The sequence below is a fragment of the Pseudomonas migulae NBRC 103157 genome, from assembly GCF_002091715.1.
GTDB classification, from domain to species: domain Bacteria; phylum Pseudomonadota; class Gammaproteobacteria; order Pseudomonadales; family Pseudomonadaceae; genus Aquipseudomonas; species Aquipseudomonas migulae_A.
In genome coordinates this window covers 1-42,030 of the sequence record NZ_BDAG01000051.1, presented here as the reverse complement: position 1 = coordinate 42,030, position 42,030 = coordinate 1, and the positions used below count along the sequence as shown (strand labels likewise).

Below are 42,030 nucleotides of genomic sequence, written 5' to 3'. Positions count from 1 at the left end.
CAGCGTTCTCGCGTCAATTCCTGACGGTTGCCAAGCGTTCCATTGACCGTGCGCTCTCACGCGATTCCATGACGGTGATGTTCTGACGACTTCGCTGTAGTCAGGTGCGCCCCCCCCCCGGTATTTGATTATTACGCCGATCTGTAGGAGCCGGCTTGCTGGCGATAGCGGTGAGTCAGGCGATGAATACTCCGGCTGACCTGCCGCTATCGCCAGCAAGCCGGCTCCTACAGGGGGGAATGCGCAAGGGGCCGGGATTGGTGGGCCACCAACGTGCGGGGGGCGCGTGGGTTGAAAGTACGAGTAAAAACCCAAAAAAAAGCCCCGCAACTAGCGGGGCTGAAAGGGTGCAGCAGTCATGCTTTCGGACGTTTATCCACCACGTGGCACGCCTTGCCTTCAGAGCGCTTGATCGAATGCATCGGCTGCAAGACGATCCGCGAACTGATCCCGATGTACGTCTTGATGTGCTTGCTCAACTCGCCACAAACAGCCTTCTGCTGCTCATCGCTCAAGTGCTGGTGTTCAGCCTTCAACTCGACATGCACATCCACGCTGTCCAGGTTCCCATTGCGATACAGATGAATCTCATAACACTCTGAAAGCTGTTTTATTTTCAGCACCTGCTCCTCGATCTGCGTCGGAAACACGTTCACCCCGCGAATGATCAGCATGTCATCGCTACGCCCGGTGATCTTGTCGATGCGCCGCATCGGCCGCGCAGTCCCCGGCAGCAAGCGCGTCAGATCGCGAGTGCGGTAGCGGATCATCGGCAAGGCTTCTTTGCTCAGCGACGTGAACACCAACTCGCCCATTTGACCATCCGGCAGCACTTCGCCGGTCACCGGGTCGATGATTTCCGGGTAGAAGTGGTCTTCCCAGATCGTCGGCCCGTCCTTGGTTTCCGCGCACTCCATGGCGACACCCGGCCCCATGATTTCCGAGAGGCCGTAGATGTCCAGCGCGGTAATGCCCAGACGGTTTTCGATGGCGCTGCGCAGTTCGCCGGTCCAGGGTTCCGCGCCGAAGATGCCCAGGCGCAGGGCCAGTTTGTGCGGGTCGATGCCCTGGCGCTCGATTTCATCGGCGATGTTGAGCATGTAGGACGGCGTGACCATGATGATGTCCGGCTGGAAATCCTTGATCAGCTGCACTTGCTTTTCTGTCTGGCCACCGGACATCGGAATCACCGTGCAACCCAGGCGTTCGGCACCGTAATGCGCGCCGAGGCCGCCGGTGAACAGGCCGTAGCCATAGGAAATATGCACTTTGTCGCCCCGTCGGCCACCGGCTGCCCGGATCGATCGGGCGACCACGTTGGCCCAGGTGTCGATGTCGTTCTGGGTATAACCGACGACGGTCGGTTTGCCCGTGGTGCCGCTGGACGCGTGCAGGCGCACCACGTCGTGCATCGGCACGGCGAACATGCCGTAGGGGTAGTTGTCGCGCAGGTCGGATTTGGTGGTGAACGGAAACTTCGCCAGATCCTCCAGGCATTTGATGTCATCCGGGTGCACGCCCAGCGCATCGAAGCGCTGGCGATAGAGCGGCACATTGTTATAGGCGTGGTTGAGACTCCAGCGCAGGCGATCCAGCTGGAGCTGACGGAGTTCGTCGATGCTGGCGGTTTCAATCGGGTCCAGCACAGGATCAAGCACGGCGTTGGCAATTGGCATGTTCATAACTTCACTCGAATTATTTTTGTGTTTCAGCCCTTTTGCGCAAGGGCTTTGAGTGCATGCCCCAAGGATACCTCTCGGCTCCCCGGGAATCGCGATTCTTTAGTCGGACAGACGCTCGATGATCAGCGCAATGCCCTGGCCGACGCCGATGCACATGGTGCACAAGGCGTAGCGAGCCTGACGTTCTTCCAGTTCATGCAGGGCGGTGGTCACCAGTCGCGCGCCGCTCATGCCCAACGGATGACCGAGGGCTATCGCGCCGCCGTTCGGGTTGACCCGCGGATCGGTGTCGCTCAGGCCGAGTTCACGCAACACCGCCAGACCTTGCGCGGCGAAGGCTTCGTTGAGTTCGATCACGTCCATGTCGGCGAGGCTCAGGTTGGCCAGTTCCAGCACCTTGCGGGTGGCCGGCACCGGGCCAATGCCCATGATTCGCGGTTCGACGCCGGCAGTGGCCATGGCGACGACCCTGCCGCGTGCTTTCAAACCATGGCGTTTGGCGATTTCCGGGCTGGCCAGCAACAGCGCGCAAGCCCCGTCATTGACCCCGGACGCGTTGCCGGCCGTGACACTGCCACCTTCGCGAAACGGCGTGCCGAGCTTCTGCAATTGCTCAAGCGTGGTGTCACCGCGTGGGTGTTCGTCGTGCTCGACGACTTTGGCCGGGCCTTTGCGCTGGGGGATTTCGACCGCGACGATTTCTTTGGCCAGACGCCCGCTGGCCTGGGCTGCGCTGGCACGCTGCTGGCTGCGCAGGGCGAAGGCGTCCTGGTCGGCGCGGGAGATGTTGAACTGCTCGGCGACGTTCTCGGCGGTTTCCGGCATCGAGTCGATACCGAAAGCTTTCTTCATCAGCGGATTGACGAAGCGCCAGCCGATGGTGGTGTCGTAGAGCTGTGCATCCCGGGAGAACGCCTGTTCGGCCTTGCCCATCACCAGAGGGGCACGGGACATCGATTCGACGCCGCCGACCAGCATCAGCCCGGCCTCGCCGCAACGAATCGCCCGCGCCGCCGTGCCGATCGCATCCAGCCCGGAACCGCACAAACGGTTGAGCGTGGTACCGGGTACGCTGACCGGCAGTCCGGCCAATAGCGCCGACATGCGCGCGACGTTGCGGTTGTCTTCGCCGGCCTGGTTGGCGCAGCCGTAGATCACATCGTCGACCGCGTTCCAGTCGACCTGCGGGTGGCGGCGCAGCAGTTCGCGCAACGGCACTGCGCCGAGGTCGTCGGCGCGCACACCGCTCAAGGCGCCGGCGTAGCGACCGATGGGGGTCCGCACCGCGTCGATGATCAGGGCATCATTCATTCGGGTTCTCCTGCGCGAGCACTGCGCCGCGCACTTTGTAGGATTTGCCATGGAACAGCGCGATCAGCTGGCCCAGTTGGTTTTCAATGCGCACGTCGTAATTGCCGGTGCGACCGGAGCGGCTTTGCTCGGTGCAATCGGCGGTCAAGGTGTCGCCCAGGCGTGCCGGGGCGATGTAATCGATGCTGCAACCGATGGCCACCGTGGCTTCGTTGTAGCTGTTGCAGGCAAAGGCAAACGCCGAGTCGGCGAGGGCGAACAGATAACCGCCGTGGCAGGTGCCGTGGCCTTGAATCATGTCGGCGCGCACGCTCATGCCGACGCGGGCGCAGCCCGGTGCGGTCGAGAGCAGGCGCATGCCCATCGCCTGGCTGGCGGTATCGCGCTTGAACAGCGTTTGCGCGCAGGTGCTGGCCAGGTTCATCGCTTCATGGTTAGTCATGGAAGGTCCTCCCTTCGGCAACGCGGCGGCGCAACAGCAGCGACGGTCGATAGCGTTGTTCGCCGTAGCTCGTTTGCAGGTTTTCCAGCACCTTGAGGATGTGCGACAGGCCGATGGCATCGGCCCAGGCCAGCGGGCCTTGCGGGTAGTTGACCCCGGCGCGCATCGCCAGATCGATATCGGCGGCCGAGGCCACGCCTTGCAGCACGGCATCGGCGGCTTCGTTGGCAAGCATCGCCGCGGTACGTAATACCGCGAGCGCGGGGCTGTCGCTGAGTTGACTGACGGTGAACCCCGCCCGTTGCAGCAACGCGACGCCCTGTTGGAGGGCAGACGCTTCGATGTCCGATGCGTAGCTGATGGCGATTCGGCTGGCCTTGCCGTAGTCGAATGCCAGGTCCAGCAGAATCAGATTGCGCAGGCCATCTTCCCTGGCGCGCTGACAGGCCATGCGTCCGTCACTCAGTGCCAGAACGGCATCGCCAACGCGCAACAAGCCTTGGCCGTCACGCTGAACAACGTCGACGTTGTGTTCGCGCAGGCGCGCAATCAACGTATTGGCGATGCCGAGATCGCCTTCTGCAACGCAGGTTTCAATGACGTGTTCGCTGCTGATAAAGGTTGGCTGTGGACGTTCGGCACCTTCTGCATAGCGATAGAAACCATGACCGGTTTTACGTCCCAGGCGTCCCGCGTCCACCAATTCCTTCTGAATCAACGACGGCAGGAAGCGCGTGTCGCCGTAGTAGGCGTCAAACACCGAACAGGTCACGGCATAGTTGACGTCATGGCCAATCAAGTCAGTCAGTTCGAAGGCGCCCATCGCAAAGCCACCGGCCTCGCGCATCAATGCATCCAGCGTCGCGCAATCGGCCGCGCCTTCCTGCAGCAGGCGCAGGCTTTCGGCGTAGAACGGGCGAGCGACGCGGTTGACGATGAAGCCTGGTGTCGAGCGGGTGTGTACCGGTTTCTTGCCCCAGGCCTTGGCGGTGTCGTAAAGACACTCGGCCAACGCCGGAGCGCTGGCCAGGCCCGAGACGATTTCCACCAGCGCCATTACCGGCGCCGGGTTGAAGAAGTGCAGGCCGAGCAAACGTTGCGGATGGTTCAGCTGCGCAGCGATGCTGGTGATCGACAGCGAAGAAGTGTTGCTGGCCAGGATGCAATGCTCACTGCAGATGCCTTCGAGTTCGCGGAAGAGGGCGCGTTTGACCTCAAGGTTCTCGACGATGGCTTCGATGATCAGCTCGCAATCGGCCAATGCTTCGATGGCTTCCACGGCGTGCAGACGCTGGATTGTCGCGGTCCGGTCTTCTGCCGACAGCTTGCCTTTCTCGACGCGTTTGCCCAGTTGCCGGTCAATGCCGTCGATGGCCTGGGCGGCAGCGCCCGGACGATTGTCGAGCAACATCACCGGATGACCGGCCTGCGCTGCAACCTGAGCGATGCCTGCGCCCATGGCCCCGGCGCCGATCACCGCGATGCGTGCGTGGGTGTTCAGTGCGGTCATGGCTCAGTGCCCCTTGAAGCTTGGGGTGCGTTTTTCCATGAACGCGCTGACGCCTTCACGGTAATCCTCGCTGCGCCCGGCCAGGCGTTGCAGGTCTTTTTCCAGCTCCAGCTGTTCGTCGAAGGTGTTGCTCAGGCTGGCGTTGAGGCTGCGCTTGATCAGAGCCAATCCATACGTCGGTTGCGTGGCCAGATGACGGGCAAGTGTCAGGGCTTCATGGCGCAGTTCGGCATCGTCGACCACGCGATAGATCAATCCCCATTGCTCGGCCTGCTCCGCCGTCAGGCGATTGCCCAGCAGGGCCAGTGCCTTGGCGCGGGCCATGCCGACCAGGCGCGGCAGGGTCCAGGTGCCGCCGGAATCGGGGATCAAACCGATCTTGCAGAAGGCTTGAATGAAACTCGCCGAACGTGCCGCCAGCACCAGGTCGCAGGCCAGCGGAATGTTCGCGCCAGCCCCGGCCGCCACGCCGTTGACCGCGCAGATCACCGGCAGCGGCAGGTCGCGCAGCTGGCGGATCAGCGGGTTGTAGAACTTCTCGATCGACTCGCCCAGATCCGGCACGGCGCTGCCCGGCGCGACATTGCGGTCGCTGAGGTCTTGCCCGGCGCAGAAGCCGCGACCTTCACCGGTCAGCAGCAAGACGCGCACGTCCGGGTTCTGCCGGACCTGTCTCAGCGCTTCTTTCACTTCGCCATGCATCTGCGCGTTGAAGCTGTTGAGCTGGTCCGGCCGATTGAGGCTGAGCAGGGCGACGCCGGCCTCGATGGAAAACAGGATGTGTTCGAAGTTCATGGTCTTGGCACTCTCTTGGAGGTCGTTCGAATTCGTTATCGATGGCCGGATTACTGCCCGGTGAAGGTCGGCGTGCGTTTTTCCTGAAAGGCCCGGATGCCTTCGTCCCGGTCGCGGGTGCCGGCCAGTACGGTGAAGGCGTGGCGCTCGAAACGCAGGCCGCTGGCGAGGTCGGTGTCCATCGCCTTGAGCAGCGCTTCCTTGGCCAGACGTACGGCCAGCGGCGCTTTTTCAGCAATGCTGCGGGCGATCTGCAGGGCGCGTTCGACGGTGAATTCCGGTTGCGTCACTTCACTGATCAGGCCGGCGCGTTGGGCCTGGCGGGCATCGATTGGCTCGCCGGTCAGGACCATCTGCATGGCCATGGATTTGCCCACGGCGCGCAGCAGACGTTGGGTGCCCCCGGCGCCGGGCATGATCCCGAGGTTGATTTCCGGCTGACCGAAGCGGGCGTCGAGACCGGCAATGATGATGTCGGCGTGCATGGCCAGTTCGCAGCCACCGCCGAGGGCGAAGCCGTTGACGGCGGCGATCAGCGGTTTGTTGAAGCGGGTGATGGTTTGCCACGAGGCCTGGCGCGGGTCGTCGAGGATGCCGACCAGATCGCGCTCGGCCATTTCCTTGATGTCGGCGCCGGCCGCAAAGGCTTTGCGGCTGCCGGTCAGGACCACGGCACGGGTGTCGGGATCGGCTTGGGCGGCGCTCAGTTCATCGGCCAGTTCACCGAGCAATTCGGTGGTCAGGGCATTCAGCGCTTGCGGGCGTTGCAGGGTAATCAGACGAACGCCCGGCTCGATGATCTCGACAGCAAGGGTTAGAGGCATGGCGGATGCCCTCACGGTGCACGCTCGGCTGTAATGCCGGCTCATTATTGGATCGGCGCGGTAGGCCGGTTTTGCCCGAGTATACCTGCAACGTGATACGCAAATGCAATAGTAAAGTTGATTTAATGTGTCTTGTTTGTGGCTGATTGATTTGTTGGTGAAGGTTACCACCCAGTTGAAAACTTGCTGAAAGTGCCTGTTTTGTTGGCTTTGTCCTTGGTTTTACAGCATGAGCAGGTGTCCCGCATGGCAGGTTTAATAAGTGATACGGTTTTTGTGCTTTGTGCTTGCAAAAGCGATGTGATACAAAATGAGCTTGTATCTGCATCGCTTTATGAAAGGGAACGTCCCATGACCTGCTACAGCCTCGATGGCTTGACCCCGGTGGTTGATCCCACTGCTTACGTTCATCCGTCTGCCGTCTTGATCGGTGACGTGATTGTCGGTCCCCAGTGCTACGTCGGTCCGCTGGCCAGCCTGCGCGGGGATTTTGGCCGGATCGTGCTGGAGGAGGGTGCCAATCTGCAGGACACCTGCGTGATGCACGGTTTCCCGGACAGCGACACCGTGGTCGAACGCAACGGTCACATCGGTCACGGCGCGGTGTTGCACGGGTGCCGGATTGGCGCCGACGCGCTCGTGGGGATGAATGCGGTGGTGATGGACAATGCGCGCATCGGTGCTCGCTCATTCGTCTCGGCGGCGGCCTTCGTCAAGGCCGGTTTCGAAGGCCCCGAGCAGTCGCTGATCATGGGGGCGCCGGCCAGCGTCAAGCGCAGCCTCAGCGACGAGGAAGTGTCGTGGAAGCAGGCGGGCACTCGCGAATATCAGCAATTGGCCAGGCGTTGCCTGGAGCAGATGCGCGTTTGCGAGCCGCTGACCGAACCGGAGCCCGACCGCCCGCGTATCAGCGACAGCGGCCTGCGACCGAAGGGCAACTCTCTATGAATACGCGATCCTCTGTAGGAGCCGGCTTGCTGGCGATGGCGGTGTATCAGAAACATCAATGTCGACTGACACTCAGTCATCGCCAGCAAGCCGGCTCCTACAGGGGGATGCGATTAACCGACGGACTTTCGGTATATTCCTTTTCTTTTTTCAGCTCGGTACGCCCATGTCGTCCCTGACACCTTTGAACCACCTGATTACCCGCTTCCAGGAACAGACGCCGATCCGCGCCAGCTCCTTGATCATCACGCTATACGGGGATGCCATCGAGCCCCACGGCGGCACTGTGTGGCTGGGCAGCCTGATTCAGTTGCTCGAGCCCATCGGCATCAATGAACGGCTGATCCGCACCTCGATTTTTCGCCTGACCAAGGAAGGCTGGCTGACCGCCGAAAAAGTCGGGCGTCGCAGCTACTACAGCCTGACCGGTGCCGGCCGCCGGCGCTTCGACAAGGCCTTCAAGCGCGTCTACAGCTCCACCGTTCCGGCATGGGACGGTTCGTGGTGCCTGGTGATGCTCACGCAACTGACCCAGGACAAGCGCAAACAAGTGCGCGAAGAACTGGAGTGGCAAGGTTTTGGTGCGATCTCGCCGGTTGTGCTGGCCTGTCCGCGCAGCGACCGGGCCGATGTCAACGCGACCTTGCTCGACCTTGGCGCCCAGGAAGACACCATCGTTTTCGAAACCACCGCGCAAGACGTACTGGCCTCCAAGGCCCTGCGACTACAGGTACGCGAGAGTTGGAACATCGAGGAGCTGGCGGCTCATTACAGCGAGTTCATCCAACTGTTCCGACCGCTCTGGCAAGCGCTTCGCGAGCAGGAGAACCTGCAACCGTCGGACTGCTTCCTGGCACGGGTCCTGCTTATTCACGAGTACCGCAAACTGCTGTTGCGCGACCCGCAATTGCCGGACGAATTGTTGCCCGGCGATTGGGAAGGACGCGCCGCCCGGCAGTTGTGCCGCAATATTTACCGGCTGATCTACGCCAAGGCCGAGGAATGGTTGAACAGTGCTCTGGAGACCGCCGATGGTCCGTTGCCCGATGTGGGCGAAAGCTTCTATCGGCGTTTTGGCGGGCTTAAATAACCCGTTGGTTTTCGAAGGAGAGTCACTGTTCAGGAGAACCCGTGGATTGGCGTAGATAATAAAAACAAGCCTGCGTGAGGCCCGACATGATTTCTTCAATTGCACAGCGCCGTGATAGCTTCGATCAGTGGATTCATCAGATCAACCAGATCTGTGGCGCCTTCAACGCGCAGCCCCTGGGTGACGAGTTTGCCGGGCAGATTCGCGAACACCAGGACGGTGCGCTGAAGCTCAGTTTTGTCGATGCCCGTCAGGCACGGCTTTACCGCACGCCTCAGGAAGTCGCGGCGGGCGAGGGTGGCAAATACTTTGCGGTGTTCCAGCTCGATGGCACCGCCGGTATGGCCCAGGGCGACAGCAAGGTGTTGCTGTCAGCCGGCGACATCACGCTGATCGATGCCTCGCGCCCCAGCGACTTTACCTACAGTGAAAACTCGCGGCAGTTGTCGTTGATTCTGCCGTCGCAACTGGTCGAGCAAACCCTGCGCTTCAGTCAGGTCAAGTGCGGTCACCGGATTGCGGCGACATCGCCCATCGCCATGCTGTCGCACCATCTGATTCTGGACGCCACGCACCAGCAATGCCTGAGCCGGGCAGAAAGTGAAGCGACGCTGGAGGCGATTGTCAGCCTGTTGCGTCCGGCCATCAGCCACAGCGAAGTGTGCACGGATGTGCAGGAGCGCCTCTTCCGCAAGACCCTGGGCTTTATTGATGAGCACATCCGCTCGGAAGATCTCTGCCCCGAATGGCTGGCACGAGAAGTGGGCATGTCGACGCGTGGGCTGTACCGGATGTTCGCCAAGAAAGGCCTGGTGGTGGCGCGGTACATCAAGAATCGTCGGCTGGATTTGTGCGCCGAGTCCCTGCGCCAATCGCGTACCGAGCAGAAGTTGTCGGTGTTGGGGTATTCGTGGGGGTTTTCCGATTCGAGCTACTTTTCCACGGCGTTCAAATCGCGGTTCGGCATTTCGCCCGGTGAATACCGCAAAAAGCACGCCTGACCATTCACTTGAAAACACAACCCCCCTGTAGGAGCCGGCTTGCTGGCGATCGCGGTGTGTCAGAAACATTAATCTCGACTGACACACCGTGATCGCCAGCAAGCCGGCTCCTACAGGGGGGGGGCCGTATTACTGCGGGGCGTTGAGATTCAACGTCGGCGTCTCGTCAAAGAAATTCCACGGCTTCAACAGCACATGCACCCACTCGGTCGGCATGATCGGCCATTCTTCCGCCCGGGCAATGTGCGTGGTGCCGGTGGTCAGCCAGACCACATCATCGGTGTTTTCGATGGACTGATTATCGTGGGTGAACTGCCCCAGCCCCGCGTCCTTGTCCGAGCGGTTCGGGTATTTGCCTTCCGGAAACTTTTCTTGCGGGTTATAGCGGGTCACCCACAGTTGTTTGTCCATGAAGCTCAACCGGTGATAGAGCCATTCGTCCTTGCCGAAGTTGGCGCCCTTGGCCACTGGGTGCGTGCCGCCAGCGTACGGAATCAGCTGATAGGAAACCGGGTTGCCGACTTTGTTTTCCTTGCTGAAGTTGGTCAGCAGGCGAACGGTCGAGGGGTCGAATTTCTGCGCGGCTTGCTGTTCGGTGCTGACGACCTTGTTTTCGGTCTGCATGGTGCTGGTGCGCGGTCCGCCACGGTCGTTCGGGGCAACCACCGGGTTCACTTCCACCAGCGAGTTCTGCTCACCGTCGACGTCCATGTCGAGTCGGAAGTTGTAGATGTGCTGGTGCGTGGTGCCGACGATGTTGTGGTCCAGCAGTGTGCCGTAGCGCGTGTCTTCCTTGGCCGTGGCTTCGTGCATGGTTTTCGATTTCACGCCCTTGACCGCTTCGATGCCGGTGGCACCGGCGTCGATGCCGATGGTGCCGTTCTGCTGGAAGACCCAGTCGAAAATGTAGTCGTAATTGCCGACGGTGCTGATCCAGCGCACCACCAGTTCACGCCGTTCGGTGCTGAGGTTGGGCTGTCCCATTTCCTGGTGTTTGTATTCCGGGCCGGCGTAACGCTCGAACACCGCCATGGCACGTGGAATCGAGGTCGGGGCGCCGGTGTAGTCGGCAATCGTGGCGTCCAGCAGCACGGCGTTTTGCGGCGCGTCCTTGCCGCGCGCAATCGGCGAGGTCAACGTGCCCATACCGTAATCGCCCGAGTCGAGATACGCCTTGAAGTACCAGCCGCCATCGGGATCGCCATACGGCACGATCATGCCGCCCAGCGAGCCTTCGTACATGATTTTGCGTTTCTTGCCCTTGTCGTCGTAGGTGACGGTGGACAGGATCGGGCCGACCCGGGAATCGAGGCGGACGTGGAAATCCCAGTTCTGCCAGTGAATGCTGTTGCCGGTGATGGTGTAGTTCTTGCCTTCCGGTTCGATGATCTCCAGCGGCTTGACCGACGTGCCCTTGCGCCCGCGCCCGTCGTACGGCGTTGATTTCATCGGCACCGGAATGACCGCGTCGTCCTCGATCTTGATCAGCTTCTTTTGCTCCAGGTCGACAATCGCCACCAGGCCCTCGATCGGGTGTGCCCAGTAGTTGCCGTCCCCGGTATTCAAATAGCTGACGATTTTCAGCAAGCGCTTGTCCTGCGCCAGGCCATCCTTGCCGTCGAAGTAACCGACCGTCAACGGCGTGGCCACGACCTTTTTCACATCGGTGATACCGCGCTTGGCCAGTGCCTGTGCGTAATCGGGGCTCGCTTCGATGGCCGATTGCACCGTCGCGAAGTCATCCAGCAGGACCATGCCGTGGGCACCTTCGATGGGGTTCCATGACTTGAGTGTCTTGCTGTCGAGATCCACCAGGCCCTCGATCACATGCTTGCCGTCGAGCACCACGATGTTGGCCTGACGCGGCTGGGAAACGTTCTGGCCGGTGTAGACGAAATTCCACACCTGATCCTTCGGTGGTTCGTTGACCGAGACTTCCGTGAAGCGGAAACCGGGCTTGTAGTGCTTCGATTGCTTGATGATCTCGACAGCGGTCTTGATCTCATCCGCGCTCAGCGGGTTGAGCGGGTTAGGGCGCGTCTCGACGACAAAGGTCTTGTCCAGACCGGACTGGAACACCTGATTGATGAAGTCCTTGGACATGAAGGCGGTCTTGCCCTTGAACACCACCGGCACGCTCAGTTCCATCCGTTTGCCGTTGAGCATGGCAACCTTGCTGCCCGGTTTGACCTTGAGGTAAACGCCGTCCTTGGCAATCACGAACAGGTCGGCGTAGTCGTCCCATTTCACCGTGGCGCCAAACGCCTCAAGGCCCGCTTGCAGCGGCACCATCTCGGCGCGGCCACCATGGGCCTGGGCGCTGCCCGCCCAGTAAGGCAGGCCGAGCGTGCCCAGGCTGATGGCCAGCGCGAGGCGGGCGAGGGGTTTTCTTTTCAGTGAGGCTAAGGAGATGAACATGTCTGGGTTCCTGGACGAAAGCCGATGACTGGCATTAGCACACTTTGCTACAGCCAGTGGCTGGCATCTTTTGAATGCCTGCCAGAATCCTTTGGCTGTGTGCCTAAATCAACTTTCCCGCTGATCTGCCTCGGATGGAATCCATTGCTTCCGGTTAATAAGAAGCATTATTATTCACGCCCGTCTTCACAGCACACTGCAATGACCCCCAAGTTGCCCCGCAGACACGGCTTTTTCGAGCATTACGAAGAGTTGGTTGGCACCTGGACCCGTCGCCTGAGAAATCGTCAGCAGGCTGAGGATCTGGCCCACGACACCTTCGTGCGGGTGCTTGAGTCCGATTCGGCGGCGGTGGCGCAACCCCGGGCGTATTTGCACCAGACCGCGCGCAACATCGCAGTGGATGGTTATCGGCGTGAGGATCGACGGGGCGCCATGGAGTCGGAGGCGATCGATCACAGTGTGTCGTCGTCCGGCGACCCGGAGCATTTCATGCAGGCGATCCAGTTGGCTGATTCCATCGAGCGGGCGCTGACCGAGTTGCCGGTCAATTGTCGCAAGGTGTTTGTCTGGCAGAAGATCGAAGGCCTGACCCAGGCCGAAATCGCCGAACGCCTGGGGCTGTCCAAGAACATGGTGGAAAAGTATATGATCCGCACCCTGCGGCATCTGCGCGACCGCCTCGACGGACTGCAATCATGATGTGCGCTGGCTTTCGTAGGAGCTGCCGTAGGCTGCGATCTTTTGGCGCCCTTGAAGTTGCCGAAAATCAAAAGATCGCAGCCTTCGCCAGCCTCTGCACGAAACAAAGGCGCCGCGCCTTCTCATCCCCAGCCAAACAGGAACTTCCATGATGGATACTCGTGATTGCGCGTGCGGGCAAACAACGGTTCGCGATGAGGCGGCGCGGTGGTTCGTGCGTTTGCAGGAACCGGCTATCGATGTCGAAGAACATCGACGCTTCGAGCTGTGGCTGAACGAGCACTCTCAGCATCGTGACGAATTTCAGTTGCTTCAGGGCTTGTGGTCGGCGGCGGATCTTGTGCCCGCCGCACGCCTGCAAGCCTTGTGTGAAACCCCGCCGACCCGCAGCCAACGCCGTCCGTTGTTGCGTTATGCGGTGGCGGCCAGTGTGGTGGCCGTGGCGCTTGGTTTGGGGTTGTTCAGCGGCTTGAATCAACCCGCGCCATACACTGCGGAGTTTTCGACGGCGCTGGGCGAACGTCGTCAGGTGGCGTTGCCGGACGGTTCGGTGATCGATCTGAACAGCCGCAGCCGCCTTCAGGCGCGCTATGAAAAAGGCCATCGAGACATTGAGCTGATGGAAGGCGAGGCGATGTTCAACGTCGCGCATGACAGCGATCGGCCATTCGTGGTCCAGGCGGGCAGCGGCAAGGTCACGGTCACCGGCACCCGCTTCGATGTGCGTCGCGGCGTCAGCGAAACCCGGGTCGTGGTGGAGCAGGGCACGGTCAAGGTCCAGGGGCGTAGTGCGCCCGACAACGAATTCATCAACCTCACCGCCGGCTTCGGTACACGTGTCGATGCCCAAGGCACCGTCGCGACGGCGTCTGCCGTCAACCCGGCGGAACTGACCGCCTGGCGTAGCGGCAAACTGGTCTTCAACAACGCCAGCCTTGCCGAAGTGGCCGAGGAAGTGTCGCGCTATCGGGAGAACCCCCTCACCGTTGGCAACGACAAGGTCGGCAATCTGTGCCTGACCAGCGTGTTCAAGTCCGACAACACCGATGCACTGCTCAAGGCCTTGCCGAACATCCTGCCGGTGGCCGTGCGCACCCTCGAGGATGGCAGTCAGGAAATAATTTCAAAATAGATTCAGGTTTTTTTCGAGTTGATCGTCTTCCTGTCCAACTGCAACTGGTTTGCATTAACAGGCGCACACTCTTGCGATCCACAGGACTACGTTCGACGTGAAAAAATCCATCGCTAAAAACAACAAACTCCCATGGTTGCCGCTGGCTCTTGCGCTGGCGGTCAACGTTGCGTTGCCTCAGGCCTTTGCTGCTGATGCCATTCACATCCCGGCGCAAGCCCTGGGTCAGGCCCTCAGTGAACTGGGCCAGCAAACCTCGCTTCAGGTGTTTTTCAGCCCTGAGCTGGTGGCCGGCAAGCAAGCCCCGGCGGTGGATGGCAATCTCTCACCGGAACAGGCCCTGCGCCAGTTGCTGCAAGGCAGCGGCCTTGAATATCAGATTGAAGAGGGTTCGGTAACCCTGACCCCGACGCCGACTTCCGCGGCCAACGGCCCGCTGGAACTGGGCGTGACCGATATCAAAGTGGTGGGCGACTGGCTCGGTGACGCCGATGCCGCCGTGGTGCAAAACCACCCCGGCGCGCGTACGGTGATTCGCCGCGAAGCCATGGTCGAGCAGGGTGCGATGAACGTCGGTGACGTGCTCAAGCGTGTGCCTGGTGTGCAAGTGCAGGAGGCTAACGGCACCGGCGGCAGTGACATTTCCCTGAACGTCGGCGTGCGCGGCCTGACGTCGCGCCTGTCGCCACGCTCCACCGTGCTGATCGATGGCGTGCCGGCAGCGTTCGCGCCGTACGGCCAGCCACAGTTGTCCATGGCGCCGATTTCCTCGGGCAACCTCGACAGCATCGACGTGGTTCGAGGCGCCGGCTCCGTGCGTTACGGGCCGCAAAACGTCGGCGGTGTGATCAACTTCGTGACCCGCGCCATCCCGGAAAAAGCCTCCGCTGAAATCGGCACCACCCTGGAAACCTCCCGGCACGGTGGCTGGAAACACATCGATACCGCGTTCGCTGGCGGCACCGCGGACAACGGCATCGGTGTGGCGCTGTTGTACTCGGGCGTGAACGGCAACGGTTACCGTGAGCGCAACAACGGCAACGACATCGACGACGTGATCCTCAAGACCCATTGGGCACCGACCGATGTCGACGATTTCAGTCTCAACCTGCATTACTACGACGCCAGCGCCGACATGCCTGGCGGCCTGACCCAGGCGCAATACGACGCCAATCCGTTTCAGTCCGACCGCAACAACGACAACTTCAGCGGACGCCGCAAGGACATTTCCTTCAAGTGGGCGCGGCAGATCGATGACCGCACCCAGGCCGAAGTGCTGACCTACTACTCCGACAGCTTCCGTGGGAGCAACATCGCCGCCCGCGATCAGAAGACCCTCGGCTCGTTCCCGCGCACTTACTACACCCTTGGCATTGAGCCACGCGTGTCCCATGTGTTCGACGTTGGCCCGACCACCCAGGAAGTCAGCGTCGGTTATCGTTACCTCAAGGAAGCCATGCACGAGGAGGCCAGCCGTCTGGCGCTGGTCAACAACGAGCCGGTCGCGACCAAGGCCTCGGACGGCCATGTCTATCAGGATCGCACCGGCGGCACTGAAGCCAACTCGGTGTACATCGATAACAAAATCGACGTCGGCAACTGGACCATCACGCCCGGCATCCGTTTCGAACACATCAGCACCGACTGGCACGATCGCCCCGTGCTCGATACCGCCGGCAAGCGCGTGCCGGAAAAGAACCGCAGCATCGAAAGCAACGAGCCGCTGCCGGCCTTGAGCGTGATGTATCACCTCTCCGATGCCTGGAAGCTGTTCGCCAACTACGAAACCTCGTTCGGCAGCCTGCAGTATTTCCAGCTCGGCCAGGGGGGCACAGGTGACAACACCGCCAATGGCCTGGAGCCGGAGAAGGCCAAGACCTACGAGGTCGGCACGCGCTATAACGATGACGTGTGGGGCGGCGAAGTGACGCTGTTCTACATCGACTTCGATAAAGAGTTGCAGTACATCAGCAACGACGCGGGCTGGACCAACCTTGGCGCAACCACGCACCAGGGCATCGAGGCTTCGGTCCACTACGACATGGCGGCACTCGACCCGCGGCTCGACGGCCTGACCGCCAATGCCGGGATCACCTACACGCGCGCTGTTTATGAAGGTGAGATTCCTGCTTTCAAGGGCCGCGACCTGCCGTTCTACTCGCGTCAGGTAGCGACCGCCGGCCTGCGTTACGACATCGATCGCTGGACTTACAACCTCGATGCGTTTGCCCAGTCCAAACAGCGCTCGCCGGGCGTTGCGGTGAATGCCAATGGCAGCTTCTCCAACAACTACATCACCGAAGGCACCGCCGACGGCCAGTACGGCGACATTCCGGGGTACGTCACCTGGAACGTGCGGGGCGGTTATGATTTTGGCGCGCAGCTGTCGAACCTGAAAGTCGGTGCCGGGGTGAAAAACATCTTCGACAAGCAGTACTTCACCCGTTCCAGCGATAACAACTCGGGCATGTACGTCGGCGCGCCACGCACGTTCTTTGTGCAGGCCAGCGTCGGGTTCTGATAAACCGAGTCGCCTTCATCGCGGGCAAGCCCGCTCTTACAGGGATCTCCAGTGAACAAAAGTCTGTTTGCGACAAAGATCTAATGTGGGAGCAGGCTTGCTCGCGAATGCAGTTTCATATCCAACATAAATGTGACTGACAGACCGCTTTCGTGAGCAAGCCCCACACTTGTTCAGCGTCGTACACACATTTTGTGTTCAGACTTTCAACACTTTCCCGCCGATAGCCACCGCCACCAGCAACACCGCCATCAATCCAAACGCAAAACTCAAACTGCTGCCGTGGGCGATGAACCCGATCACCGCAGGCCCCGAAAGAATTCCCGCATAACCCAGCGTCGTAATGGCCGGCACGGCTACGCTTTCCGGCATCACTGTCTGTTTGCCGACGGCGGTGTACAGCACCGGCACGATGTTCGAACAACCAGCCCCCAGCAACGCATAACCGACCAGCGCCAGCTCCCAGCTCGGTGCGAATGTCGCCAGAAACAGACCGCCAGCGGCGGTCAGCCCACCGAACACCAGCACCCGTGTCGCCCCGAGGCGGTGGACAATCGCGTCTCCGGTCAGCCGGCCCACGGTCATGGTCAAGGCGAACGCGGCATAACCCAACCCTGCATACGCCGTGTCGATTCCGCGCTCCTGTGCCAGGAATACCGCACTCCAGTCGAGCGCCGCGCCTTCGGCGAGGAACACGATGAAGCACATTCCGCCAATGAACAGCACGATGCCATGGGGAACGGCAAACGCCGGCCCCGAACTTTCACTGCCATACGGCAACATGTGCGGCGCGGCTTTGCACAGCGCGATCAGCAGCAGCACGACCACCACCAGCATCGCCCCCAGCGGCGAAACCCCGAAGCCGAGCAAGGCGCTGACGCCCGCCGCGCCGACAATCCCGCCCAGGCTGAACAGCCCGTGGAAACCCGACATCATGGTCTTGCCGCTGGCCCGTTCGACAATCACCGCTTGCAGGTTCACCGTCGAATCCACCGTGCCCAGGCCCGCACCGAACATGAACAACGCGCCGATCAGCGCCGGAATCGACGACACCGTCGCCAGCAACGGCAGCGCCGCGCAGATCAACAGGGTCCCACCGACCGCCACCCGCCGACAGCCGAAACGCGTGGCCAGAATCCCGGCCATCGGCATCGCCAGAATCGAGCCCACCCCCAGGCACAACAACAGCAAACCGAGGGTCCCTTCATCCAGCCCGGCCCGAGCTTTGGCGTAAGGCACCAGCGGCGCCCATGCGGCGATCCCGAACCCGGCGATGAAAAAAGCCACGCGCGTGGACATCTGTTCCAGGCGTCCGGGCACGAAGGTGGTCTGGGTGTTGAGGTTGGTCATATCGATCCTTGGCAAAAAACGTCGCGTCCCCAAGGGACAGTGACTCACCGGTGTGGTTCGATCAGCGTCCGGACGGTTTCGCGTTCAGGCAGGGCGACATCCTTGCACAGCCCGTCGCGGTTTCGCGATATGTTGCACGCCTGCGATGATTATACGGGAGGCGCCATGACGCCGTTTTACGATGCTCGAGGCAATATCTATGCGGTAGTGGCGCCGGACGCGGTGCGTCGCGAAGGGATCGCTTTACCGGAACAGGCCGGTCTGGCGGCGCAAACCCGCGCGGCATGGGCGATGTCGGCCATCGAGGCGTTCTGCGCCTGGGCGCCGGGCACGCAACCGCCCGGCAGCAAGGACCATCGCTGCGATGGACTGCTGGTGGGGCCGTTTCAATCAGCGCCGCCGTTCGATCTGTTGATCGTCAACACCGACGGGACTTTGGCTGAGCGCAGTGGCAACGGGCTGACGATTTTTTCCCGGGCGCTCAGTGACCAAGGGCTTTTTCCGGACAGCGATGCCTGTGTGCTCAGGGTTCATCACGACAAGTCCGATACGCCTTCTCCGGGTCAAACGTCGGTGAGCGCCGCGCAGGTCGACGGCGTGCAGGGTTTCTGGCTGGATCTGGGCAAACCGGCGTTCGGGCCGGAGGCGGTCAGTGCGCATGGGGTTGAAGGGGTGACAATGAACGGTCGCGAACTCAGCCAGGTTCAACCGCTGTCGGCACTGGAGCCGGCGTGGTCCCGCAGCCAGTTCGTACGGGTTGGCAATCCGCACTGCGTGACGCTTGTGGAGGACGTGCAGGCATTGCCGTCCAATGAACAGATGCGCGAAGCGAGGTTGTCCGAAGGCTTGACGCAAATTGCCTACGCCATGCCGACGGGGGCAGGGCGACCGTGTCCGGCGGGTATCAATCTGCAATGGGCGATGCGGGAGTCAGAAGGGCGAGTGGTCGCTCGAGTGTTTGAACGCGGGGAAGGCCCGACCGCGTCGTCCGGCACCAGTGCCATCGCGGTGGCGTGTGCAGCCTGGCGGGTGGGTTGGGTGGCGGCGGTTGAGGTGAACGTGGTGATGCCCGGTGGTACGGCGCCGGTTTTGCTGGAGGAAATGGACGGTGAATTGAGTCGGGTCAGTTTGTTTGGTACGGCGCGGTTGATGCGGTGATCTCAGGATCGCCTTCGCGAGCAAGCCCGCTCCCACATTTGATCTGTGTCTGACAGATACTTTGTATCCACTGAAGACCAAATGTGGGAGCGGGCTTGCTCGCGAAGGCGTCATTACTGTCGACGCAAAACTCAGGGTTGCTCGCCAAAAAACTCCACCACCGGCATCTGCCGCTTCATCAACACCTTCCCTCCGCGCACCGAATACAGCGGCAACCCCTGACTGCGAATCACCTCGTAGTCGCTGTCCGCCGACAAAATCAGCAAGTTCGCCGGCCGTCCGCGTTCAAGCCCATAACGCTCACCCAACGCCATGGCTCTGGCGCTGTTGTCGGTCACCAGGTCCAGCGCGCTTTGCAGGTTGCGATACCCCAGCATGTGACAGATGTGCAGACCCGCTTCGAGCACCCGCAGGATGTTGCCGTTGCCCAGTGGATACCACGGATCGACGATCGAATCCTGGCCGAAGCACACGTTCATCCCCGCTTCGAGCAGCTCATTCACCCGGGTCACGCCGCGGCGTTTCGGGAAATTGTCGAAGCGTCCTTGCAGGTGGATGCTTTCGGTCGGGCAGGAGACAAAGCTGATCCCCGAATGCCCGAGCAGGCGAAACAGTTTGGCGCAGTAAGCGTTGTCGTAAGAGCCCATGGCCGTGGTGTGGCTGGCCGTGACCCGAGAACCCATGTCGCGGCTGCGGGCTTCCTCTGCCAGCACTTCGAGGAAGCGCGAATGGGGGTCGTCGGTTTCGTCGCAATGCACGTCCACCAGGCAACCGGTGCGTTCGGCCAGGTCCATCAGGAATTTCACCGAGCTCACGCCCTGATCGCGGGTGTATTCGAAATGCGGAATCCCGCCGACCACGTCCGCGCCCATGCGGATCGCTTCTTCCATCAACTCGCGACCGTTGCGGTATGACTCGATGCCCTCCTGCGGGAACGCGACGATTTGCATGTCGATCAAGTGCCGACTTTCTTCGCGCACTTCGAGCATCGCCTTCAGCGCCGTCAGCTGCGGGTCGGTGACATCGACGTGGGTGCGCACATGCTGGATGCCGTGGGCTGCCAGGGTCTGGATGGTTTTCTTCGCCCGGGTCTTGGTGTCCTCTTCGGTGATGGTCACCTTGCGCTCGCCCCAGCACTCGATGCCTTCGAACAATGTGCCGCTCATGTTCCAGCGCGGCTCGCCGGCGGTCAGTGTCGCGTCGAGGTGAATGTGCGGCTCGACGAAGGGCGGCACCACCAGGTTACCGCCGGCGTCCAGATCATCGGGGCCCAGGGTCGGCGCTTCGGTCTGACGGGCAATGTTGCTGATCAGGCCGTTTTCCAGGTGCAACTCATGCAGGCCTTCTTGGTTGCGCAGGCGGGCGTTGATGATGTGCATCAGGTGAATCCTTTTAGAGAGCTTGTAAGGGTGCGTTGGCGCTTGGCATGTCGAATACGCCCGTCACACATACGTTAGCGCGGCAGCGGCAATCGAGCATCGGCCGGACGTGAATATTGACCACGGCAGCGAAAGAAAACGCCCGCCATTGATCGGCGAAGCGGCTGAAAAAACACAATCCATTGTAGGAGCCGGCTTGCTGCGGGCTCCTACAATGGATTGTGTTTTCAGGGGGATTGGGGCAGGAACCGAAGCAGCGCCGCGACGATGGCCTCCGGTGCATCCTCCTGAACCAGGTGCCCGGCATTGGGGATTGGGTGAAATTGCGCCCCCGGAATCATCTGTTGCAATGCGCGGCCACGCTCGATGGGAATCCATTGGTCATCCTCACCCCACAGAATCTGCACCGGGCAACGAATCGTCGGGTACAACCCTTCAACCTCGCGGGTATAGCGCTCATCCATTTGCGCGATCTGCCGGTAAAACCCCGCTTGCCCCGGATCGCCCAGCCACGGCTGGACGTAATGGGCGAGTTCCTCGTCGGGGATTTCCCGCTTGATCGCCCCGCGAATGTAAGCCGGCACGATCGCTTGCTGAATGTAATCAGGCAGCCCGCTGAACGCCGCCTCATGCTGGCGCACATGCTGCACAAACGGCGAACCCCACGGCGTCAGCGCCACCGGGTCGATCAGCGTCAGGCTGCGGTAATTCTTACCGTTCAGCAGATGCGCGCGCAGCACCGTGGCGCCGCCGAAATCGTGGGCCACCACATCGGGACACTCCAGACCCCAATGTTCCAGCAGTTGCGCCAACAGCTCGTTCTGTACGCCAAGGGACACATCGCCCTCGACCTTTTCGGACAGCCCATAACCCAGCAAGTCGAAGTAGTGCACCCGGTGCGACGTGATGAAGTGCGGCGCAATCCGGTGCCACACATAAGAAGAGAAGGGCGTGCCATGCACAAACACCAGCGGCGGGCCATCGCCCCGTACGGCGTAGCGAACGGAGTGCCCGTTGAAGCGAAAGGTCTGAGCCAACGGCCAGTCAGTCATGGGGGTGTCCTCTTGGCGGGTACCAGCCAAAAAGCATAGGCATAAAAAAACAGCCAATGAAGGCTGTTTTTTACATCACTGACGAAACGCAGTTCTCTGTAGGAGCGAGCTTGCTCGCGATGGACGCACAGGCACCGCGTTCCATCGGCAAGCACGCGTAATCGTTGACCTCCCTCGCGAGCAAGCTCGCTCCTACAGGGATTTATTCGCCGCGATAAATACAACCGCTCGTACAAGTCTCATGAATCCGAATCGCACTAAGCTCCGGCAACAACGGCTTCAACTCACCCCAGATCCACTTGGCCAGCACTTCACTGGTCGGATTCTCCAATCCCGGAATGTCATTCAAATAGTTGTGATCCAACCGCTCATACAGCGGCTTGAAAATCGCCTTGATCTCCGAGAAGTCACGAATCCAGCCGGTATGCGGATCAAGATCGCCACTCAAGTGAATCGCCACTTTGAACGAGTGACCGTGCAGGCGGCCGCACTTGTGGCCGTCCGGGACGTGGGGCAGGCGGTGGGCGGATTCGAAGGTGAACTCTTTGAAAATTTCCACAGGTGGTATCAGCTCTGTCAGGTGGCGATCGCCGCGGCGATGTGGGCAGGCGGCGAGTTTAACAGTTTGTCCTGACTAAAGGGTCAGCAAGCGCTCGCCAAGGCGACCGTTGGCGGCCAGTTCGAGAAATTCATCGCCCAGCCTGCGACTTTCATCCATCGTCGCACGCCAGTATTTCTGCCGGCTCGGCGCATCGCCCATGAAGCGCTTGAAGTCGTTACGGTCCGGCAGTTTGCCGTAGGGCAGGCGCGCCAGGTATTCCTTCGACGGCGCCAGTAAAAGGACATCCTGCAAACGCGCAGGGCAGGCGCGACGCCACGGCAGGGTTTTGTCGAACCAGCCGGGGATGACCCGGTCGGTGAAGTGCGGATACAGCACGATGTCGTTGCCGCTGTAGGGCAGGTCGAGGTGATAGTCCAGCAGACCGCCGTCGCGGAACGTTCCGGCGCCGGCGCCGGCGCCCGGCAGGTCGCGCACGCCTTCCATCACCATCGGGATCGAGCCCGAGGCGAGCAAGGCCTGACGCAGGTTGCCGGCATGGAGCGCGACGAAACGTGACGGGAAGTCGTTCAGCGCATGAACCGGTGGCGCCAGACGCGGGTCGTGGATGATCAGCCGCTCGAAATGCCGCGACAGCCGCGCGCGACCGCGCAGGTTGTCGGCAATCACCGACGACAGGCCCAACCCGAGGCGACCGCGATGATCGTCCGCGAGCAGGCCGTGGCTTTTGACCACCATGATGTTCAGTCGGTAATGGGCGTTGTCCAGAATCGAGGTGTCGCGGCCGTCGAGCAGGTCATTGAGCATGCGCTGCGAGCTCTGGCTGATCTGCGCCATGGTCACGCCCTTGGCGAAGTTCTGCTCGGTGTAGAGATGGCCGAGGCGGCGGATGCCTTCGGCAGCATCGGGCAGGCAGGCACTGGCAAAGCGCCAGGAACCCACCGAAGCGCCGATCAGCGACCGTTCACGCGGCGCGGCAGGCAGCCATTCACCGAACAGCGCCAGGTCCAGACCTTGAATCCCCAACGCCTTCGGTCCGCCAGCGGCACCCGGTAGCGTGCCGACATCGGCGGCGTTCAAACCGTGTTCGCGGATGCGCGCAAAGGCACGAGGACCGGCCTTGAGGGTCAGGGAAGGGAATTTGATGTGGATGGCGGTCATACCGGTCTCGATGTCTGGCAAGCGGGGGATTATAGACTTGCGCGATCATTGTGGGCGCGGCGGTGCGACGATGGCGGACTGACATTCACATTGATGCCGACCGACACGATGCAGAACCTGTAGGAGCCGGCTTGCTGGCGATGGCGATTTCAAAGGCGCCATCGCCAGCAAGCCGGCTCCTACAGGTGCTGTGTATGCCTGCGATATCGAGTTGCCATCTCTGATGATGGCAATTCAGTTTCAATTAAGTTCGAATCGCTAAAGTGGCCGCCGTACGCAACGCATAAAAAATACGGAGACACCCCATGAAAACCCTGACTGCCCTGATCACCGCCTCCCTCATCGCCATGACCGCGAGCCTCGCCCACGCCCGTGACCTGGGCCCCGACGAAGCCCTGCGTCTGCGCGACGCTGGTACCATTGTGTCTTTCGAGAAGCTCAACGCCACGGCACTGGCCAAACACCCGGGCTCGACAGTCACCGAAACCGAGCTGGAAGAAGAGTACGGCAAGTACATCTATCAGGTGGAGCTGCGCGACCCGCAAGGCATTGAGTGGGATCTGGAATTGGACGCTGTCAGCGGGCAGATTCTCAAGGATCATCAGGATACGTAATGAAGGTGTGTTCATTTTCACGCATGGCGCTGGTGCTTCTGGCGTTTTGCTCGGTGGTCATGGCCCGCGACCTGGATCAGGACGAAGCCCTGCGCCTGCGTCAGCGGGGCGTGATCCTGCCGCTCGAGCAGCTTTTGACGCAGGCAATGGACCGCTATCCGGGGTCGAAACTGCTGGAAGCCGAGCTTGAAGAGAAACATGACGTCTACATTTATGAAGTCGAGTTGCTGACCACCGAAGGCGTGGTCCGTGAGCTGGACGTCGACGCCACCACTGGCCAGTTACTGAAAGACAAGGAAGATTGACCGATGCGATTGCTGCTGGTGGAAGACCATGTGCCCCTGGCCGACGAACTGATCGCCGGCCTCAACCGCCAGGGTTACGCCGTGGACTGGCTGGCCGACGGCCGTGACGCGGTGTACCAGGGCAGCAGCGAACCCTATGACCTGATCATCCTCGACCTGGGGTTGCCGGGTTTGCCGGGGCTCGACGTACTGGCGCAATGGCGTGCGGGCGGGCTCGCTACGCCGGTGCTGATCCTGACGGCGCGCGGCTCCTGGGCCGAACGGATCGAAGGCCTCAAGGCTGGCGCCGATGATTACCTGACCAAACCCTTCCATCCTGAAGAACTGCACTTGCGCATCCAGGCGCTGTTGCGCCGCTCCCACGGCAAGGTCAATCAGCCGACACTGCAGTCGGCGGGCTTGCACCTGGATGAAGGTCGCCAGTGCGTGACCCGCGAAGGCGCCGACATCCAGCTCACCGCCGCAGAATTCCGTCTGCTGCGTTATTTCATGTTGCACCCCGAGCAGATCCTCTCCAAAAGCCACCTCGCCGAACACCTCTACGACGGTGAAACCGAGCGCGATTCCAACGTGCTGGAAGTCCACGTCAATCACCTGCGACGCAAACTCGGGCGCAGCGTGATCGAAACCCGTCGCGGCCAGGGTTATCTGTTTGGCGGTCAAGCGCAGTGAGGTCGATCCAGCGCCGCTTGAGCCTGGGGCTGATCAGCGTGATGGTGATTGTCGGCCTGGTGCTGGCGCAAACCAGTCTGTGGCTATTCGAAATGGGTTTGCAGCGCTACCTCGAGGCGGGGCTGCGCAACGACAGCGAGAGCTTGCTGGTGGCGCTGGTGCGTGGGCCGCAAGGGCTGCAACTGGATGAGCGGCACCTGTCGCCGGCCTATCAGCGTCCGTTTTCCGGGCATTACTTCCGCATCGATTTTGCCGACAGTCATTGGCGCTCGCGCTCGTTGTGGGACCAGGAATTGCCGCGCCTCGACCATCCCGGCCTGCACAGCAACCTGCAACTGGGGCCGGAAGGTCAGCAGTTGCTGATCTTGCGTTCGGACTATCGCCGTTTGGGCCAGTCGATTTCCATCAGCGTCGCCCAGGACTACACACCGGTGCGCGACAGTTTCAAGCGCATGCTGCAAGTGGGGCTGGGCCTGGGGCTGGCGGGGGTGTTGCTGATTCTGCTGTTGCAGCGGATCACTGTGCGCCGCGCCTTGCGCCCACTGGAAAAGGCCCGCGAGCAGATTGCCCAGTTGCAGCAGGGCCAGCGTTCGCAACTGGATGATCAGGTGCCGGTGGAGCTTGAACCGCTGGTGGCGCAGATCAACCATTTGCTGGCGCACACCGAAGACAGCCTCAAGCGTTCTCGCAATGCGCTGGGCAACCTCGGGCATGCCTTGAAAACCCCGCTGGCGGTGTTATTGAGCCTGGCGTCCAGCGAAAAACTCGATGCCCATCCCGAGCTGCGAAAGATTCTAAAGGCACAACTGGAACAGGTTCAGCAGCGACTCAACCGCGAACTCAATCGCGCCCGGCTGTCCGGCGATGCGCTGCCCGGGGCGTTGTTTGATTGCGATGCGGAACTGCCGGGATTGCTCGCCACGCTGAACATGATCCACGGCGAACACCTTGAACTGAGCTATCGCGCGCCGGCCGGTTTGCAGTTGCCGTGGGATCGCGAAGACTTGCTGGAACTGTTGGGCAACCTGCTGGACAACGCCTGCAAATGGGCGGATGCCGAGGTGCGGTTGAGTGTGGTCGAGACGGCTGAAGGATTTCAGTTGAGCGTGGAAGATGATGGGCCGGGGATTCCCGAGGACCAGCGCGATCAGGTGTTCAGCCGGGGGACGCGCCTGGATGAACAGACGGATGGGCATGGGTTGGGACTGGGGATCGTGCGCGACATCGTCGACACGTGGGGCGGGGTGTTGCGGCTGGAGGAGAGCGAGTGGGGCGGGTTGAGCGTTGTCATTGAACTGCCCAAACGCTGAAATTGAAAACCCCGATAACCTGTAGGAGCCGGCTTGCTGCGGGCGGCTCCTACAGGGGGTATTGGCGAGGTCCGTTGAGTCAGACGCGGAATTGATCCATCAAACTCTGCTGCTGATTCGCCAGGCTATTCAACGACTGACTCACCCGCGCCGACTCATTCGCCTGCCCCGACAACGACTCCGTCACGTCCCGGATCGTCGCCACGTTGTTGTTAATCTCTTCCGCCACGGCGCTTTGCTCTTCTGCCGCCGACGCAATCTGCAGGTTCATGTCGCTGATCACCGTCACCGCATCGCCAATCTGCCGCAACGCCGTGACCGCCTGGCTGACCTGCTCGACACTGCCTTGCGCCTGACGATGGCTGTTGTTCATCGACCCCACCACGTCCTGGGTGCCGTTCTGCAATTGCTCGATCACCAGCCGGGTTTCTTCGACCGACTCCTGCGTACGCCGAGCCAGGTTGCGCACCTCGTCGGCCACCACGGCAAAACCACGGCCGGCTTCACCGGCACGGGCGGCTTCGATGGCGGCGTTGAGGGCCAGCAGGTTGGTCTGTTCGGCGATGGCGCGGATCACTTCCAGCACCGAACCGATCTTCTCGCTGTTCGCCGCCAGGCCCTCGACTTGCACCATCGCCGCACTCATGTCGGCGGCGAGGTTGTCGATGCTGCTGGTGGTCTGGTCGATCACCGTCAACCCGCGACGAGTGGCCTGATCCGCATCCTTGGCAGCCTGTGCCGCTTGCGCGGCGCTGCGCGCAACGTCCTGGGCAGTGGCACTCATTTCGTGGGAGGCGGTAGCCACCTGATCGACCTGGCGGTATTGCTGCTCCATGCCGGCGCTGGTTTGCGTGGCGATGGCGGAGGACTGGTCCGCCGTGCTGCGGGCGTCCTGCACCGAGCGTTTGACTTCGGCGATGATCGGTTGCAGCTTGTCGAGGAAGCGGTTGAACCAGCCTGCCAACTGGCCCAGCTCATCCTTTTTGTCGTAGGCCAGGCGCCGGGTCAGATCACCTTCACCGCTGGCGATGTCTTCGAGCATGTGCGCCACGCCGAGGATCGGCTTGGTCACGCTGCGTGCCATCAGCCACACCAGCAACAGGCCGATCAACGCCGCCAGCACACCGAGGCCGAGCTCGACCAACGTGCCGGCGGTGTTGCTGTCATCGAGTTGTTTCTTCAGCGCTTCGGCCGGGCCGATCAGGACTTTTTCCGGCACTTCGAGCAGCACGCCCCACGACTTGCCACCGGGGATCGGCTGGAACGGCGACAGTACTTTCAATTGCTGGTCGCTGTGCAGGCTTGCAGTTTTGCTGCTGGTGGCGAGCAGGCGGATCAGCTCGGCGCCGCTGGTTTTATCCACAGCGTCCAGGCGCTGGGCGAGTTTGCTGGTGTCCGGGCTGTAGCCGGCGAGCAAACCGGCCGGGCTGATGATGCTGACGTTGGTCTGGCCGTCATAGAGCTTTTTGCTCGCGTCCTGGCTGACCGCTTGCAGGCTGTTGAGGTTGATGTCCACCGACAGCGAAGCGATGACTTTGCCGTTGACCATCAGCGGGAACACGATGCTGGTCATCAGCACCTTCTGGCCGTCGATCGCATAGAAGTAGGGTTCGATCACGCAAGGTTTGAGCGAGGTGCGCGGGCAGGTGAACCAGGCGTTGGCGGGTTCGCCGCTGGGGCCGGTGCTGGTGTCGGCCATGTCGGTTTCGGGCAGCGCCATCGACGTCACTTTGCCGGGCGTCGGTTGCGACCAGTACAGCGCGAAACGGCCCTTGTCGTTACTGCCCAGCTCAGCCTGGCCGGCGAACAGTTCGTCCTTGCCGTCCAGCGCATTGGGCTCGAACACCAGGGACAGGCCGAGCAACTCCGGATTGGCTTGCAGCGCCGACTTGACTTGACGGGTCAGGTCTTCACGCAAGTCGAAGGCATCGAGAAAGCGTTTTTCGGCCTGGTCACGCAGGAACAACACCTGACGTGAAAAGCCGTGGCCATATTGATAGGCGTCCATGAACTGCTGGCGAATCCCCAGCGCCTGGTTTTCGCCCTGGGACTCGATCCGGGCCTGGGCGGCTTCGGTGAGCATCTCCATGCTCGAGGCTTTCACCAGCTCGGAGCTGTGCTCCATGCGATACAGCGAAAGACCTACCAGCAAGGTCACGATACCCGCCAGGCAAAGCCCGGCCAGCAGGGTGATTTTCCATTGAATGGAAAGTTGTCTGAGCGACATGGAGACGTCCTTTATTCGATAAATATCTGAGACTTTGCACTGTAACGGCCGTGATTCCGCTTTCTTTATGCTGTCCGCCGAAAATCGAATCGCTGGTGCGAACCCCTGTAGGAGCCGGCTTGCTGCGGGCGGCGCTCCGACGATAGCGGCCTCGGCTCATGCATTGGTTTTCCTGGCCCCATCGCCAGCAAGCCGGCTCCTGCAGGGGGGGCGATCTGGCGTTCGGGGCGTTGGCTTTGACAAGGCGGCAGCGGTCCGGCACAGTGCGCGCCCTCTAATAAAACCCATTCCTTGTCCCGCTGGCGTCTCTTCGCAGATTACCGGCCGGGCTCATTTCGCTTGCCTTGAGGTAACGATGATTAATGCTGTAATTGCCGCGGTCGGCGTCATGCTGGTGCTCAGCCTGTCCCGCGTGCACGTTGTGATCGCGCTGATTATCGGCGCGCTGGTGGGCGGTCTGACTGGCGGCCTGGGCATCGACGCCACCCTGAAGGCGTTCAACAGCGGCCTCGGCGGCGGGGCGACGGTGGCGTTGTCTTATGCCTTGCTCGGCGCGTTCGCGGTGGCGATTGCCAAGTCCGGCCTGGCCCATGCATTGGCGGACAAGGCCCTGGCCATGGTCGATCGCCAGCACGCCAGCGGGGGCGGTTCGGTCAAGTGGCTGTTGATCGGTTTGCTGGGGGTGGTGGCCATCGCTTCACAGAATATTCTGCCGATACATATCGCTTTTATTCCGTTGCTGGTGCCGCCGCTGTTGTATGTACTGACCAAGCTGCAGCTGGATCGCCGCTTGATCGCCTGCGTCATGACCTTCGGCCTGATCACGCCGTACATGTTCCTGCCGGTGGGCTTCGGCAACATCTTCCTGAATGAAATCCTGCTGGCCAACGTGGCCCGCAGCGGCGTGGACATCAGCGGCATCAACGTCACCCATGCCATGGGTATTCCGGCGTTGGGCATGGTCGTGGGGCTGGCGGTAGCGTTCATCAGTTATCGCAAGAAACGCGTCTATGACCTGGAAAGGATCGAGCAGGTCGAGCAGGTCGCGGTGCAGTACAACCCGTTGAGCCTGATGGTCGCGGGTGTGGCCATTGCGGCGGCGTTCATCATTCAGCTGCTGCTGGATTCGATGATTATCGGTGCGCTGGCAGGCTTTGTGATCTTCTCGGTGTCGGGCATCGTCAAGTGGCGCGACACCGACGACCTGTTCACCGAAGGCATGAAGATGATGGCGATGATCGGCTTCATCATGATTGCCGCCTCGGGGTTTGCCGAAGTGATGAAAGCCACCGGTCAGGTGCAGACGCTGGTTGAAGCGTCGGCGTCGTGGATCGGTCACAGCAAAGGCATCGGCGCGCTGTTGATGTTGCTGGTCGGCCTGCTGGTGACAATGGGCATCGGTTCATCGTTTTCGACGGTGCCGATTCTGTCGGCGATTTTCGTGCCGCTGTGCGTGCAGCTGGGTTTCAGCCCGATCGCCATCGTGTGCATCGTCGGCACCGCCGGTGCGTTGGGCGATGCGGGTTCGCCGGCGTCGGACTCGACACTGGGCCCGACCTCCGGCCTGAACATCGACGGCCAGCATCACCACATCTGGGATACCGTGGTCCCGACGTTCCTGCATTACAACCTGCCGCTGCTGGCGTTCGGCTGGGTGGCGGCAATGGTGCTCTAAACAACCGAGGTCCAATGTGGGAGCGGGCTTGCTCGCGAATGCGGTGTATCAGTCGACATATCCGTTGCCTGACACACCGCATTCGCGAGCATGCCCGCACATTGGTTCGGTGTGACGCTGGCTCAACTTTTGGTTTCGCGTGCCGTTAAAGCCTTTAACCACGCCAATAAAAATCAAAATGAGTGAACCGTCATGCGCATGAGCCTGAAGGCTAAAGTCCTGTCCCTTGCCGTCCTCCCGGTGTTGCTCTTTGCGCTGGTCATCAGCTTGACCACGTTGTTCGTTCTGCAGGAACAGGCTCGCAAGGAAGTCGAGGAGACGCGCCAGCGCCTGCTCAGCGACGCCAAGGCCACCCTGCAAAGTTATGTGGCCGTGGCGATGACTACGATCAAACCGCTCTACGACGCCGCCGCCCCGGGTGACGACGCAGCGCGAGCCCAAGTGATCAAATTGCTGTCGAGCATCAGCTACGGCAAGGAAGGCTACTTCTTCGGCTACGACTCCAACACTGTGCGCCTGTTCAAGGCCAACAGCCCCGAAGGCGTGGGCCAAAGCTTCAAGGACAACCGTGATCCGAACGGCGTCTACGTCAACCGCGACCTGGTGAAAGTCGCCAAGGACGGCACGCACTACCTGCAATACAGCTCGCCATTGCCCGGCAATACCAAGGTGCTGGTGCCGAAACTCGGCTACACCGAATACCTGCCGAAGTGGGACATGGCCTTCGGCACCTCGGTCAACCTCGATGGCATCGAAGCGCAGGTGGCGGTGGTCGAAGCCAAGGTTCAGGAGCGCATGGAAGGCGTATTGCTGAGCATCATCGGCATCGCCGTGGTGGTGCTGTTGGTGATCGCTGCCGCCGGGATGCTGCTGGCCAACACCATTTTGCGTCCGCTGAACCTGATGAAAGCCAACCTCGATGACATCGCGGCGGGTGAGGGCGACCTGACCCGGCGCTTGACCATCACCAGCCAGGACGAGCTCGGCCAGCTCGCCGGTTCGTTCAACCGTTTTGTCGACAAGATCCATGGCCTGGTGCGTCAGATCACCGAAATGACCTCGCAACTGACCGGGCTGGTGAATCAGGTGTCCGATCAGGCCCAGCGTTCGGATCAGGCGATGGAGCGTCAACGTCACGAGACCGATCAGGTCGCCACGGCAATCAACCAGATGTCCGCCGCCGCGCAGGAAGTCGCCAAAAGTGCGCAAAATGCCGCCGTCGCCGCGCAGCAGACCGACGAAGAAGGCCAGGCCGCCAAGCGTGTGGTGGCCGGCAGCATCGTGAAGATTCATGCGTTGGTGGACGATATTCGCAGCAGTGGCGTGTCCCTCGACAGCCTGCAAAAGGACGTGTCGTCGATTGTCAGCGTGCTCGGGGTGATCCGTTCGATTGCCGATCAGACCAACCTGTTGGCGCTCAACGCCGCGATCGAAGCGGCCCGTGCCGGTGAGGCCGGTCGCGGTTTTGCGGTGGTGGCCGACGAAGTCCGCGCATTGGCCAGCCGCACACAAATCAGCACCCAGGAAATCCAGGGCATGATCGATCGCTTGCAGGCCGGTACTCAATCGGCGGTGGAAGCGATGCGCCGTTCCAGCGAGGCTGGCGATGGCACGTCTGCACAGGCGAACGAAGCGGGCGCGTCCCTCGACACCATGGCCCAGCTGATCGGCACCATTAACTCGATGAACGCGCAGATCGCCAGCGCCGCCGAAGAGCAGACCGCCGTGGCCGAAGAAATCAACCGCAGCGTGCATCAGATCGCGGTGGCCGTGGACAACGTGGCCGACGAAACCCAGCTCGGCGCCCAGACGTCCCGCAGCCTGGCAGATCTGGGTCAGCGTTTGGGCAGTCTGGTCGGACAGTTCCGCATCTGACCCACACACCTTGTAGGAGCCGGCTTGCTGGCGATAGCGGTGCATCAGTCAGCATTGATGGCGCCTGACACAACGCTATCGCCAGCAAGCCGGCTTCTACATTGGGTTGCGGTGTTGCAGGTGTCAGGGCCTGTCCCAATACGGCACCGGCCCAAAACACTCGACAAAGAAATCAATCACCGTCCGCACCTTCACCGACAATCGCCGGCTACCGGGCCAGAGCACGGCGATCTGTTGCGGCTCAAGGCTGTTGGACACCTGATAGTCCCCCAGCACCGGCACCAGCGTGCCATTGCGCATCGCTTCACCGATCAGCCATGACGGAAACATCACCAGCCCCAGACCTTGTTCGGCGGCCTGGGTGAGTGTGTCCGCGTGGTTGCCGGTGATCGGTCCCTTCACCGAGAAGGGTGTCCAGTCCTGCTGACCCTGGCGGAAAAACCAGCGCTGCTGGCCGGTCACGCCTTTGTAGGCCAGGCATTGATGCGCCGCCAGGTCTTCGGGACCTTGCGGAGTGCCATGGCGTTCGAGGTAGGCCGGGCTCGCCGCGACTTGAAAGCGATGGGGCGCCAGAATGCGCGCCTGCATGCTCGAATCGTGCAGCGGGCCGATACGGAACAACAGGTCGGCGCCTTCCTGCAGCGGGTCGATGTAGCTGTCGGTCTGTTGGATATCCAGTTGCAGTTTCGGATAACGCTCGCACAGCCGCCCGAGCCACGGCGTCAGGTGCCGCTGCCCGAACACCACGGGGGCGTTGATCCGCACCAGCCCGCTGGGTTCGCTTTGCTGTTCCTGCAAGGCTTGCTCGGCTTCTTCCAGTTGCACCAGCACCAATCGCGCATGGTGGCCGAGCATTCGCCCGGCTTCGGTGGGTGAGACGGCGCGGGTGTGGCGGTAGAGCAATTGCTGGCTCAGGGCCTGTTCCATCAATTGGATCTGCCGGGAAATCGAGGAGGGCGCCAGGCCCTCGCGGCGTGCGACTTCGGAAAAGCTGCCGTGATCGAGCACCGCGACAAACAGCCGAAGCGCCTTGAATCCCAATTCGTTGAGGCCGTGCATGACGATTCCTGCTGTGCGAATTTCGCAAAAGTGTTGTCAGTATGATCCCGTTTATCGCAAAGCAGCGCCAGCCGATAATGCGCGCCAATTCCACTGACCATGCGAACCCTGTAGGAGCCGGCTTGCTGCGGGCGGCGTTCCGACGATGGTGTGTCAGTCGACACAAATGCGGCTGACACACCATCGTCGGAACGCCGCCCGCAGCAAGCCGGCTCCTACAAGGGATCGCGCATTGATCGTTAACACAGGTGTTCCTTATGCAATCTTCTTCAATCGATATAGCTGCGGCTCCCGCGAGCAAACCCGGGCTGCGACTCTTGCTCTTGCCGCTGGTCATCCTCGCCGGCATGGGCCTGTCCGTGGAGGCCGGTCTGCTCGGCCCCCTCGGCGTCCAGGTCGGGCACTTGTGGGCGACGCTGAGCATCTTCGGTGTGGGCTCGGCGATTCTGTTCCTGCTGCTGTTGTTCAGTGGTCCGCAACAGGGGCCGGCGTTGAACACGTTGCCGCGCTGGCAGTTGATCGGCGGTTTTCTCGGGCCGATGTACGTGGTGGTGCTGACCCTGGCCACGCCGCACATCGGCATTGCGATGACGATGATCGCAATCCTGTCCGGGCAGGTCGGTAAAAGCGTACTGATTGACCATTTCGGCTGGTTCGGCGCCACCCGCAAAAAGGTCAACGGTGAACGGTGGCTGGCCTTGCTGCTGATTGTCGCGGCACTTGTTCTGATTGCTCGGGGTTGATGATGAATCTGATTATTTTGTTGGCGGTGGTGGTGGTCGCCGGTGCGGTGTTGAGTGTGCAGGCGGCGATCAACGGACGTCTGGGCGAAACGGTCGGCGTGCTGCGCAGCAGTTTGCTGACGTTCGTGGTGGGCGCGGTGAGCACCGGCTTGCTGATCCTGTTTTTCGAACCGGCCCACGCCGTGAGTCTGCTGGACGTGCCGAAATGGCAACTCAGCGGCGCATTATTCGGCGTGGTGTACATGATGGTCATGGTGGGTGCGGTGCCGCGGGTCGGCACGGCGGTCGCGACGGTAGCAGTGATCGTCGGGCAACTGGGCATGGGGATGCTGATCGATAACTTCGGCTGGCTGGGCAACCCGGCGATCGAGTTGTCCGGCAGCCGGGTATTGGCGATGGTGTTGCTCGGGTTGGCGTTGGTGTTCATGTATCGCAGCAGTACGCGGCAGGCCTGACACCATTTTTTTACCGTAGGAGCTGCCGGAGGCTGCGATCTTTTGATCTTGCTTTTGAAACGAAAAATCAAAGATCGCAGCCTGCGGCAGCTCCTACACTGATGATACGGTGCGCATCCGTCGCGCCTGACGACTACAACAATGGAGTCAGACTTATGATCGACAGTGAAAGTAAATGCGACTGCCCGAAATGCTCGTGCAAACTGGGTCAGCATCCGATCGCCCGCCACGGCAAACACTACTGCTGCGAAGCGTGCGCCAAGCATCACGAACACGGTGAAGAATGCGCAAGCAAAGGGTGCAAGTGCGCCCATGGCTGACGGCAGGAGCGAGCTTGTCTCCGGGCGGCATTCCGACGATGGACTTTAACGATAACGCGTGTTTTCTGATTAAGCGCGCCGCTCGTTAGTCCATCGCGAGCGAGCTCGCTTCTACAGATAATGCACAGCTATCCCTGCTGATCTTTCTCCCCTCGGTCAGTTCGCTGGCCGCCACGTGACGTTTTCCACGCCAAATTTCTCTGCCATCGGTTTACTGGTCTTCTGCACCTTTTCCCGCCCAAATCGCGGGATTCGACCCACGCCGGCGTCACAGCTCGCCCAGTGCCAGGCCTCCGCATTATCCATCTTGTCCAGGCGGATAATGAAAGACTTGGGGGCGCCATGAAGGGTGTATTCAATGACGAAAAGTTTTGCGTTGTTCATAAAGCCCGTATTCCTCCCTGTGGTAATAAAGGGATCGTCGGGGTTGCGGAAAATTCAGTTGGATTGTCAGACGGCGGCCGCCAGTGGCGACAAGGCGTGCGGCTGGTTACCATGCATTCTCTGAAAATCCCCAATGATTGCTGCCCATGGCCCTTGCTGCGCCCCCCGACCTGAGTGACACCGATGTGCCCGTGCAACCGCTGGCGCGCACCTACCCGCGCGGGTTGTATATCGAGCCTCACGAGCATGTGTGGGGCCAGTTGCTGTATGCGATGAGCGGGGTGATGTGGGTCGAGACGCCTCATGAAGCGCTGGTGGTGCCGCCGCAACGGGCGGTGTGGCTGCCGCCGGGCGTGCCTCACGGCATTCGCGTGGTCTCGGACCTGCAGATGCGCAACATCTACCTGAGGCCCTTGTTGGCAGCGACGCTGGACGCCACGGTTCAGGTGATTGAAGTGGGCGGGTTGCTGCGTGAGCTGATCATCGGCCTGGTGGAGCAGGGTGACGACGGCGCGCCGGAGTATTACGACGCGCTGGTCGGGCTGGCGCTGCTGGAACTCAAACGTGCCCGGCGCTCGCTGCTGAAAATCCCCTTGCCGGACGATTCCGACCGGCGCCTGATGAACCTGTGTCAGGCGGTCATGGCTGCGCCGTCGCTGGACATTCCCTTCGAACAACACGCCGAAAACGCCGGGGCCAGCGTGCGTACCCTGGCGCGGCTGTTCAAGGACGGTTTGGGCATGGGCTTCGCCGAGTGGCGACGGCAAGTGCAACTGGCGACGGCGGCGGCCGAGTTGATTCAGGGCGTGGCCGTCAGCACGATTGCCCGGGAACTGGGCTATTCGCCGAGCAGCTTCAGCGACATGTTCCGTCGGGAACTGGGTGTTGCGCCGTCGCTGTTCTGCACGACCTTGTAGGAGCGAGCAAGCTCGCTCCTACAAGGTCTTCAGGTGGTTTGGCCGAAATTCAGAAGCACTTGGCCGATGCTCGCCATTGCCGGTCATTAGACTTTGGGCATCCCTCAATTGCCCACGGAGTCTGCCATGAGCTACCTCATCTCGCTGGTCATCGGTCTGGGCGTCGGTTTGCTCTACGGCGCACTGGATTTTCGTTCCCCCGCACCCCCGGCCATCGCGCTGGTGGGCCTGCTGGGCATGCTCGCCGGTGAAAAATTGTGGCCGATGGGCCGACAACTGGTCTCTGGCTGGATCTCCTGAATCTCTTCCCCTGTTCGATGGACACTCCCATGAAAGCATTGCAGTTCGATAAAACCGGCGACCTCTCGGCCCTGCGCTATGTCGAAGTGCCGACTCCCGTTCCCGGCGCCGATGAAGTGCTGGTGCAGATCAAGGCCGCCGGCCTCAACCCCAGCGATGTGAAGAACGTGCTGGGGCGATTTCCCTACACCACGTTGCCGCGGATTCCCGGTCGTGATTTCGCTGGTGTCGTGGTTGAAGGCCCGCAGGCATTGATCGGTCAGGAGGTCTGGGGCACTGGCCGGGAACTGGGTTTTTTCGCCGACGGCTCCCATGCGCAATTCGTGAAATTGCCGGCCAACGGCGTGGCACTCAAGCCGACCCACTTGAGCTTCGCGCAGGCCGCCAGCCTCGGCGTGCCTTACACCACGGCGTGGGATGCGTTGGAACGCAGCCTGGTGACCGCGCAAACACGGTTGCTGGTGATCGGCGGCGGCGCAGTCGGCAGTGCGGCGCTGGCGCTGGCCAAGGTGCGCGGTGCCCAGGTGCTGGCGGCGGCGCGACGGCCGGAGCAGGTGAAGGACTTGCAGGCTCAGGGCTATCAGACGCTGCAACTGGATAAACCCGAGGATTTAGGCGCGCAGGTGAACGCGGTCTATGCCGGCGGCGCAGACGTGATTTTCGACACCACCGGGTTCTGGCTGCCGGCCTCGGTCGCCGCGTTGGCAGCGTTCGGCCGCATCGCGATCATCGCCGCGCCGGTGGATGGTCTGGTGCAATTGCCCGCCTTGGCGTTGTATCGCAAGGGCGGTTCGGTGGTGGGGATCAACTCGCTGTTGTACGGGGTACAGGCGTGCGCGGCGATGCTCGATCAGTTCGGCCGGTTTTTCGATCAGGATTTGTTGCCGCTGCCGCAAGGGTTGCTTGAATCGCCGTTGGCCGAAGGGCTGGAGCGCTATGCCGAGGTGAATCAGGGCAGTGGCGACAAGGTGATTTTGTTGCCCTAACCCGATCAATGTGGGAGCGGGCTTGCTCGCGAAAGCGGTGTTCCAGTCGACATCTCCGTTGCCTGACACACCGCTTTCGCGAGCAAGCCCGCTCCCACATTAGCTCTGCGTTATGCCCGACTCAGCGCATTTTGTGCAGTCGCTGTAGACTCCTCCGCACCGACTTCACAAGGTGCACTCCATGAGCGAGCCGATCCGTCTAACTCAGTACAGCCACGGCGCAGGCTGTGGCTGCAAGATTTCCCCTCAGGTGCTGGAAGTGATTCTGGCCGGCAGCGGGGCGCAGAACCTTGACCCCAGGCTCTGGGTCGGCAATGCCTCGCGCGATGACGCGGCGGTATATGCCATCGATGAAGAACGCGGCGTGGTCTCGACCACCGATTTCTTTATGCCGATCGTCGATGACCCGTTCGATTTCGGCCGCATCGCCGCCACCAATGCCATCAGCGACATCTACGCCATGGGCGGCGATCCGTTGATGGCCATCGCGATTCTCGGCTGGCCGGTGAATGTGCTGGCGCCGGAGATTGCCCGGGAAGTGATTCGCGGCGGACGTTCGGTATGCGATGAAGCCGGTATCCCGTTGGCGGGCGGGCACTCCATCGATGCGCCGGAGCCGATCTTCGGCCTGGCCGTCACCGGGCTGGTGGAAAAACGCCACATGAAGCGCAACGACACGGCCACCGCCGGTTGCCTGCTTTACCTCACAAAACCCTTGGGCATCGGCATCCTCACCACGGCCGAGAAGAAGGGCAAGTTGCGCCACGCCGACATCGGCCTGGCCCGCGACTGGATGTGCACCCTGAACAAACCCGGCAGCCGTTTCGGCAAGCTCGACGGCGTGACCGCAATGACCGATGTCACCGGTTTCGGCCTGCTCGGGCACCTGGTGGAAATGGCCGATGGCAGCAATGTAACAGCGCGCATCGAATACGACCGCGTGCCGCGTCTGCCGGGCGTCGAGTATTACCTCGACCAGGGCTGTGTGCCGGGCGGGACGCTGCGCAATTTCGACAGCTACGCCAGCAAACTCGGGCGCCTGCAGGAGATGCACAAACGCGTGCTGTGCGATCCGCAAACCAGTGGTGGTCTGCTGGTGGCGGTCACTCCCGAGGGCAACGAACAATTTCTCAGCGTCGCTGCCGAACTGGGCCTGACACTTGAGCCGATCGGTGAGCTGGTCGAGCGACAGACGAACGCGGTCGAGGTGTTCTGATGTCCAGCGACTTCTCCGATTACCGCGATATTTTCCTCAATGACCGGCCGATGATGGATGTCCGCGCGCCGGTCGAATTCATCAAGGGTTCCTTCCCCGGCGTGATCAATCTGCCGCTGATGAACGACAGCGAGCGGCAACGGGTCGGCACCTGCTACAAACAACACGGGCAGCAGGCGGCAATTACGTTGGGGCATCAGCTGGTGTCTGGCGAGATCAAGGCTGGGCGTGTTCAAGCCTGGGCCGATTTTGCCCGGGCTCATCCCGAGGGGCTTTTGTATTGTTTTCGCGGTGGCTTGCGTTCGCAGATCGTCCAGCAATGGCTCAAGGACGAGGCGGGTATCGATTATCCGCGGGTCGGTGGCGGCTACAAGGCCATGCGTGGCTTCCTGTTGGGAACGATAGATCAGGCGGTGGCTCAATGTGATTTCGTCCTGCTGGGCGGCATGACCGGCACCGGCAAGACCGAAGTGCTCACGCAGCTGAGCAACGGCCTGGACCTTGAAGGCCACGCTAACCATCGCGGCTCCAGTTTCGGCAAGCGCGCTACGGGCCAGCCGTCCAACATCGATTTTGAAAACCGCCTGGCCGTGGACGTGCTGAAGAAGCGCAGTCGCGGTATCGAGCAGTTTGTGCTGGAAGACGAAAGCCGTGCGATCGGCAGTTGCGCGCTGCCGTTGCCGCTGTATCAGGGCATGCAGCAATTTCCGATGGTCTGGCTCGAAGACAGCCTTGAAGGACGGGTCGAACGGATCCTGCGTGATTACGTGGTGAACTTGTCTGCCGAGTTCATCGACGTGCATGGCGATGAAGGTTTCGGGCTGTTTTCCGAGCGCTTGCTGGCGAGCCTGAACAACGTTCAGAAGCGACTGGGCGGTGAGCGTCATCGGCGGATGTTGATCCTGATGGAGGATGCGCTGGCGGAGCAGGCGCGCAGCGGGGCGGTGGATTTGCACCGGGGCTGGATTGAGGGGTTGCTGCGTGAGTATTACGACCCGATGTATGTGTTTCAGCGGGAGAAGAAGGGCGCGCGGATCGAGTTTGCCGGGGAGCGGGGGGCGGTTATCGAATACCTGCAAGACCGTGACAGTCTGCGAGGGTGATGGTGTATCTGCGGGCCCCATCGCGGGCAAGCCCGCTCCCACAGTGATTGGTGGTGGAACGCAGATTTGTGTTCGACACTGCCTCCTGTGGGAGCGGGCTTGCTCGCGATAGGGCCCAGACAGCCGCTACAAAATTTCAACCATCACCCTCAAGTCGGACAGGTTTCCCGACCGTTATCCAGCCCTTGCTTGTAACTGTGGCTCTGCAGACTGGCCTTGCCGTTGTGCCAGGTCAGCGTGAGCACAAACAGCGAGTCGTAGTCGCTGGACTCCCAGTCTTCAGTGATCTTCTGTTTCTTGCCGATGGCTTCGCCAGCAACTTTGTTGATCAGTTCGGGCAGGTAGCCATGGGACCAGGCGGTGTAGATCACCGCGTTGTGATACTTGTCGTGGAGCAGCTCATCGGCCAGGTCGCTGGTGTCGTTGGCCGAAAAGTTAATGTTCACCGGCAAACCGAGCTTGATCGCGCTGGGGCTGATGGTCATCAGGGGGCGAATGTAACTGTAGGAATTGTCCAGTTCGCCTTCCTCGACATTGCGCGTCGGGTTGGCCGCAAACACATAATTGGCCTTGCCGAACTTTTCCGGGAGCAGGGTCGCCAGATCGATGGCGCGGTTCAGGCCCTGGCAGTTGAGCTGGCCGAGGCCGCCGGCAGGTTTCTCGGCGTGGCGCAGGAACACCAGGGTCTGGGTGCCGTCCACCGGTTGGGCGCGACTTTCGCTCGATTCCAGCGACAGAAAGAGCGCACTGGCCGCCAACAGTGAGGGCAGCACGACATACGCGCGATGCTTGAAGCGTTGGAGGAATTTCAAAGGGTTCATCATGGAATTAGGGAGTCTTCAGCGCATTCGGTTAAGGCTGACAAACCTTTACACCCCGCGCTCCCAGCGTCGGGTGTTTTCCATGTCGTTAAGCCGGTCCGTTTCCGAAAGGGCAACACTCAGAGTCCACTGAAGCCCGTTTGGTTCGATTCCGGCGGAGCAGGCAGCCATCCACCGACAACCTTGAACGGGTTGAAGCAAAGGTTACCGGCGAGATGTTGCGGATTTATGGACACGGTACACGGGATGGCCCCGGGGAAGGCTGCAATACATTGATCTTGCTAATCATCAATATCGATACGCCGGACTTCGCCCCCTTGGGCTGCTCACACTATGATCGTCTCTCTCAATCTCTTCGTGGATCCTTCCCATGACCGATCTGTCTGCGTTCCCCATTACCCAAAAATGGCCGGCTCAATACCCCGAGTGGATTCAGCTCTACTCCTTGCCGACCCCCAATGGCGTCAAGGTGTCGATCATGCTCGAAGAGATCGGGCTGCCCTATGAACCTCATCGTGTGGGTTTCGATACCAACGATCAGCTGTCTCCCGAGTTTCTTTCGCTGAACCCCAACAACAAGATCCCGGCCATCCTCGACCCCCATGGTCCGGATGACAAGCCGCTGCCGTTGTTCGAGTCCGGGGCGATTCTGATCTACCTCGCGGACAAGAGCGGGCAGTTGCTGGCCCAGGAATCGGCGGCACGTTACGAGACGATCCAGTGGCTGATGTTCCAGATGGGCGGGATCGGACCCATGTTCGGCCAGCTCGGTTTTTTCAACAAATTCGCCGGCAAGGATTACGAAGACAAACGCCCTCGGGATCGCTACGTCGAGGAAAGCCGACGGCTGTTGAAAGTGCTCGATGGACGCCTGCAAGGGCGCGACTGGATCATGGGCGAACGCTACACCATCGCCGACATCGCAACGTTCCCGTGGGTGCGCAACCTGATCGGTTTCTATGAGGCGGGCGACCTGGTGGGCATCAAGAATTTCCCTAACGTGACACGGGTGCTGGAGCGCTTCCTCGCGCGGCCGGCGGTGATGCGCGGGCTGGAAATTCCCAAATAGGACGTTTCGATTTCTCAGGACCAGGGCAGGCCATGCATTCATTCGATTTCAAGCAAGTAGATGTCTTCAGCCGCGTCGCGCTCAAGGGCAATCCATTGGCCGTGGTGTTCGGCGCGGACGAGCTCAGCGATGAGCGCATGGCGGCGTTCGCCGCGTGGACCAACCTCAGTGAAACCACGTTCATCCTTGAGCCGCAGGACCCCCGGGCCGATTACCGGGTCAGGATTTTCACCACCCTGAACGAATTGCCGTTCGCCGGTCACCCGACGCTGGGCACTTGTCATGCCTGGCTCGAAGCCGGCGGCGTACCCAAGGGCGAAGAGATCATTCAGGAATGCGGCGTCGGCCTGGTACGGGTGCGTCGACAAGGCGCGCAGCTGGCTTTTCTCGCACCGCCACTGCTCAGGACCGGGCCGGTTGAGACTGATGTGATGGAGCGTGTCCGGCGCGGGCTCAGGCTGGAACCGGGCGCCATTGTGCGGGCGCAGTGGGTTGATAACGGCGCGGGCTGGCTGGCGGTGATGGTCGAGGATCGCCAGCAGGTACTGGATCTGCAACCGGATCACGCACACATGCTGGGCCTCGCGGTCGGCGTGATCGCGCCGTGGCATGCGGAGCGCGACGGCGATGATGCACAGTTCGAAGTGCGCGCATTCATCTCTGGCGACGGCATGCCGGAAGACCCCGCCACCGGCAGCCTGAATGCCGGGATTGCCCAGTGGTTGCTTGGCGAGGGGCTGGCGCCGACGTCCTACGTGGTCAGCCAGGGCCTGACGATGGGACGCGCGGGGCGTATTCAGGTCGAAAAGATCGGCGACGAAATCTGGATTGGCGGTTCTGTAGTGACCTGTATCTGCGGAACCCTGAAGATCTGAACCTGTGGGAGCGGGCTTGCTCGCGATGAGGCCGTGTCATTCGACATGAATTTTGAATGTAACGACGCC

At 61.2% G+C, this 42,030-nt stretch carries 38 protein-coding genes and 2 pseudogenes; 23 read left to right on the top strand and 17 right to left on the bottom strand.

What is annotated here, in order from left to right; translation table 11 throughout:
- Window positions 1-356: 356 nt before the first annotated feature.
- From paaK to paaF, 6 genes are all read right to left on the bottom strand, one after another.
- Window positions 357-1,682: a phenylacetate--CoA ligase PaaK gene (gene paaK / locus PMI01S_RS27590; RefSeq protein WP_084323249.1), complete on the bottom strand. Its 1,326-nt coding sequence runs from the start codon at window positions 1,680-1,682 to the stop codon at window positions 357-359.
- A gap of 99 nt (window positions 1,683-1,781) precedes the next feature.
- The gene (gene pcaF, locus PMI01S_RS27585) at window positions 1,782-2,993 is read right to left on the bottom strand and encodes a 3-oxoadipyl-CoA thiolase (protein ID WP_084323248.1); all 1,212 of its coding nucleotides are present in this window, start codon (window positions 2,991-2,993) and stop codon (window positions 1,782-1,784) included.
- Complete coding sequence (gene paaI, locus PMI01S_RS27580; RefSeq protein ID WP_084323247.1) at window positions 2,986-3,435, bottom strand: hydroxyphenylacetyl-CoA thioesterase PaaI; 450 nt, start codon at window positions 3,433-3,435, stop codon at window positions 2,986-2,988. Before paaI ends, pcaF begins: the two co-directional genes overlap by 8 nt.
- Entirely contained in the window at window positions 3,428-4,945 is a 1,518-nt protein-coding gene (gene paaH / locus PMI01S_RS27575) for a 3-hydroxyacyl-CoA dehydrogenase PaaH (protein WP_084323246.1), read from the bottom strand. The genes paaI and paaH overlap by 8 nt, the downstream gene beginning before the upstream one ends.
- 3 nt (window positions 4,946-4,948) lie before the next feature.
- The gene (gene paaG / locus PMI01S_RS27570; RefSeq protein WP_084323245.1) at window positions 4,949-5,740 is read right to left on the bottom strand and encodes a 2-(1,2-epoxy-1,2-dihydrophenyl)acetyl-CoA isomerase PaaG; all 792 of its coding nucleotides are present in this window, start codon (window positions 5,738-5,740) and stop codon (window positions 4,949-4,951) included.
- Window positions 5,741-5,790: 50 nt separating this feature from the next.
- On the bottom strand, window positions 5,791-6,564 hold the full coding sequence (gene paaF, locus PMI01S_RS27565; RefSeq protein WP_084323244.1) for a 2,3-dehydroadipyl-CoA hydratase PaaF: 774 nt from the start codon (window positions 6,562-6,564) through the stop codon (window positions 5,791-5,793).
- Window positions 6,565-6,915: 351 nt separating this feature from the next.
- On the opposite strand from paaF, the gene paaY reads away from it, so the two are divergent.
- The 3 genes from paaY (at window position 6,916) to feaR (ending at window position 9,603) form a co-directional block, all read left to right on the top strand.
- A complete protein-coding gene (gene paaY / locus PMI01S_RS27560) occupies window positions 6,916-7,512 on the top strand; it encodes a phenylacetic acid degradation protein PaaY (protein ID WP_084323243.1) in 597 nt (198 codons plus the stop codon).
- Window positions 7,513-7,678: 166 nt separating this feature from the next.
- Window positions 7,679-8,602: a phenylacetic acid degradation operon negative regulatory protein PaaX gene (paaX, locus tag PMI01S_RS27555; RefSeq protein WP_084323242.1), complete on the top strand. Its 924-nt coding sequence runs from the start codon at window positions 7,679-7,681 to the stop codon at window positions 8,600-8,602.
- An 86-nt stretch (window positions 8,603-8,688) separates the two neighbouring features.
- A complete protein-coding gene (gene feaR, locus PMI01S_RS27550; protein WP_084323241.1) occupies window positions 8,689-9,603 on the top strand; it encodes a transcriptional regulator FeaR in 915 nt (304 codons plus the stop codon).
- Window positions 9,604-9,732: 129 nt separating this feature from the next.
- Here the strand turns inward: feaR and tynA are convergent, their stop codons facing one another.
- Window positions 9,733-12,021 (bottom strand): primary-amine oxidase, encoded by a 2,289-nt coding sequence (tynA, locus tag PMI01S_RS27545; protein WP_084323240.1) that lies wholly within the window; start codon window positions 12,019-12,021, stop codon window positions 9,733-9,735.
- A gap of 201 nt (window positions 12,022-12,222) precedes the next feature.
- On the opposite strand from tynA, the gene PMI01S_RS27540 reads away from it, so the two are divergent.
- The 3 genes from PMI01S_RS27540 to PMI01S_RS27530 all read left to right on the top strand — a co-directional run bounded on the left by PMI01S_RS27540 (window position 12,223) and on the right by PMI01S_RS27530 (window position 16,376).
- Window positions 12,223-12,723 carry a sigma-70 family RNA polymerase sigma factor gene (locus tag PMI01S_RS27540; RefSeq protein WP_084323239.1) on the top strand — a complete coding sequence of 167 codons (501 nt, stop codon included), beginning with the start codon at window positions 12,223-12,225 and terminating at the stop codon, window positions 12,721-12,723.
- A gap of 148 nt (window positions 12,724-12,871) precedes the next feature.
- The gene (locus PMI01S_RS27535; protein ID WP_084323238.1) at window positions 12,872-13,855 is read left to right on the top strand and encodes a FecR family protein; all 984 of its coding nucleotides are present in this window, start codon (window positions 12,872-12,874) and stop codon (window positions 13,853-13,855) included.
- A 97-nt stretch (window positions 13,856-13,952) separates the two neighbouring features.
- A complete protein-coding gene (locus PMI01S_RS27530; RefSeq protein ID WP_084323237.1) occupies window positions 13,953-16,376 on the top strand; it encodes a TonB-dependent siderophore receptor in 2,424 nt (807 codons plus the stop codon).
- Window positions 16,377-16,574: 198 nt separating this feature from the next.
- Here PMI01S_RS27530 and PMI01S_RS27525 read toward each other — a convergent pair whose 3' ends face one another.
- The gene (locus tag PMI01S_RS27525) at window positions 16,575-17,726 is read right to left on the bottom strand and encodes an MFS transporter (RefSeq protein WP_084323236.1); all 1,152 of its coding nucleotides are present in this window, start codon (window positions 17,724-17,726) and stop codon (window positions 16,575-16,577) included.
- Window positions 17,727-17,891: 165 nt separating this feature from the next.
- Between PMI01S_RS27525 and PMI01S_RS27520 the strand changes: the two genes are divergently transcribed.
- Complete coding sequence (locus tag PMI01S_RS27520; protein WP_084323235.1) at window positions 17,892-18,884, top strand: diaminopimelate epimerase; 993 nt, start codon at window positions 17,892-17,894, stop codon at window positions 18,882-18,884.
- A gap of 131 nt (window positions 18,885-19,015) precedes the next feature.
- On the opposite strand, the gene codA is transcribed toward PMI01S_RS27520, so the two are convergent.
- From codA to PMI01S_RS27500, 4 genes are all read right to left on the bottom strand, one after another.
- Window positions 19,016-20,263 (bottom strand): cytosine deaminase, encoded by a 1,248-nt coding sequence (codA, locus tag PMI01S_RS27515; RefSeq protein ID WP_084323234.1) that lies wholly within the window; start codon window positions 20,261-20,263, stop codon window positions 19,016-19,018.
- A gap of 227 nt (window positions 20,264-20,490) precedes the next feature.
- Complete coding sequence (locus PMI01S_RS27510) at window positions 20,491-21,315, bottom strand: alpha/beta fold hydrolase (RefSeq protein WP_084323233.1); 825 nt, start codon at window positions 21,313-21,315, stop codon at window positions 20,491-20,493.
- Window positions 21,316-21,517: 202 nt separating this feature from the next.
- Window positions 21,518-21,874, bottom strand: a complete 357-nt coding sequence (gene queD, locus PMI01S_RS27505) for a 6-carboxytetrahydropterin synthase QueD (protein WP_028621713.1) — start codon at window positions 21,872-21,874, stop codon at window positions 21,518-21,520.
- A 75-nt stretch (window positions 21,875-21,949) separates the two neighbouring features.
- Entirely contained in the window at window positions 21,950-23,035 is a 1,086-nt protein-coding gene (locus tag PMI01S_RS27500) for a hypothetical protein (protein ID WP_084323232.1), read from the bottom strand.
- A gap of 305 nt (window positions 23,036-23,340) precedes the next feature.
- Between PMI01S_RS27500 and PMI01S_RS27495 the strand changes: the two genes are divergently transcribed.
- Genes PMI01S_RS27495 through PMI01S_RS27480 form a run of 4 tightly spaced genes read left to right on the top strand, consistent with a single transcriptional unit; the run spans window position 23,341 to window position 25,936 of the window.
- The gene (locus PMI01S_RS27495; RefSeq protein WP_084323231.1) at window positions 23,341-23,649 is read left to right on the top strand and encodes a PepSY domain-containing protein; all 309 of its coding nucleotides are present in this window, start codon (window positions 23,341-23,343) and stop codon (window positions 23,647-23,649) included.
- Entirely contained in the window at window positions 23,649-23,954 is a 306-nt protein-coding gene (locus tag PMI01S_RS27490; RefSeq protein WP_084323230.1) for a PepSY domain-containing protein, read from the top strand. Before PMI01S_RS27495 ends, PMI01S_RS27490 begins: the two co-directional genes overlap by 1 nt.
- 3 nt (window positions 23,955-23,957) lie before the next feature.
- The gene (locus PMI01S_RS27485) at window positions 23,958-24,626 is read left to right on the top strand and encodes a response regulator transcription factor (protein WP_084323229.1); all 669 of its coding nucleotides are present in this window, start codon (window positions 23,958-23,960) and stop codon (window positions 24,624-24,626) included.
- Window positions 24,623-25,936: a sensor histidine kinase gene (locus PMI01S_RS27480; protein WP_084323228.1), complete on the top strand. Its 1,314-nt coding sequence runs from the start codon at window positions 24,623-24,625 to the stop codon at window positions 25,934-25,936. The genes PMI01S_RS27485 and PMI01S_RS27480 overlap by 4 nt, the downstream gene beginning before the upstream one ends.
- A 79-nt stretch (window positions 25,937-26,015) precedes the next feature.
- Here the strand turns inward: PMI01S_RS27480 and PMI01S_RS32575 are convergent.
- Together PMI01S_RS32575 and PMI01S_RS32570 are read right to left on the bottom strand one after the other, a co-directional pair.
- Window positions 26,016-26,612 (bottom strand): annotated as a pseudogene (locus PMI01S_RS32575) (methyl-accepting chemotaxis protein); the annotation flags it as partial.
- A 261-nt stretch (window positions 26,613-26,873) separates the two neighbouring features.
- Window positions 26,874-27,944 (bottom strand): annotated as a pseudogene (locus PMI01S_RS32570) (methyl-accepting chemotaxis protein); the annotation flags it as partial.
- 577 nt (window positions 27,945-28,521) lie between these two features.
- On the opposite strand from PMI01S_RS32570, the gene PMI01S_RS27470 reads away from it, so the two are divergent.
- Together PMI01S_RS27470 and ctpM are read left to right on the top strand one after the other, a co-directional pair.
- Entirely contained in the window at window positions 28,522-29,838 is a 1,317-nt protein-coding gene (locus PMI01S_RS27470) for a Na+/H+ antiporter family protein (RefSeq protein WP_167362960.1), read from the top strand.
- Window positions 29,839-30,030: 192 nt separating this feature from the next.
- Window positions 30,031-31,713 (top strand): methyl-accepting chemotaxis protein CtpM, encoded by a 1,683-nt coding sequence (ctpM, locus tag PMI01S_RS32635; protein WP_084323225.1) that lies wholly within the window; start codon window positions 30,031-30,033, stop codon window positions 31,711-31,713.
- Window positions 31,714-31,836: 123 nt separating this feature from the next.
- Here the strand turns inward: ctpM and PMI01S_RS27460 are convergent, their stop codons facing one another.
- A complete protein-coding gene (locus PMI01S_RS27460; protein WP_084323224.1) occupies window positions 31,837-32,772 on the bottom strand; it encodes a LysR family transcriptional regulator in 936 nt (311 codons plus the stop codon).
- A gap of 257 nt (window positions 32,773-33,029) precedes the next feature.
- On the opposite strand from PMI01S_RS27460, the gene PMI01S_RS27455 reads away from it, so the two are divergent.
- The 3 genes from PMI01S_RS27455 to PMI01S_RS27445 all read left to right on the top strand — a co-directional run bounded on the left by PMI01S_RS27455 (window position 33,030) and on the right by PMI01S_RS27445 (window position 34,290).
- Entirely contained in the window at window positions 33,030-33,515 is a 486-nt protein-coding gene (locus PMI01S_RS27455; protein WP_084323223.1) for a DMT family transporter, read from the top strand.
- Window positions 33,515-33,970, top strand: a complete 456-nt coding sequence (locus PMI01S_RS27450; RefSeq protein WP_174602688.1) for a DMT family transporter — start codon at window positions 33,515-33,517, stop codon at window positions 33,968-33,970. The genes PMI01S_RS27455 and PMI01S_RS27450 overlap by 1 nt, the downstream gene beginning before the upstream one ends.
- A 155-nt stretch (window positions 33,971-34,125) precedes the next feature.
- On the top strand, window positions 34,126-34,290 hold the full coding sequence (locus PMI01S_RS27445; RefSeq protein ID WP_084323222.1) for a metallothionein: 165 nt from the start codon (window positions 34,126-34,128) through the stop codon (window positions 34,288-34,290).
- A 156-nt stretch (window positions 34,291-34,446) separates the two neighbouring features.
- Here the strand turns inward: PMI01S_RS27445 and PMI01S_RS27440 are convergent, their stop codons facing one another.
- Window positions 34,447-34,674, bottom strand: coding sequence for a DUF6555 family protein (locus PMI01S_RS27440; RefSeq protein ID WP_059405408.1), 228 nt, complete (start codon window positions 34,672-34,674; stop codon window positions 34,447-34,449).
- Window positions 34,675-34,820: 146 nt separating this feature from the next.
- On the opposite strand from PMI01S_RS27440, the gene PMI01S_RS27435 reads away from it, so the two are divergent.
- The 5 genes from PMI01S_RS27435 to mnmH all read left to right on the top strand — a co-directional run bounded on the left by PMI01S_RS27435 (window position 34,821) and on the right by mnmH (window position 39,196).
- Entirely contained in the window at window positions 34,821-35,591 is a 771-nt protein-coding gene (locus tag PMI01S_RS27435) for an AraC family transcriptional regulator (protein ID WP_084323221.1), read from the top strand.
- Between the two features lie 126 nt (window positions 35,592-35,717).
- Window positions 35,718-35,891 carry a DUF1427 family protein gene (locus tag PMI01S_RS27430; RefSeq protein WP_084323220.1) on the top strand — a complete coding sequence of 58 codons (174 nt, stop codon included), beginning with the start codon at window positions 35,718-35,720 and terminating at the stop codon, window positions 35,889-35,891.
- A gap of 29 nt (window positions 35,892-35,920) precedes the next feature.
- Window positions 35,921-36,877: a quinone oxidoreductase family protein gene (locus tag PMI01S_RS27425; protein WP_084323219.1), complete on the top strand. Its 957-nt coding sequence runs from the start codon at window positions 35,921-35,923 to the stop codon at window positions 36,875-36,877.
- A gap of 181 nt (window positions 36,878-37,058) precedes the next feature.
- Window positions 37,059-38,093, top strand: a complete 1,035-nt coding sequence (gene selD, locus PMI01S_RS27420) for a selenide, water dikinase SelD (RefSeq protein WP_084323218.1) — start codon at window positions 37,059-37,061, stop codon at window positions 38,091-38,093.
- Window positions 38,093-39,196 carry a tRNA 2-selenouridine(34) synthase MnmH gene (gene mnmH, locus PMI01S_RS27415; RefSeq protein WP_084323217.1) on the top strand — a complete coding sequence of 368 codons (1,104 nt, stop codon included), beginning with the start codon at window positions 38,093-38,095 and terminating at the stop codon, window positions 39,194-39,196. Before selD ends, mnmH begins: the two co-directional genes overlap by 1 nt.
- A gap of 149 nt (window positions 39,197-39,345) precedes the next feature.
- Here mnmH and PMI01S_RS27410 read toward each other — a convergent pair whose 3' ends face one another.
- Window positions 39,346-40,020 (bottom strand): histidine phosphatase family protein, encoded by a 675-nt coding sequence (locus tag PMI01S_RS27410; RefSeq protein ID WP_084323216.1) that lies wholly within the window; start codon window positions 40,018-40,020, stop codon window positions 39,346-39,348.
- A 367-nt stretch (window positions 40,021-40,387) separates the two neighbouring features.
- On the opposite strand from PMI01S_RS27410, the gene PMI01S_RS27405 reads away from it, so the two are divergent.
- Complete coding sequence (locus PMI01S_RS27405; protein ID WP_084323215.1) at window positions 40,388-41,086, top strand: glutathione S-transferase family protein; 699 nt, start codon at window positions 40,388-40,390, stop codon at window positions 41,084-41,086.
- A gap of 32 nt (window positions 41,087-41,118) precedes the next feature.
- Complete coding sequence (locus PMI01S_RS27400; RefSeq protein ID WP_084323214.1) at window positions 41,119-41,961, top strand: PhzF family phenazine biosynthesis protein; 843 nt, start codon at window positions 41,119-41,121, stop codon at window positions 41,959-41,961.
- The last annotated feature ends 69 nt before the right edge of the window (window positions 41,962-42,030 follow it).

What these genes read in the sequence shown, in the direction of transcription:
- paaK (WP_084323249.1), bottom strand. Translation starts at nt 1,682, where the DNA reads ATGAACATGCCAATTGCCAACGCCGTGCTTGATCCTGTGCTGGACCCG.
- pcaF (WP_084323248.1), bottom strand. Translation starts at nt 2,993, where the DNA reads ATGAATGATGCCCTGATCATCGACGCGGTGCGGACCCCCATCGGTCGC.
- paaI (WP_084323247.1), bottom strand. Translation starts at nt 3,435, where the DNA reads ATGACTAACCATGAAGCGATGAACCTGGCCAGCACCTGCGCGCAAACG.
- paaH (WP_084323246.1), bottom strand. Translation starts at nt 4,945, where the DNA reads ATGACCGCACTGAACACCCACGCACGCATCGCGGTGATCGGCGCCGGG.
- paaG (WP_084323245.1), bottom strand. Translation starts at nt 5,740, where the DNA reads ATGAACTTCGAACACATCCTGTTTTCCATCGAGGCCGGCGTCGCCCTG.
- paaF (WP_084323244.1), bottom strand. Translation starts at nt 6,564, where the DNA reads ATGCCTCTAACCCTTGCTGTCGAGATCATCGAGCCGGGCGTTCGTCTG.
- paaY (WP_084323243.1), top strand. Translation starts at nt 6,916, where the DNA reads ATGACCTGCTACAGCCTCGATGGCTTGACCCCGGTGGTTGATCCCACT.
- paaX (WP_084323242.1), top strand. Translation starts at nt 7,679, where the DNA reads ATGTCGTCCCTGACACCTTTGAACCACCTGATTACCCGCTTCCAGGAA.
- feaR (WP_084323241.1), top strand. Translation starts at nt 8,689, where the DNA reads ATGATTTCTTCAATTGCACAGCGCCGTGATAGCTTCGATCAGTGGATT.
- tynA (WP_084323240.1), bottom strand. Translation starts at nt 12,021, where the DNA reads ATGTTCATCTCCTTAGCCTCACTGAAAAGAAAACCCCTCGCCCGCCTC.
- PMI01S_RS27540 (WP_084323239.1), top strand. Translation starts at nt 12,223, where the DNA reads ATGACCCCCAAGTTGCCCCGCAGACACGGCTTTTTCGAGCATTACGAA.
- PMI01S_RS27535 (WP_084323238.1), top strand. Translation starts at nt 12,872, where the DNA reads ATGATGGATACTCGTGATTGCGCGTGCGGGCAAACAACGGTTCGCGAT.
- PMI01S_RS27525 (WP_084323236.1), bottom strand. Translation starts at nt 17,726, where the DNA reads ATGACCAACCTCAACACCCAGACCACCTTCGTGCCCGGACGCCTGGAA.
- PMI01S_RS27520 (WP_084323235.1), top strand. Translation starts at nt 17,892, where the DNA reads ATGACGCCGTTTTACGATGCTCGAGGCAATATCTATGCGGTAGTGGCG.
- codA (WP_084323234.1), bottom strand. Translation starts at nt 20,263, where the DNA reads ATGCACATCATCAACGCCCGCCTGCGCAACCAAGAAGGCCTGCATGAG.
- PMI01S_RS27510 (WP_084323233.1), bottom strand. Translation starts at nt 21,315, where the DNA reads ATGACTGACTGGCCGTTGGCTCAGACCTTTCGCTTCAACGGGCACTCC.
- PMI01S_RS27500 (WP_084323232.1), bottom strand. Translation starts at nt 23,035, where the DNA reads ATGACCGCCATCCACATCAAATTCCCTTCCCTGACCCTCAAGGCCGGT.
- PMI01S_RS27495 (WP_084323231.1), top strand. Translation starts at nt 23,341, where the DNA reads ATGAAAACCCTGACTGCCCTGATCACCGCCTCCCTCATCGCCATGACC.
- PMI01S_RS27490 (WP_084323230.1), top strand. Translation starts at nt 23,649, where the DNA reads ATGAAGGTGTGTTCATTTTCACGCATGGCGCTGGTGCTTCTGGCGTTT.
- PMI01S_RS27485 (WP_084323229.1), top strand. Translation starts at nt 23,958, where the DNA reads ATGCGATTGCTGCTGGTGGAAGACCATGTGCCCCTGGCCGACGAACTG.
- ctpM (WP_084323225.1), top strand. Translation starts at nt 30,031, where the DNA reads ATGCGCATGAGCCTGAAGGCTAAAGTCCTGTCCCTTGCCGTCCTCCCG.
- PMI01S_RS27460 (WP_084323224.1), bottom strand. Translation starts at nt 32,772, where the DNA reads ATGCACGGCCTCAACGAATTGGGATTCAAGGCGCTTCGGCTGTTTGTC.
- PMI01S_RS27455 (WP_084323223.1), top strand. Translation starts at nt 33,030, where the DNA reads ATGCAATCTTCTTCAATCGATATAGCTGCGGCTCCCGCGAGCAAACCC.
- PMI01S_RS27450 (WP_174602688.1), top strand. Translation starts at nt 33,515, where the DNA reads ATGATGAATCTGATTATTTTGTTGGCGGTGGTGGTGGTCGCCGGTGCG.
- PMI01S_RS27445 (WP_084323222.1), top strand. Translation starts at nt 34,126, where the DNA reads ATGATCGACAGTGAAAGTAAATGCGACTGCCCGAAATGCTCGTGCAAA.
- PMI01S_RS27440 (WP_059405408.1), bottom strand. Translation starts at nt 34,674, where the DNA reads ATGAACAACGCAAAACTTTTCGTCATTGAATACACCCTTCATGGCGCC.
- PMI01S_RS27435 (WP_084323221.1), top strand. Translation starts at nt 34,821, where the DNA reads ATGGCCCTTGCTGCGCCCCCCGACCTGAGTGACACCGATGTGCCCGTG.
- PMI01S_RS27430 (WP_084323220.1), top strand. Translation starts at nt 35,718, where the DNA reads ATGAGCTACCTCATCTCGCTGGTCATCGGTCTGGGCGTCGGTTTGCTC.
- PMI01S_RS27425 (WP_084323219.1), top strand. Translation starts at nt 35,921, where the DNA reads ATGAAAGCATTGCAGTTCGATAAAACCGGCGACCTCTCGGCCCTGCGC.
- selD (WP_084323218.1), top strand. Translation starts at nt 37,059, where the DNA reads ATGAGCGAGCCGATCCGTCTAACTCAGTACAGCCACGGCGCAGGCTGT.
- mnmH (WP_084323217.1), top strand. Translation starts at nt 38,093, where the DNA reads ATGTCCAGCGACTTCTCCGATTACCGCGATATTTTCCTCAATGACCGG.
- PMI01S_RS27410 (WP_084323216.1), bottom strand. Translation starts at nt 40,020, where the DNA reads ATGATGAACCCTTTGAAATTCCTCCAACGCTTCAAGCATCGCGCGTAT.
- PMI01S_RS27405 (WP_084323215.1), top strand. Translation starts at nt 40,388, where the DNA reads ATGACCGATCTGTCTGCGTTCCCCATTACCCAAAAATGGCCGGCTCAA.
- PMI01S_RS27400 (WP_084323214.1), top strand. Translation starts at nt 41,119, where the DNA reads ATGCATTCATTCGATTTCAAGCAAGTAGATGTCTTCAGCCGCGTCGCG.